The 57,671-nt window shown below is 58.7% G+C and carries 50 protein-coding genes (2 of these 50 running past the window's edge); 34 read left to right on the top strand and 16 right to left on the bottom strand.

The annotated features are described in order from the left end of the window. From DRET_RS12800 to DRET_RS00885, 5 genes are all read left to right on the top strand, one after another. Positions 1 to 116, top strand: the end of a protein-coding gene (locus DRET_RS12800; RefSeq protein ID WP_015750642.1) for an OmpA family protein. Its footprint begins 1,171 nt before the window's first position; 116 of the gene's 1,287 nt are visible here — the last part of the coding sequence; the start codon falls outside the window, past its left edge; its stop codon occupies positions 114 to 116. 174 nt (positions 117 to 290) lie between these two features. Continuing rightward, entirely contained in the window at positions 291 to 2,114 is a 1,824-nt protein-coding gene (locus tag DRET_RS00900) for an extracellular solute-binding protein (protein ID WP_015750641.1), read from the top strand. Between the two features lie 113 nt (positions 2,115 to 2,227). Next, positions 2,228 to 3,322 (top strand): microcin C ABC transporter permease YejB, encoded by a 1,095-nt coding sequence (locus tag DRET_RS00895; protein WP_015750640.1) that lies wholly within the window; start codon positions 2,228 to 2,230, stop codon positions 3,320 to 3,322. Between the two features lie 7 nt (positions 3,323 to 3,329). Further along, positions 3,330 to 4,373 carry an ABC transporter permease gene (locus tag DRET_RS00890; protein WP_015750639.1) on the top strand — a complete coding sequence of 348 codons (1,044 nt, stop codon included), beginning with the start codon at positions 3,330 to 3,332 and terminating at the stop codon, positions 4,371 to 4,373. 626 nt (positions 4,374 to 4,999) lie between these two features. After that, entirely contained in the window at positions 5,000 to 5,257 is a 258-nt protein-coding gene (locus DRET_RS00885; protein WP_015750638.1) for a hypothetical protein, read from the top strand. A gap of 60 nt (positions 5,258 to 5,317) precedes the next feature. Here the strand turns inward: DRET_RS00885 and DRET_RS00880 are convergent, their stop codons facing one another. Then, positions 5,318 to 7,678, bottom strand: a complete 2,361-nt coding sequence (locus DRET_RS00880; RefSeq protein ID WP_015750637.1) for a GGDEF domain-containing protein — start codon at positions 7,676 to 7,678, stop codon at positions 5,318 to 5,320. 581 nt (positions 7,679 to 8,259) lie between these two features. Between DRET_RS00880 and DRET_RS00875 the strand changes: the two genes are divergently transcribed. The 7 genes from DRET_RS00875 to DRET_RS00845 all read left to right on the top strand — a co-directional run bounded on the left by DRET_RS00875 (position 8,260) and on the right by DRET_RS00845 (position 17,400). Then, a complete protein-coding gene (locus DRET_RS00875; protein WP_015750636.1) occupies positions 8,260 to 9,996 on the top strand; it encodes an aldehyde ferredoxin oxidoreductase family protein in 1,737 nt (578 codons plus the stop codon). A gap of 45 nt (positions 9,997 to 10,041) precedes the next feature. Further along, positions 10,042 to 10,662: a hypothetical protein gene (locus DRET_RS12795; protein ID WP_015750635.1), complete on the top strand. Its 621-nt coding sequence runs from the start codon at positions 10,042 to 10,044 to the stop codon at positions 10,660 to 10,662. 226 nt (positions 10,663 to 10,888) lie between these two features. Further along, a complete protein-coding gene (locus tag DRET_RS00865) occupies positions 10,889 to 11,116 on the top strand; it encodes a MoaD/ThiS family protein (RefSeq protein ID WP_015750634.1) in 228 nt (75 codons plus the stop codon). A gap of 43 nt (positions 11,117 to 11,159) precedes the next feature. Then, the gene (locus tag DRET_RS00860) at positions 11,160 to 12,557 is read left to right on the top strand and encodes a M23 family metallopeptidase (protein WP_015750633.1); all 1,398 of its coding nucleotides are present in this window, start codon (positions 11,160 to 11,162) and stop codon (positions 12,555 to 12,557) included. Positions 12,558 to 12,733: 176 nt separating this feature from the next. After that, positions 12,734 to 15,679 (top strand): NAD-glutamate dehydrogenase domain-containing protein, encoded by a 2,946-nt coding sequence (locus DRET_RS00855; RefSeq protein ID WP_015750632.1) that lies wholly within the window; start codon positions 12,734 to 12,736, stop codon positions 15,677 to 15,679. 101 nt (positions 15,680 to 15,780) lie between these two features. Further along, positions 15,781 to 16,890, top strand: coding sequence for a VOC family protein (locus DRET_RS00850; RefSeq protein WP_015750631.1), 1,110 nt, complete (start codon positions 15,781 to 15,783; stop codon positions 16,888 to 16,890). Between the two features lie 285 nt (positions 16,891 to 17,175). Then, positions 17,176 to 17,400 (top strand): ferredoxin, encoded by a 225-nt coding sequence (locus tag DRET_RS00845; protein ID WP_015750630.1) that lies wholly within the window; start codon positions 17,176 to 17,178, stop codon positions 17,398 to 17,400. Between the two features lie 194 nt (positions 17,401 to 17,594). Here DRET_RS00845 and DRET_RS00840 read toward each other — a convergent pair whose 3' ends face one another. Beyond that, positions 17,595 to 18,983: a sigma-54 interaction domain-containing protein gene (locus DRET_RS00840; RefSeq protein WP_015750629.1), complete on the bottom strand. Its 1,389-nt coding sequence runs from the start codon at positions 18,981 to 18,983 to the stop codon at positions 17,595 to 17,597. Positions 18,984 to 19,340: 357 nt separating this feature from the next. Here DRET_RS00840 and DRET_RS00835 point away from each other — a divergent pair, with 357 nt between their 5' ends. Both DRET_RS00835 and DRET_RS00830 read left to right on the top strand, forming a co-directional pair. Continuing rightward, positions 19,341 to 21,014, top strand: a complete 1,674-nt coding sequence (locus DRET_RS00835; protein ID WP_015750628.1) for a tetrathionate reductase family octaheme c-type cytochrome — start codon at positions 19,341 to 19,343, stop codon at positions 21,012 to 21,014. Continuing rightward, positions 21,007 to 21,648 carry a cytochrome b/b6 domain-containing protein gene (locus DRET_RS00830; protein ID WP_015750627.1) on the top strand — a complete coding sequence of 214 codons (642 nt, stop codon included), beginning with the start codon at positions 21,007 to 21,009 and terminating at the stop codon, positions 21,646 to 21,648. Before DRET_RS00835 ends, DRET_RS00830 begins: the two co-directional genes overlap by 8 nt. A 395-nt stretch (positions 21,649 to 22,043) precedes the next feature. Here DRET_RS00830 and DRET_RS00825 read toward each other — a convergent pair whose 3' ends face one another. From DRET_RS00825 to DRET_RS00815, 3 genes are all read right to left on the bottom strand, one after another. Further along, positions 22,044 to 22,505 carry a (Fe-S)-binding protein gene (locus tag DRET_RS00825; RefSeq protein WP_015750626.1) on the bottom strand — a complete coding sequence of 154 codons (462 nt, stop codon included), beginning with the start codon at positions 22,503 to 22,505 and terminating at the stop codon, positions 22,044 to 22,046. Continuing rightward, positions 22,498 to 23,463 carry a 4Fe-4S dicluster domain-containing protein gene (locus tag DRET_RS00820; protein WP_015750625.1) on the bottom strand — a complete coding sequence of 322 codons (966 nt, stop codon included), beginning with the start codon at positions 23,461 to 23,463 and terminating at the stop codon, positions 22,498 to 22,500. Before DRET_RS00820 ends, DRET_RS00825 begins: the two co-directional genes overlap by 8 nt. A gap of 116 nt (positions 23,464 to 23,579) precedes the next feature. Continuing rightward, positions 23,580 to 24,719 carry a glycoside hydrolase family 3 protein gene (locus DRET_RS00815; RefSeq protein WP_015750624.1) on the bottom strand — a complete coding sequence of 380 codons (1,140 nt, stop codon included), beginning with the start codon at positions 24,717 to 24,719 and terminating at the stop codon, positions 23,580 to 23,582. Between the two features lie 190 nt (positions 24,720 to 24,909). Here DRET_RS00815 and cbiQ point away from each other — a divergent pair, with 190 nt between their 5' ends. The 4 genes from cbiQ (at position 24,910) to DRET_RS00795 (ending at position 27,882) form a co-directional block, all read left to right on the top strand. Beyond that, positions 24,910 to 25,668 carry a cobalt ECF transporter T component CbiQ gene (cbiQ, locus tag DRET_RS00810; protein ID WP_015750623.1) on the top strand — a complete coding sequence of 253 codons (759 nt, stop codon included), beginning with the start codon at positions 24,910 to 24,912 and terminating at the stop codon, positions 25,666 to 25,668. Position 25,669: 1 nt separating this feature from the next. Continuing rightward, positions 25,670 to 26,416: an energy-coupling factor ABC transporter ATP-binding protein gene (locus tag DRET_RS00805; protein WP_041282112.1), complete on the top strand. Its 747-nt coding sequence runs from the start codon at positions 25,670 to 25,672 to the stop codon at positions 26,414 to 26,416. Continuing rightward, positions 26,413 to 27,195 (top strand): sirohydrochlorin cobaltochelatase, encoded by a 783-nt coding sequence (locus DRET_RS00800; protein ID WP_015750621.1) that lies wholly within the window; start codon positions 26,413 to 26,415, stop codon positions 27,193 to 27,195. Before DRET_RS00805 ends, DRET_RS00800 begins: the two co-directional genes overlap by 4 nt. A 177-nt stretch (positions 27,196 to 27,372) precedes the next feature. Further along, positions 27,373 to 27,882 carry a GNAT family N-acetyltransferase gene (locus DRET_RS00795; protein ID WP_015750620.1) on the top strand — a complete coding sequence of 170 codons (510 nt, stop codon included), beginning with the start codon at positions 27,373 to 27,375 and terminating at the stop codon, positions 27,880 to 27,882. 542 nt (positions 27,883 to 28,424) lie between these two features. Here DRET_RS00795 and DRET_RS00790 read toward each other — a convergent pair. The 4 genes from DRET_RS00790 to DRET_RS00775 form a co-directional block, all read right to left on the bottom strand. Further along, complete coding sequence (locus DRET_RS00790; protein ID WP_015750619.1) at positions 28,425 to 29,222, bottom strand: sulfite exporter TauE/SafE family protein; 798 nt, start codon at positions 29,220 to 29,222, stop codon at positions 28,425 to 28,427. A 13-nt stretch (positions 29,223 to 29,235) separates the two neighbouring features. Further along, positions 29,236 to 30,246, bottom strand: coding sequence for an alpha-hydroxy-acid oxidizing protein (locus DRET_RS00785; RefSeq protein WP_015750618.1), 1,011 nt, complete (start codon positions 30,244 to 30,246; stop codon positions 29,236 to 29,238). 122 nt (positions 30,247 to 30,368) lie between these two features. Next, complete coding sequence (locus tag DRET_RS00780; RefSeq protein WP_015750617.1) at positions 30,369 to 31,061, bottom strand: FadR/GntR family transcriptional regulator; 693 nt, start codon at positions 31,059 to 31,061, stop codon at positions 30,369 to 30,371. Positions 31,062 to 31,115: 54 nt separating this feature from the next. Next, the gene (locus DRET_RS00775; RefSeq protein WP_015750616.1) at positions 31,116 to 31,607 is read right to left on the bottom strand and encodes a putative molybdenum carrier protein; all 492 of its coding nucleotides are present in this window, start codon (positions 31,605 to 31,607) and stop codon (positions 31,116 to 31,118) included. Between the two features lie 642 nt (positions 31,608 to 32,249). Between DRET_RS00775 and DRET_RS00770 the strand changes: the two genes are divergently transcribed. Then, positions 32,250 to 32,441 carry a ferredoxin gene (locus DRET_RS00770; RefSeq protein ID WP_015750615.1) on the top strand — a complete coding sequence of 64 codons (192 nt, stop codon included), beginning with the start codon at positions 32,250 to 32,252 and terminating at the stop codon, positions 32,439 to 32,441. Positions 32,442 to 32,672: 231 nt separating this feature from the next. After that, positions 32,673 to 33,566 (top strand): glucose-1-phosphate thymidylyltransferase RfbA, encoded by an 894-nt coding sequence (gene rfbA, locus DRET_RS00765; protein ID WP_041281796.1) that lies wholly within the window; start codon positions 32,673 to 32,675, stop codon positions 33,564 to 33,566. A gap of 214 nt (positions 33,567 to 33,780) precedes the next feature. Here rfbA and ltrA read toward each other — a convergent pair whose 3' ends face one another. From ltrA to rimO, 6 genes are all read right to left on the bottom strand, one after another. Further along, on the bottom strand, positions 33,781 to 35,037 hold the full coding sequence (gene ltrA, locus DRET_RS00760; protein ID WP_244147912.1) for a group II intron reverse transcriptase/maturase: 1,257 nt from the start codon (positions 35,035 to 35,037) through the stop codon (positions 33,781 to 33,783). A 618-nt stretch (positions 35,038 to 35,655) separates the two neighbouring features. Beyond that, positions 35,656 to 35,808, bottom strand: a complete 153-nt coding sequence (locus DRET_RS13780) for a hypothetical protein (RefSeq protein WP_015750611.1) — start codon at positions 35,806 to 35,808, stop codon at positions 35,656 to 35,658. Positions 35,809 to 35,921: 113 nt separating this feature from the next. Further along, entirely contained in the window at positions 35,922 to 36,998 is a 1,077-nt protein-coding gene (mqnE, locus tag DRET_RS00755; protein WP_015750610.1) for an aminofutalosine synthase MqnE, read from the bottom strand. Next, the gene (gene sppA, locus DRET_RS00750) at positions 36,991 to 37,881 is read right to left on the bottom strand and encodes a signal peptide peptidase SppA (protein ID WP_015750609.1); all 891 of its coding nucleotides are present in this window, start codon (positions 37,879 to 37,881) and stop codon (positions 36,991 to 36,993) included. The genes mqnE and sppA overlap by 8 nt, the downstream gene beginning before the upstream one ends. Continuing rightward, entirely contained in the window at positions 37,874 to 39,601 is a 1,728-nt protein-coding gene (locus tag DRET_RS00745) for a 30S ribosomal protein S1 (protein ID WP_015750608.1), read from the bottom strand. Before DRET_RS00745 ends, sppA begins: the two co-directional genes overlap by 8 nt. Positions 39,602 to 39,738: 137 nt before the next feature. Further along, positions 39,739 to 41,055 carry a 30S ribosomal protein S12 methylthiotransferase RimO gene (gene rimO / locus DRET_RS00740; protein WP_015750607.1) on the bottom strand — a complete coding sequence of 439 codons (1,317 nt, stop codon included), beginning with the start codon at positions 41,053 to 41,055 and terminating at the stop codon, positions 39,739 to 39,741. 357 nt (positions 41,056 to 41,412) lie between these two features. On the opposite strand from rimO, the gene DRET_RS12790 reads away from it, so the two are divergent. The 14 genes from DRET_RS12790 (at position 41,413) to DRET_RS00670 (ending at position 57,470) form a co-directional block, all read left to right on the top strand. Further along, positions 41,413 to 43,800, top strand: a complete 2,388-nt coding sequence (locus DRET_RS12790; protein ID WP_015750606.1) for a mechanosensitive ion channel domain-containing protein — start codon at positions 41,413 to 41,415, stop codon at positions 43,798 to 43,800. 97 nt (positions 43,801 to 43,897) lie between these two features. Next, the gene (locus DRET_RS00730; RefSeq protein ID WP_015750605.1) at positions 43,898 to 44,527 is read left to right on the top strand and encodes an XTP/dITP diphosphatase; all 630 of its coding nucleotides are present in this window, start codon (positions 43,898 to 43,900) and stop codon (positions 44,525 to 44,527) included. 11 nt (positions 44,528 to 44,538) lie between these two features. After that, positions 44,539 to 46,362 (top strand): glutamine--fructose-6-phosphate transaminase (isomerizing), encoded by a 1,824-nt coding sequence (glmS, locus tag DRET_RS00725; RefSeq protein ID WP_015750604.1) that lies wholly within the window; start codon positions 44,539 to 44,541, stop codon positions 46,360 to 46,362. A gap of 93 nt (positions 46,363 to 46,455) precedes the next feature. After that, complete coding sequence (locus tag DRET_RS00720) at positions 46,456 to 48,195, top strand: N-acetylmuramoyl-L-alanine amidase (RefSeq protein WP_041282106.1); 1,740 nt, start codon at positions 46,456 to 46,458, stop codon at positions 48,193 to 48,195. Positions 48,196 to 48,316: 121 nt separating this feature from the next. After that, positions 48,317 to 48,718, top strand: coding sequence for a Fur family transcriptional regulator (locus DRET_RS00715; RefSeq protein WP_015750602.1), 402 nt, complete (start codon positions 48,317 to 48,319; stop codon positions 48,716 to 48,718). A gap of 254 nt (positions 48,719 to 48,972) precedes the next feature. Next, positions 48,973 to 49,353, top strand: coding sequence for a desulfoferrodoxin (locus DRET_RS00710; RefSeq protein ID WP_015750601.1), 381 nt, complete (start codon positions 48,973 to 48,975; stop codon positions 49,351 to 49,353). A gap of 191 nt (positions 49,354 to 49,544) precedes the next feature. Continuing rightward, positions 49,545 to 49,706 carry a rubredoxin gene (gene rd, locus DRET_RS00705; RefSeq protein ID WP_015750600.1) on the top strand — a complete coding sequence of 54 codons (162 nt, stop codon included), beginning with the start codon at positions 49,545 to 49,547 and terminating at the stop codon, positions 49,704 to 49,706. A gap of 273 nt (positions 49,707 to 49,979) precedes the next feature. Continuing rightward, a complete protein-coding gene (locus DRET_RS00700) occupies positions 49,980 to 51,185 on the top strand; it encodes an FprA family A-type flavoprotein (RefSeq protein ID WP_015750599.1) in 1,206 nt (401 codons plus the stop codon). A gap of 116 nt (positions 51,186 to 51,301) precedes the next feature. Further along, positions 51,302 to 52,015, top strand: a complete 714-nt coding sequence (locus tag DRET_RS00695) for a DVU0298 family protein (protein ID WP_015750598.1) — start codon at positions 51,302 to 51,304, stop codon at positions 52,013 to 52,015. A gap of 16 nt (positions 52,016 to 52,031) precedes the next feature. Next, positions 52,032 to 53,336, top strand: coding sequence for a cytochrome ubiquinol oxidase subunit I (locus tag DRET_RS00690; RefSeq protein WP_015750597.1), 1,305 nt, complete (start codon positions 52,032 to 52,034; stop codon positions 53,334 to 53,336). 177 nt (positions 53,337 to 53,513) lie between these two features. Then, the gene (gene cydB / locus DRET_RS00685; protein ID WP_015750596.1) at positions 53,514 to 54,539 is read left to right on the top strand and encodes a cytochrome d ubiquinol oxidase subunit II; all 1,026 of its coding nucleotides are present in this window, start codon (positions 53,514 to 53,516) and stop codon (positions 54,537 to 54,539) included. A gap of 143 nt (positions 54,540 to 54,682) precedes the next feature. Next, positions 54,683 to 55,399 carry a PHP domain-containing protein gene (locus tag DRET_RS00680; RefSeq protein WP_041282104.1) on the top strand — a complete coding sequence of 239 codons (717 nt, stop codon included), beginning with the start codon at positions 54,683 to 54,685 and terminating at the stop codon, positions 55,397 to 55,399. 240 nt (positions 55,400 to 55,639) lie between these two features. Next, a complete protein-coding gene (locus DRET_RS00675; protein ID WP_015750594.1) occupies positions 55,640 to 56,851 on the top strand; it encodes a GNAT family N-acetyltransferase in 1,212 nt (403 codons plus the stop codon). A gap of 334 nt (positions 56,852 to 57,185) precedes the next feature. Continuing rightward, a complete protein-coding gene (locus tag DRET_RS00670; RefSeq protein ID WP_015750593.1) occupies positions 57,186 to 57,470 on the top strand; it encodes a hypothetical protein in 285 nt (94 codons plus the stop codon). Between the two features lie 142 nt (positions 57,471 to 57,612). Here the strand turns inward: DRET_RS00670 and DRET_RS00665 are convergent, their stop codons facing one another. Next, positions 57,613 to 57,671, bottom strand: partial view of a MarR family winged helix-turn-helix transcriptional regulator gene (locus DRET_RS00665; protein WP_015750592.1) — the 3' portion only. 412 nt of this gene lie beyond the right edge of the window; only the last 59 of its 471 coding nucleotides appear in the window; the start codon falls outside the window, past its right edge; the stop codon is at positions 57,613 to 57,615.

Here is a 57,671-nt window from a genome sequence, read left to right as displayed (position 1 = left end):
ACATTGATCCGCAACGCCTGAGCACCAAGGCTTACGGCGAAAGTCAGCCAACAGCCACCAACACGACCCGCTTTGGGCGCAAATTGAACCGCCGCGTGGTCATCACACTCCAGTAAACCACGCGATCAAGCAAGCTAGGCCCGTCGGAGACACGCTCCGGCGGGCCTTTTTCGTGTCCCTGAAATTGCGGCGCGTACGAGAACTTGCTATGCAGGCAAAGAGGCTGGCGCTTCGCGCCGCACGCGAGGCTACACCGAGCTTCCCCAACCAATCGAACACCTGGAGCCCCTATGTCCTGGTTGTTGTACCGCCTTGCCATCCTGCTCATGGCGAGCACCTGCTGCGTCCTCCCTGTGCGCTCGGCCTTTGCCGCCCACGCCCTGGCCATGAATGGTGAACCAAAATACAGCGCTGACTTCACCCATTTTGCCTACGCCAATCCGCAGGCGCCCAAGGGCGGTCATGTCCGCCGAGCCGCCATCGGCACCTTTGACACCTTCAATCCCTATGTTCCCAAAGGCATGGCGCCGCAGGGAATCGGCCTTATCTACGACACCCTGTGTGTCCAGTCCATGGACGAACCATTCACGGCTTACGGCCTTCTGGCGCAAGACATAACCGTGCCCCCGGATCGCTCCTGGGTGCGCTTTACGCTTCGCGAAAACGCCCGTTTCCACGACGGCCACCCCGTGCACGCCGAGGATGTGGCCTTCACTTTTGAGCTGCTCATGGCAAAAGGGAGTCCAACATATGCAAACTATTACGGGGACGTGAGCGAGGTCGAGGTTCTGGGCCCCAGACAAATCCGCTTCACTTTCGAGCACGCCAACAACCGTGAACTGCCGCTTATCCTCGGCCAGCTGCCGGTGCTGCCCAAGCATTTCTGGAAAGGGAAGGATTTCACTTCAGCCGGATTGACACGCCCCCTGGGCAGCGGCCCGTATACCATCGAGACGTTCAAGCCCGGACATTTTGTGCGCTACAAACGCGTTGCCTCCTATTGGGGCGCTGACCTTGCCGTGAACACCGGGCGCTACAATTTTGATTCCCTGCAATACGACTATTTTCGGGACACCACTGTGGCCTTGGAGGCATTCAAGGCCGGTGAGTACGATTTCCGACAAGAAAACACCGCCAAACACTGGGCCACGGCCTACACCGGTCCAGCGGTGGACCAAGGGCATATTGTCAAGGAACGCATCCCCCATGACCGACCTCAAGGTATGCAGGCCTTTATCTACAACACCCGGCGGCCTCTGTTCAGCGATCCCGAAGTCCGGCGGGCCTTGGCCTACGCCTTTGATTTCGAATGGACCAACTCCCAGCTGTTTTACGGCCAGTACACGCGGACCAAAAGTTATTTTTCCAATTCTGAACTCGCCGCACAGGGACCGCCTGCCCCGGAGGAACTGGCTCTGCTCGAACCGCACCGCAGCCACCTCCCCGAAGAAGCACTGACCTCGGCCTACACCGTGCCCAGCACCGAAACAACGCCCCTGCGCCAAAACCTCCGGCAAGGTCTGCGCCTCTTGCGCCGGGCGGGGTGGACGATGCAAGACGGGCAACTGGTGCACAAGCAAACGGGAAAATCGTTTCAATTTACCATATTGTTGCGTTCCCCGAGTTTCGAACGAGTCGTGCTGCCCTTCAAACGCAACCTGGCCAAACTGGGGATCACCATGGAGATCCGCCGCGTCGATGCCTCCCAATATGTCAACAGATTGCGGAGCTTCGATTTCGACATGCTCATAGCGACCCTGCCCCAATCCAATTCACCAGGAAACGAGCAGCGGTATTTCTGGACCTCCGAAGCCGCCTCCACCCCCGGGACCTACAACTATATGGGCGTCGACAACCCGGCCATCGACGCCCTGGTCGAACAAGTCGTCACCGCCCCGGACAGGGAAAGCCTCATCACCCGGTGCCGCGCCCTGGACCGCGCCCTGTTGTGGGGACACTACGTCATTCCCCAATGGCATCTCGGGGCCCTGCGCGTCGCGCGCTGGGATATTTTCGGTCGCCCGGAAAAGATGCCCCGCTACGGGCTCGATTTTTTCACCTGGTGGGTCGACCCGGACAAGGCCGCTGCCGTAAGAGCCTTTCAGGGGCGCTAGTCCAACGGGAACCAACACGATTCAAAGGGACTTGCTTTCCCAGCCGCACCCGGCACCCCTTAGGGGACCTCTTGCCGGGATGCCCGGCAGAACGCTTTATTCCTGGGAATGTCATGGGCAGCTATATCCTGCGCCGCCTCTTTCTGATGGTCCCCACCCTGCTGGGCATCCTGACCATCAATTTCTTTCTCATCCAGGCCGCTCCCGGCGGTCCAGTGGAACAATTTATGGCCAAGCTCCATGGCCAGGCCGGACGGTCCGTGGAACGCTTCGCTGGCAGCGAATCCGGGGATTTCCAGACCCAAACCCCAAACGGCGAGAACGATATCTCCTACAGGGGCGCTCAGGGCCTGGACCCGGAACTTGTGCAAAAGATCGAAAAACTCTACGGGTTCGACAAGCCCATGTGGCAGCGGTATATCCACATGCTGGGCAACTATCTGCGCTTCGACCTCGGGGACTCCTTTTTCCGCGAACGATCGGTCATGGGACTCATCCTCTCCAAACTCCCGGTTTCCGTGTCCCTCGGATTTTGGAGCACCCTGATCATTTACGCTGTCTCCATTCCCTTGGGCATTCGCAAAGCGCTGCACCACGGCTCGCGCTTTGACGTCTGGAGCAGTACGGCCATCATTGTCGGAAACGCTATCCCAGTCTTTTTATTTGCCATTTTACTTATTGTTCTTTTCGCTGGCGGCTCGTACTGGGATATCTTTCCCTTGCGGGGGCTGACCTCACCCGACTTTGCGGATCTCTCGCTGTGGGCAAAAATCAAGGATTATTTCTGGCATTTGACACTGCCGGTTCTCTCCATGGTCATTGGCGGCTTCGCGACCCTGACCCTGTTGACGAAGAACTCCTTTCTCGACGAGATCGGCAAGCAGTATGTGGTCACTGCCCGGGCCAAAGGGCTGACCGAAAAACGGATTCTTTATGGCCATGTCTTTCGCAACGCGATGCTGATCATCATCGCCGGATTTCCAGCCGCCTTTATCAGCATGTTTTTTACCGGCTCCCTGCTCATTGAGGTCATTTTTTCTCTGGACGGGCTGGGGCTGCTGGGCTTTGAATCCACGTTGCAACGCGATTATCCGGTCATGTTCGGCACCCTCTATATTTTCACTCTTATCGGCCTGCTGGCCAAACTCGCCAGCGACCTGACCTACACCCTTGTCGACCCCCGCATTGACTTTGAACGCCGGGATTGAGCACGTCATGCACCGTCTGTGGCACATACTCCGCCCGGGACCGCTGACCAGACGCCGCTGGGCCGCGTTCAAGACCAATAAACGCGGCTACTGGTCCATGTGGCTCTTTCTGCTGCTCTTCCTGGCCTCTCTGGGGGCCGAAGGCATCGCCAACGACAAGCCGTTGCTCGTGTGGTTCAAAGGTCAGATGTATGCCCCGGTCATCCGCTCCTATCCGGAAACCACTTTTGGCGGGGTCTTTCCTTCGGAAACCGATTACCGCGACCCCTTTGTCCAGGAACTCATTGAGGACAACGGCTGGATGCTCTGGCCACCTGTGCGGTACAGTTACGACACCATCAATTACGACCTCGACCAGCCGGCCCCCTCCCCGCCGAGCACAGAAAATTGGCTGGGGACGGACGATCACGGCCGGGATGTCCTGGCCCGGGTCATTTACGGATTTCGGGTTTCGGTCCTGTTTGGCCTTGTATTGACCGTATTGAGTTCACTTGTCGGAGTGATGGTAGGAGCCCTGCAGGGCTACTTCGGGGGCAGGGTGGATATACTGGGGCAACGATTTCTGGAGATCTGGTCCGGTTTGCCGGTCCTTTTTGTGCTCATCATCCTCTCGAGCTTTGTACAGCCAAGCTTCTGGTGGATTCTGGGCATCATGCTCCTGTTCAGCTGGATGCCCTTGGTGGACCTTGTTCGGGCGGAATTCCTGCGGGCGCGCAACATGGAGTTCGTCCTTGCCGCCCGGGCCCTGGGCGTGGGGCACGCCATGATCATGGCCAAACATATCCTTCCCAACGCCATGGTCGCGACCATGACGTTTCTGCCCTTCCTGCTCAACGGATCTATTACCACACTGACGTCACTGGATTTTCTCGGTTTCGGGTTGCCGGCCGGCTCCGCTTCGCTGGGCGAACTCCTTGCGCAGGGCAAGGCCAATCTCCATGCCCCCTGGATCGGTATCTCCAGTTTTATGGTCCTGGCCGGCCTTTTGACCCTCCTGGTCTTTATCGGGGAGGGAGCACGGGACGCCTTTGACCCGCGCCACACACAATAAAGCGCTGTCCAAGCCCCTTGTGGCTGACAAGAAACACCGCCTTATTCAGAATTCATCAACGCTCTTTTTCCAGGCCGAGGGACCAATTCCGGTACCGGGCACCACGAAAAAAATTGCCTCGACCCGGTTCCGGGATTGGGCGTCCGGCCTGGAAGGTGGTTCCAGCGCCCCAAGAATACGCGACGTATGCCTACGCCCCTGCTGGGGGTCACCGGCACCTCGCTACGAGAGCGCCCACGCTCTTTTTCCAGGCCGAGGGACCAATTCCGGTACCGGGCACCACGAAAAAAACTGCCTCGACCCGGTTCCGGGATTGGGCGTCCGGCCTGGAAGGTGGTTCCAGCGCCCCAAGAATCGGCGACGTATGCCTGCGCCCCTGCTGGGGGTCACCGGCACCTCGCTACGAGAGCGCCCACGCTCTTTTTCCAGGCCGAGGGACCAATTCCGGTACCGGGCACCACGAACATGCTATTCCAAGCACCCCGCTGCCAATTCAAGGCATTCCAGGATTGCCTTTTGCCCCGTTTTCTGCCACAGCGCGTTGGCTGAACCAAAGAGACGCCCCTTCCCGGGAGCATTGTGAACGGTTCAGACCACCACCCCGCTCAACCGCCAAGGAGCCAGCCATGACCCAGCAAAGGCCACCCCACCCCCCAAACGTCGAAGAGGATTTGACCCTGCGCCAAGAGCGGAGCCAACTCGGGGCCGCTCTTGCTGCTATCGGTGCAGCTTTGGGCCTGACCCTGCGCAGCCTGTGGCGTCTGTCGTGCAAGGCGATTCGGATTTTCTGGGAACGTCGCGGACGGCGATGGAAAGACACAAGCCTGAACTTTGCACGTCAAGCGTGGCAGGCTTTTCTGGAAGACGTCATGCATACCAGATAAAAGAAGGGAGCAGTTCCTCCAGCCCCCAAGGCTTCCTCCCCCCTTTGTTGCGCTTCCTGGTCACCCTTCGCCAAGCACCCCCCGGCGGTCCAGCACATAATTGTTTCCGGAATATGTTTTTGCGTAGTGTTTGATCTCGGCAGCCCGCTCACTGAGAACCTGCATGGGACACGGTCCGTGGCAAAACACCACGCCCAGGGAGACGGCGACCAGGGGAAAGCAGGCGACGCTGCCATCGCGCCCCACCCCGCGGGTACAGCCCTGCGTGCGATCCTGCTGGGTATAATATCCTCGGACTGCGCGCCCGAAACAGCGCACCACGCCGGTACAAATCCGTTCCACCTGATCGGGATGGGCCAGAAGCACAAAATCATCGCCGCCGATATGGCCCACAAAACTTCCTTCTGCCCCGTGACGTTTCCCCGCCCAGACCAAGATCTTGGCCAGGAGCTGAATGACCTCATCGCCCTGCTTGAAGCCATAGGTGTCGTTGTAGACTTTAAAATTGTCCAGATCGGCGTACACGATGGCCGTGGGGTCGTGCCGGGCCATCCGGGTTTCGATTTCCTGCTCCAGAGCCACATTCCCGGGCAGCCCCGTGAGAGGATTGGCGCCTTTGGCCATCTCCACCTGGGCCTGGGCCATAGCATCGATCATCTGCTGCACTGAAACCACCCCAAGAAGACGGCCATGGCGGGTAACAATGATATCGTCATACGCCTTGAACCGTTCCCGTCCCATAGCCAATTGCGCCACCCGCTCCACGGCCTCATTCTCGTCGACAATCAGGGCTTGCCCGTCCATCAAATTCGTGACCGGGCGCTTGGAATACAACGCTACCCCGTAACGCGAGGCCAAATGCCGATCGAGATGGTGGCTCATAATAAGTCCGACCGGGCGCTCCCGGTGCACCACGACCACACTGGCCAACGGCTTCTGTTCTTTCATCAACAGCCGCACGTCCTCGACACTGGCCGATTGATCGACCTGCATCACTGGGTCAACCAGATTGGCCAGGGGGATACGGCAACCGGTGTGCAGCTTCGGCACCGGTGCGGCCAGATTGTCCATAACATTCGCTGGTTCCGGGCGGGGCGCGGCCGGACGGGCAAATAAAAACCCCTGACCGCAATGGACTCCCATGGCCGTCAGTGAGGACAGATCGGTATGGTTTTCGATCCCCTCGGCGATCACCCGGGCTCCGACCTTGTCGGCAAAGGCCACAAAAGTCTCCATAAGGGCCCGCCGCACAGGGTCATGGGCCACCCCCTGAACCAGAGACATGTCGACCTTGATATAGTCCGGCCGCAATTGGGCAATCGACCACAATCCAGCATACCCGGCCCCGGCATCATCCACCGCCACCTTAAAACCTTGGCTGCGATAATGGTCCAACGCCTTGTGAAACAGGCCGAAATCCTTGACTGAATGTCGTTCCGTGATTTCAAAAACCACATCGTCGGGCGCCAAGCCGGTATTCGCCAGCAGCCGCTTGGTCTGGCCGGGCGTAAAATTCGGGTCGAGCATGGTCCGCGGATGGATGTTCAAAAACAATTTCTGTCCCTTTTGCAGAGGGCCGCACTCGGCAATCGCCCTGGCCCGGCAGGCCCGCTCCAGGGCGAACAGGGAATCGCTTTCCTCGGCAAAATCGAACATGAACTGCGGTGAGCGAAACGGAGATCCCTCAGGTCCCCGACTCAAGGCCTCCCAGCCCAAGGTCTGTCCCGTAACCAGGGAAACAATCGGTTGGAAATGGGCCTCCACAGTCCTCCCGGCCACCAGCAATTCAAACTCGCGCATCAGGGACAGGTTCTCCAGGTTGCTGGTCACACTGCACCGGCTTCGAGCTGCATCCAGGGCCTGGTAGAAGGTGCGTTCCCACGTCCGCCCCCGGCCGCAGGTTTCCGAGGCTTGGCCGGAGCGCACATGCGCCTGCTTACCCAGGCTTTGCACAAACAGGTGCTGCAATTCTTTTTGCAGGGCCATGCGCAACACAAACGCGGCATCCTCAATCCAGGACGCCGCCTCCGGTACGTTCCAGACCACAATATACTCGCCGGCCTCGAACCGAATAAGGCCGGCCGGGGGATTCGGGGGCGGAGCAAAGGTATTCGCACTACGACGCAGGACGTGTTCGACCCGTTGCAAGGCCGCTTCCAAAACGTCCTGACCGTATAACGACCCCAGCAAAGAAAGCGCTTTCTCCTGGAGCACGACCAGATGCGCCCCCTTGCTTCCCCGGCAACGGCCCAGGATTGTTCCGAATGGCTCCACGGTTTCCTCCTGTTCACCCGCTCGTGGCTGGGTGGGCGGAAAATCAGAAAGATGCATGAGTTCGAGGGCTTGACGCTGCAAAAAGGACGCTTCATGAGCAGGTATCGCTCCGGGCACACCGCTCTCAGCCCCAGTGAGATGTATCATAAATTCCTCCTACGCGAAGGTCTTGTTCAAGGAGTTGAGACGATACGCCCGCGAGGTGACAATTTCGCTACAATACGCTTTCCGGTTCCATTTCCACCGCTTGAGACGAGTTCGCTGTCCCATGCATGCAAATCTCGCGATTCACATGGCCCAAGCTCGATGGGAGCACTGCCTCTGACCAAATCGGACAGCTACCGCTTTTCAAAAACCACCGCCCCCTTTGCCGACCCGTAAAGAGACCCGCTGGTGCACTCTACCCGTTTTCCGGGGGGCTTGAGCACTTCTCAGCCTTCGGTTCAGCCGCTGGTACTCAGAAAAATGCGCCTTGAGTGCCGCACCCTTCCTGATGATTTTATGTATTTATATGCATAAAAGCCTTACTCTTTCTCAGCTTCTATGCATTTTTTTACAGAAATACATACAAAACAAAACCGCTGCCTGCATTTTATCCGCTGATATTGACAAACTCCCTTGCAAGGAGCACAAAGGAACTGTAGTTTTGAAAAGCGAGAAATGCAGGCAGCAATTTCACACGACCTGTTTTTTCTCAGCAATGCATCACACAGAATGGAGGACGTCCCATGGATAAGATTTTGCGCATCAACCTCGGTGCCGACGGCGGCCCGAAATATACCGAAGAGCCTCTCGGTGACTATGCCGGACTCGGTGGCCGGGCCTTGACCTCGGCCATTGTCCACAATGAAGTCCCGGCTGACTGCCACCCCTTGGGCCAAGAAAACAAATTGGTCATGTCCCCGGGACTGCTCAGCGGCACCGCGGCCTCGACCTCCGGTCGGCTTTCCGTTGGCTGCAAAAGCCCTTTGACCGGCGGCATCAAGGAATCTAATGCCGGCGGGCAAGCCGCTCAGGTCATGGCCAAACTCGGCTATGCCGCCATTGTCCTGGAAGGATCCCAACCGAAGGATCTGTACAAGATGACCATCAGCCAGGACGGCGTGAAGATCGAGACAGCCAACGACCTGAAAATGCACACCAACTATCAGTTGATGAACAAATTCAAGGACGATTACATCAAAAGCGGGACCATGATCTCCATCGGCACCGCCGGTGAAATGCGCATGGCCAACTCAACCATCGCGGTCACTGACCCTGAAGGTCGCCCCTCACGCCATGCCGGACGCGGTGGCGTCGGCGCGGTCATGGGCAGCAAGGGGCTGAAAATGCTTCTGCTGGACGGCACAGGGGCCAAAATGCGCAAGCCCCAGGACCAGGAGGCGTTCAAGCAGGCCAACAAGACCTTCGTCGAAGGGCTGAAGGGCCACGCCGTCACCGGCCAGGGACTGCCCGCCTACGGCACGAACATCCTGACCAATATCATCAATGAGGCCGGCGGCTACCCCACGTATAATTTCAAGGAAGGGCAGTACAAAGGTGCTGCCAATCTCAGCGGGGAACTTCAGGCGGAGATCGAACAAAAGCGCGGCGGCAACCCGACCCATGGCTGCCATCGCGGGTGCGGCATCCAATGCTCCGGTGTCTTTGTTGACAAAGACGGCAACTACGTTACCAAACAGCCGGAATATGAAACCGTGTGGTCGCATGGCGGCAACTGCGGCATCGACGACCTGGACACCATTGCCCGCCTCGATTTCATGGACGATGACTACGGCCTGGACACCATCGAAATGGGCGCCACCATCGGTGTGGCCATGGAAGCTGGTTTGATCGAATTCGGCGATGCCGAAGGGGCAATCAACCTGGTCCATGAAGTCGGCAAAGGGACCCACCTTGGACGTTTGCTCGGAGCCGGCACAGCGGCCACGGCCAAGGCGCTGGGCATTGAACGGGCCCCGGTTGTCAAGAACCAGGCCATGCCTGCCTACGACCCGCGGGCGGTCAAAGGTGTCGGCGTCACCTACGCCACCAGTCCCATGGGCGCTGACCACACCGCCGGGTATGCGGTGGCCACGAACATCCTCAAGGTCGGTCCCGGCCAGCAGGATCCCCTGGCGTCCGGCGGACAGGCCGAACTTTCCCGCGACCTCCAGGTCGCCACAGCCGCGCTGGACTCCACAGGCATGTGCGTTTTCACTGCCTTTGCCATCCTGGATCAGCCAGAGACCTTCCAGGCGCTGATCGACATGCTCAACGCCTTCTACGGCCTTTCTTTGACGGCCGACGATGTCGTTGCTCTGGGCAAAAACGTACTGACCCAGGAACGCGCCTTCAACACCAACGCCGGTTTCACCAAGGTCCACGACCGCTTGCCCTATTACTTCAAGCGGGAAAAGCTCTCCCCCCATGATGTGACATTTGACATCTCCGATGAAGAGTTGGACTCGGTTTTCAACTGGTAGAAAAATTGAGGGCCCCGGTCTTCCGGGGCCCTTTTACCAAAGCGTATGCACAATCTTCCTGAATGCCACATCCGGGTTGACTATCTCGACCCTACAGTGATCATGCCCCTGTACCATCGCGGCGTTTTCCTGGCTCCGCAATGTGGCACCACTGTTCAAGATTTTCTGGAACACACCTGCCACCTCCAGCCCGACTATATTCGTTCCCGGATCCAGACCATCTTCCTCGACGGGCACCCCGTGGACGACACGGCGCACACCACACTGGATCAAGACGCTACATTGGCACTCTCAGCTGCCATGCCGGGTCTCGTTGGCGCGACCATGCGGAGCGGTGGACAGTTTGCCGCCTTGCGCGAAGGAATCTCCTACACCTGTTCGCCCTCGGCGGCACCAGGGTCCGAAGCCCCGGTCCTCGTCCGCCTCAAACTGTTCAACTTTCTGGCCAAAGAAGTCGGCCCGGACCTGTTGCAAAACGGGGTCATCCTCCCTAGGGCGGACTGGGTCCAATGGCTGTCCTCAGCTGACGCCTTATGGCCCCATTGTTTGCGCATGACGTACGACGGCCAGGACCTCGACTGCTCGCCGCAAACCGCCACCAATTCCGTTTGGCCGGAACATATTCAATTCCGGCTCTCGACCCCGTCTCCCACCAGCCCCTCTTGATCCCGGCACTGGAGAACCCGGCTGGGTTGATCCTCAAAACCCGCCCATACGGTCTCCAAGCACAGCACGCCTTGCGTTTTGCGCCCAGACCCAGTATTTGACACCAAAAGTACTCCATGCCAACGCTCAACCGGGATCAGGCTTGGCCCAACTCCCCAAAAACGCTCGCAGGGGACCAACGCCCCAATATCCGTTGTCGCGTAGCCGGTAGTATCGGAGAAAAGCCATGAGCATCACTGTGAAATGTTACGCCACCCTCTCTGCCTATCAGCCTGAAAATCCAGAAAGCTTCCCCCTGACCGCGGGAGAAACCGTGGCCAGCCTGATAGATCGGCTTGGAATAGACCCAGACGAAGTCAAAATAACCTTTGTCAACAGCCGAAGCGTCGCTGTTGAGACTCCGTTGCACGACGGTGACCGGGTTGGGATTTTTCCCGCCGTTGGCGGGGGATGATTCCTGCCCCGAACGCTCTCCACGGAGAAAGAGACCGCATCCTATGCGCATTGCCCCGCATTCACGACACAAGCTCCATTTTCAGCGTCCCCGGAAGACCTCTCCGCGGCGGGTCGGCATTGTCGCTGTCCTCGGTCTGATTTTGTTTGCCGCCAGCCTTATTTCCCTGCCTGAAGACGAACCGCCCAAGCCGAACTTCCAGGACACATCCTCGCCGGTACAGGCGGGTCAGCCCCAGCAGACATCCAAGGCACAGCAGACTGCCAGCAAACCAGTTGCCAAAGAACCCTCCCTGGGCAGCCAAATGGCCGCTCCCCGGGCCGAAGCGGCCTTGCCGCCGTTGGAAACGACCAAGGGGACCATCCAGCCCGGCCAGACCGCGACACAATTGCTGGCAAACTATTTCGAAGCACCCACGATTTACGCCTTGAGCCGCCAATGCGAGGAGGTCTATCCCCTGACCCGCCTCAAAGCCGGACAACCTTACACTATCGCCTCGCGCAACGGCGAATTCAAACAGCTCAGTTATGAGATAAACGAAACGGCGAAGCTGCTGATCGAAAAGCAGGACGGCGAATTTTGCGTTGCCAAACAACCGATCGCCTACGAAACCAGGAAAACCTTGGTCAGTGGAACTATACACTCCAGCCTGTACACGGCAGTCTCTGAAGCCGGAGAAGAGCCGGAATTCGCGTTGTTGCTTGCAGAAATCTTTGCCTGGGATGTCGATTTCGTCCGGGATCTGCGCCAGGGAGACCATTTCACCGCCCTTGTGGAAAAACGGTACCGCAAAGGAAAGCACAGCGGATACGGCCGGATTCTGGCCGCCAGTTTCACCAATAAAGGCAAAACGTTTCAGGCCTTCTGGTACGAGGATACCCAGGGAGAAGGCTCCTATTTCGATGCCCGCGGACAATCGGTACGCAAAGCCTTTTTGAAGGCACCGCTTTCCTTCACCCGCATCTCCTCAGGGTATTCCAACAACCGCTTGCACCCCGTGCTCAAAATCCGCCGCCCCCACCACGGCATCGATTACGCGGCCCGAACTGGCACCCCTATCAAAACCGTAGGTGACGGTGTTATCATGACTCGCTCCTACGCCAAAGGCGCGGGCCGGTACGTCAAGGTCCGCCATCCCAACGGCTATGTCACGGTCTATAACCATATGAGTCGCTTTGCCAGCAATCTGCGGACCGGCCAAAAAGTCCGGCAGGGGGAGGTCATCGGTTATGTAGGCAGCACCGGACTCTCCACCGGCCCCCATCTCGATTTTCGCATGAAAAAACACGGGACGTATGTCAATCCGCTCAAGGTGGAGTCTCCCCCGTGCGAACCGGTTCCCAGCGAAGAGAAAGAACGATTCCAGGCCCACATCCAACCGTTGCTCGCCCAACTTCAGCAGGCGGAACAGCAATACCTGGCCACGGCCGAGACCCCGTAACTGACTGGAGTCAAGACCGCTTCTCGCAGCCTGTTCACCCCTCTCAAGTGCGGCGGCAAAAAGGTCCCTGACCCCGTAAATTCCTTGCGAACCCGATTCCGGGAGTGTGCTCCGGCCAGGGTTCCCCTTTCCGGCCCCCCAAGCCGGCTACCCCCTCAGTCCGCAGGAGCCCGCCGATGTCTGGCGCCGAACAACCGGAACAGGAAGCCACCCTCCAGCAGGTCAAGGACAGCCTGGCCTCCTTGGCCGATCACGTCGTGCCCTGGTTTTACCAGAACATGCACGAATACTATTTCAAGACCCACTCCCCAGCCGAACAACTCCGGCATCTTCAAGCCATCATCACCGGGCAGGTCACCACCGACAATCAAAGCGTCCAGCTCAAAAGCCCCTGCGGCACGCGAATCACCTATATCTCGCCGGGAGCGGACCTCGACAACCTCATCCACGCCCTGGAACAACTCAAAGAGTACAAGATCCAGACCGCGCGCATCTACCCCAGCTTTGACGGATCGCTCCGACTCGATACGTTCCATCTCGCCTCGGCGCAGCCCACCTCAACGCAGAACCACGATTTTACCCCGCTGGCTGTCGAACTCGAACACAACCGTCTCATCTCCAGTCAGGAGAAAAAGCCCTTTCTCCAATTCCTGGATTGCGCTTCGAGCGACTATGTCGAAAAATTCGAACCCGGTCGTGCGGCCCGCCATTTCAAGCTGATCCAGGACATCGCCGGAACCGAGCGGGTCATGGTCCAATTGGAAACCGAGGTCTATCCTGGCGAGGATCGCATTACCTTGGCCATGAACAATCCGCCGCGATGCGGGCTGCTCTTGGAGATCATGAAAACATTGCAGCGCATGGGTGTGAACACCCGCCGCGCCTATGCCGATCTCTTCGCCCCCCAGGACCGCGACAGCGCCGCGATCATCAGTCTCTATCTCCAATGCGAAGCCCAAAACGGACTCAGCTGTTCCTGGGACCGGTTGCTCCAGGAATTACGGATGGTCAAATGGTACGCCCCTGACGCCCTGGAGTGGTTCGCCGCCCAACGGCAGTGGCCGCTGGCCGACGTCGCCTTGCTCCAAGCGGCCTGCGACTTCGTCCACCATGTCCTGGTCAAACGGGATGTCTACGCCTATACCCTGGAACGGATCCACAAGGTCGTCCAAGACAATTTCGACCTCACTGAAGACCTCCTGCGGTACTTCCAGGCCCGATTCGATCCAGCAGAAAATGAACGAGAGGACCTTCTCTCCCTTCGCGAGGGCAACGTCCGTCAAGGCCTGCACGACATTTTCGACGAAACCACCCGAACCATTTTCAAGACGCTCTTCACCTTCTTCAAAAGCACACTGCGCACGAATGCTTTTGTCCCCCGACGCCTCGGACTGGCCTTCCGCCTCGATCCTCGTGAACTCGGGGCCCTGTACCCAGACAAGGAAACGCCTTTCGGTGTTTATTATTTTCATGGACCGCGCTTTTCCGGTTTTCATGTCCGCTACCGGGATATCGCCCGCGGCGGTGTCCGCCTGGTGCCGACCAACACCCAGGAACAATACAAACTCGAAAGCAACCGGCTTCTGGACGAAGTCACCGGCCTGGCCTGGGCCCAGCAATACAAAAACAAGGATATACCTGAGGGAGGATCCAAGGCGGTCTTGCTGCTGAAACCAGGTGGCGAGATCAATCTTACATGGCGGGCCATGATCGATGCCCTTTTGGACCTCATCGTCTGCACCGAGCAGGAACTCGTGCTGCCCGATGTGATCGACTACCTCAAGCGACGGGAAATCATCTATCTCGGTCCCGACGAGCACATCACCCCCGAGCATATCACCTGGGCCGTGAACCGGGCCAAGCACCGGGGCTACCGCTACCCTGCGGCCTTCATGAGTTCCAAACCCGAGGCCGGCATCAACCACAAGGCTTACGGAGTCACCAGCCTCGGCGTAGTCGTCTTTGTGGAAGAGGTCCTCAAGTCGCTCGGACTGGACCCGGCACACACCGATTTTACGCTCAAAATGACCGGCGGACCGGCCGGAGATGTGGCCTCAAACGCCATGCGCTTCCTGATTGCTGGCTACCAGGAACACGCCCGCATCCTCTCCATCTCCGATGGCCACGGAGCGGCCTATGATCCCGCAGGGCTGGACCACACCGAACTGCTGCGTCTGATCGAGGCCGGGGAACGGGCGCACCAATTCAACCCGGAGCGCCTTTCCGACTCCCAGGCCTTTGTCATAGAGGCCGACACCCCGGAAAATATCCGCATCCGGGACGAACTGCACAACACGGTCCAAGCCGATGTCTTTCTGCCTTGCGGGGGACGGCCGGAAACCATCAACGAACAAAACTGGCACCGGTTTCTGGACAGCCGGAAACGTCCCTCAGCCAAGGCCATTGTCGAGGGGGCGAATATTTTCCTCTCCCCCGTGGCCCGCGACCATCTCCAGGCCGCCGGTGTTCTGATCGTTCACGGCTCTTCAGCCAATAAAACCGGGGTCATCGCCTCTTCGTATGAGATTCTCGCCGGCTTGCTCCTGGACGACGCAGCGTTTATGGAGATCAAGACACCTTATATCGAAGAGGTTTTGGAGATCCTGAAACAGCGGGCCCGCGACGAGGCGCGGTTGCTGCTCAAGGAATACACATGGCGCGGCGGGACCCAGCCCTTGACCGACCTGACTGTGCGCTTGTCCGAAGAAATCAATCAGCTCGGGGACACCATCGCCCACAGCCTGGTCTCCAGGGGGGGCGACCTGAACAAGGCCCCTCTTCTCCGCCAATGCCTCTTCGACTATTGTCCCCCTGTCCTGGTGGAAAAACACGGCGCGCGCCTTGTCCGCGAGCTGCCAGAGCGTCATTGCTGGGCCCTGCTTGGCGCGGCGCTCGCCTCGCGCATCGTGTACCGGGAAGGATTGGGCTGGCTCCGCGAACTGAGCAGCGTGCGCGACATCTTTGACGTCGCCACAGCCTATTTGGAACAAGAAGCCCGACTCACCGATTACTTAGGCCAACTCAAGGATTCCGGTGCGGCCAATGCAACAGACATGACCGCCATCTTGCAGAACATGGGACGGAAATACCTGACCGCGCGGCACCTCGGCCTCGACGAATGAATCACGACCTGTCGCGGCCCTACCGGAACCCGGCCCGACAGATATGCGTCAAGAGAGCACAGCGGTCCCGCCGGGCTACCGCACAAGGAGCACGACACATCATGCAGCATCCATCCAGTGAAGAGATCCAGGACCAATTTTCCCAAAACGATGTCCGGTTGGCCGAAGACGCCGAGGCCATCCGCGAAATGCGGCAACAAAAAGGCCTGGAAGGCCTGGTCGGCGGTTTGGAAGGGGTCATCATCAACACCGAACCGCAGATGCACGAACGGGCGGTGGCTGAACTGTTGCGCACCACCGGCATGCAGGCCGGGGAATGCTTTGCTGAGGCCACTCGGCGGATCAGCCGTCTGCAGGCGGCAAACTCCCCTGATCTGATCCTGCAGACCAGACTCCAGGGGGACAATCCGTTTTGGGACCTGAACATGAACCCCAAATCCCGGTTTTTGCCCAATACCAGGCTGGAAACGTTTGTCTTTCGCACCGAAGACCTTGCCGAATATGTCCGGTTGCAGCGCGACCGGGGCGTCGCCTTCATGACCGAAGAGATCCAGCAATACCCGGATTACGACTTTATCCAGACCAGGCCCTCGCGGTTCACGAACAACTCCTTGGGTTTTATCCAATGGAAAAACCCGGGTGGCAGCCTGGCTGCAGCACAGGCCGAGCCAGCCGCAGCACTTCCGGAGAAACCGGCCTTGGCCCATTTGGACAATATCGGGCGACTGGACCACTGCGCCACCCGAGTCACGGCGGCAGAACGGGACCAGGCCATTCTGGAATTCATGGAGTTGACCAACTACAATTTCGACTTCGCCATCTACGTCGATTCCTTGAACTCCATCACCAATGTGGCCCGCTTGTCGGATACCGACTTCGCCATGGTCTTCACTTCGGGCATTGCCGCTGCCACCGGACCGGAAACAGCCGGCCCGACGGAGCAGTTCATCGTCAACTACGGGCGCCGGGTGCACCACATGGCCTTTGCCACTGACAATATCGACGCCACGTATGACGCCCTGGAGCGCGACGGCATGCGCTTCCTGGTCGAACTGGTCGGCTCCGAGGAGGAAGGCCTGCAGCAAACATTCACCATGCCGTCGAAATACACCCTGCTGGTCAACGAATACATCCATCGCTACGGGGACTTTGACGGCTTTTTCACTAAATCGAACGTGACCACGCTCACCGAAGCCACCGGCCGGCAATAGCAAAACCGATTGCTTGGTCTGAAACAAGGGGCTTTCCCCCACAAACGGCAACGAGGCCCGCTCCAGGTGTGAGCACCTGGAGCGGGCCTCGAAATTCCATAAAAAACACCTGTATCTGTGACACTCACTTGCACACACCGCTTCCGGGATGGAACCTGCGGCCTGGCGAAACGCCTGCCCCAAGCCTGCGGCAACGCTCGTCTTCCCGGGCTCCAGGCACCATCAGCTCAAGCGACTCACAGATCCAGGGAAAACCCTCACATGGAGAGTAGACCGAGACGCTTTATGAGCACATCGACTCCTGAAATCACCATAGACCCCATCGGCTGCACCGGTTGCGAGAGCTGCGCCGAGGTCTGTCCGGAATGTTTTGCCATGCAGGACGGAACCGGCCTCGCTGTGGTGCGTGAGCCTTTGCCCGATCCGATTCCGGACTGCCTGAACGAAGCCATCATCTGCTGTCCGACCCAGTGCATCCACGTCGAATATCCTCCCGAATCGACTTCCTGAACCAGGCCTGGAAGACGTCCGCCCGGCGCCTCTGAAGCAAACAGCGACCCAGCGGCCCTTCGGGGCCCGTGCCGGGTGACCGCAAACAGAAAACGCTCAAGAATCGCAACGAACTGGTCCCGGGCCGGGATGCCGCATGGCGACCCCGGCCCGGGACCAGGCTTTTTGGCCACAGGGCATCTTGCCTCGCTGGTTCAGTGCCGGCTTTCGACCACTGTCTGCACCGTGAGACCGTATTTGCGCATCCGGTTATAAACGGTCACCCGGGAGACCCCCAACAATTGCGCAGCCCGGCTCTGGTTGCCACCGCTTTGCCGCAAGGCCTCTATCAACGCCTGGCGCTGCGCATCAGCCGTTTCTTCCCCGGAATGGCTTGCAGCCGGCTGTGCTGATGGGTTTGCTGCCGTAATATGAGGCGGGAGGTGTTCCGTCTTTAAACGGCCAGTTTCGGCCAGAACACTGGCGTACTCCAGAGCGCTTTTGAGCTCTCGGACATTGCCCGGCCAAGGGTAAGCGACCACAGAGCGCAGAGCCTCCGGGGTCAGTCCGGTAAGCGCCTTGCCGCTATTTTGCCGGACCAGACCAAGGAAATGGCTAGCCAGCCAGGGGATATCCTCTGGACGCTCCCGCAAGGCTGGCATGGCCACCGGCAGGGCGTTGATCCGGTAATACAGATCCTCCCTGAACTCGCCCTCAGCAACAAGACGGTCCAGATCACGGTTTGTGGCCGAAACGATCCGCACATCCACTTCAATGGGCCGGTGGTCACCGACCCGTTCAATCTGCTTGGTCTCCAGCACCCGGAGCAGCTTGGCCTGGACCGAGAGCGGAATATCCCCCACTTCATCCAGAAAAAGCGTCCCGCCCGTCGCCACTTCAAACCGACCCGGCCGAGCCCTATAGGCCCCGGTAAAGGCGCCCTTGACGTGTCCGAAAAGCTCGCTTTCCAAAAGAGCTTCATTGAGAGCGGCGCAATTGAGTTGGATGAACGGTCCCTCGCGCCGCGGACTGCACTCGTGCACGGCCCGGGCCGCCAGTTCCTTGCCGGTTCCGGATTCGCCGCGCACCATCACCGGCGCTTCGCTTTGGGCCACTTTTTCCAGCAAGGAAAACAGGTGACGCATGGCCGGAGCCGTGCCGACCATACCGCAAAATTCCCGGTCCAAGGCCCGCTCAAGGTCTTTGATGGCCGTCTCGTGGCGGTCGAGAAGGGAAATATCGGTCACGGTCTCCACCGCCCCAACAACCTCCTGGTTGTGCCTGAGCAACGAAGCACTCTTCAGAACCGGTACCAGGTGGCCGTCCTTCCGGCGGACCGTACACCTCCGTTTGCGCTCCAGACCCTGGGCAAACAGACGGCACCAGTGCGCGCCCCCCTGGCCGCGGGCCGCCTGGCATTGATCGCACTGCAAGACCGCACAGGAACGACCGAGCAATTCTTCGCGTTCATAGCCAAGGATATGCGTTAAAGCCTCGTTGACCATCTGGATGGTTCCGTCCGGGGCCACGATCAACAATCCTTCCTGCATGGTGTTCACCACATCCTCGAAAAACGGATGTGACTGGGGCAACGGCAATGTCATGGGCTCCTCCTGTACACAATGTTTAAACATGTGTTTAAACACCCTGTAAAGCCCCCTCCAGCCAACCAGTATCCCCTCTCCTCTCTCTCCCGCGACCGCACGGCGGTCGAGACTCGCCAACCGACAATTTCAGGCATATAAATTGCTTATCCTTATACAACCGGCTGGGAGTAACGGCGCTGTGGCACCTTTCGAGGCATCCCCCGACAAAGCGGAGCAGCTGATTTTTTTGTGATTTCCCGGCCAAAGGGGTTCCATTTTTCCTGGGGATATGCTTTGTAAAAAATAGAAGATTCTCTCACCAAAGGAGAGGGGCATTTGATGCGGTAGCATCACAATCACAAACTGGAGGGAACCATGCACTTCAACCGACCAGCACCACTGCGCGTGGCGTGGCTTGGCCTGGCAGTCCTGCTCCTCTGGAGCACCACGGGGCTGGCCGCTGTGGAGGACCAGCAGCAAAGCGTGGACAAAGACTACGGCGCGGCCGAAGCCCGCAAAGTCGTCGAAGCGCCCAAGCGATGGATCACCGCTGACCACTCAAAGCACAAAATCCTGCAAAAAGATTTCGAATCAGGCCCCGAAGTCACAGAGGCGTGTCTGACCTGTCACAACGAGGCCGCTCTCCAGTTCCACGAAACCATCCACTGGACCTGGATTTGCCCGGCCGATCCCAATAAGGAGATGGGCAAGAACGGCGTCAGTATGAACAACTTCTGAATGTCCATCAAAAGCAACGAGGCTCGTTGCACATCCTGTCACGCCGGGTACGGCTGGGAAGACAAGAATTTTGATTTCACCTCGGAAAAAAATGTCGACTGTCTCGTCTGCCACGAACAGACCGGGACCTATAAAAAATTCCCCACCGGGGCTGGCCATCCAGTCTCGGAGCCCAAAAAGTTCGGGGGCAAAATGTTCTATCCGCCGAACTGGAACAAGGTCGCCCAGAGCGTGGGGCGGCCGGACCGTAAAAACTGCGGCACCTGCCACTTCTACGGCGGGGGCGGCGACGGCGTGAAGCATGGCGACCTGGACAGTTCCCTGTACAATCCCTCCCAGCAACTCGACGTCCACATGAGCGAAGAGGGCGGGGATTTTACTTGTGTTCGTTGCCACACCACGGAAGCCCACTCCATTGCCGGCCGGTGCTATAAAAAGCCCGCCTACGAAGAACGCAAAAGCCTTATCGATGACGACCAGATCAAACGCATCTCCTGCGTCTCCTGCCACACGACCACGCCCCACAAGCCGGGGCACAAGGCCAACGACCACACGGACATGGTTGCCTGCCAATCTTGCCATATCCCGGAATTTGCCCGGGTCAACCCGACCAAGATGTGGTGGGACTGGTCCAAGGCCGGTCGCCTCAACGAAAAAGGCAAACCGATCCTCACCGAGGGCAAATACGGCAAGCACTCCTACCACGGCAAGAAAGGGGAGTTTCGCTGGGAAAAGAATGTGGTTCCGGAATACGACTGGTTCAACGGCTCCCTGGAATACCAGTTGTTCACCGAAAAATTCGATCCGGCCAATGCGCCCATTGAATTGAACAAAGTCCAGGGATCTCGTGAAGATCCCAGGGCTCTGATCTACCCCTTCAAGATCCACCGCGCTAAACAGCCCTATGACACCAAACTGAACAAGTTCGTCAATGTCCACCTTTTCGGCAAAGACAAAAACGCCTACTGGAAATCCTATGATTGGCAGCGGGCCATTACGGCGGGCATGGACTACATGGGATTGCCCTACAGCGGGGAATTCGATTTCATTGAAACCGAATACCACTTCCCCATCACCCACATGGTCGCCCCTAAGGAAGACTCCTTGGCTTGCAACCAATGCCACGCGGACAACGCTCGCTTGGCCCAGCTGACCGGCTTCTACATGCCCGGACGCGATAAAAATGTCCTCGTTGACACCATCGGCTGGTTAGCCGTGATCGGCTCGCTGGGCGGGGTTGGCATCCATGCGGCGTTGCGGCGCAGATTCGCCAAGAAACGCCAAACCAACGGAGGAGCCGGGCATGAATAACGAGAGACCGCAAAAGATGTACCTCTACGCTCGATTCGAGCGGTTCTGGCATTGGGCGCAGGCGCTGTTGATCCTGATCCTGCTGGTCACCGGCTTTGAAATCCACGGGACGTACACCCTGCTCGGATTCGAACGCGCTTTCACCGTGCACAACTTTTGTGCCTGGACCTGGCTTGTCCTGTACGCCTTCATCGTCTTCTGGATGATCACGACTGGTGAATGGCGTCAGTATACGCCAACCTACAAAAAGGTGTTGGAAGTGGCCTGGTACTATGCCTTCGGCATTTTTCAAGGCAAACCACACCCTGTGCCCAAGACCAAACGGACCAAACACAACCCTCTGCAGCGGCTGACCTATCTGGGGATCGTCTCCGTGCTGGTCCCCTTCCAACTCATAACCGGCTACCTCTACTATTTCTACAATAGTTGGGACCAGCTCGGGCTTGATTGGGGCCTGTCCGGGGTAGCCATTTTGCACACTATCGGTGGTTTCGCCATGCTCGTCTTCGTCATCACCCATATCTATATGACGACCACGGGCCACACGGTGCTAGCCCACACCAAGGCCATGATCACCGGATGGGAAGAAGTCCATGACCCGGCCAGCGTCGGGGAATGGGAATACAAAAAATAACCCCTCTCCACCCCTCCAACCGCCCCCGTCGCCTCCTTGGCGGCGGGGGCTGGTTCCTGCCCCTTGCCCCTACGCGCAATACCCAGCCCCGAAATGTCCATGGACTGGACTGGGACGTTCTCCTTCCCTCGACAGCGCCGAAATTTTCACGACTTTAAAGGATCTGCTCCGAAAGTTTTGCCCGGACCAGAGAGCGGATGACGAAACGATTTTCACGGGCCCAGGCTGGAATCGTGGACCCTCTCGGGCCGTAGCCACGCTATACCTTCTCAAAACGAACGCCCCGGATTGCGCTGGGGCAAACCGGGGCGTTTATATATTTTCCGCAAGCCCTGAGACTGCCCCCACGCCAAACGCGTCGCACGGGCATAAATCCAGGACATGGAAAAAGGGGTCTATCGCGGCTGAAGGTATCCGCTACGCCTGACGATCCAGATGGGCAGAGCCACCAGGCCCAGAATGATGACCGCAAAAAGGTGCACCCAATCCAGGAGCATCGTCGTGGTCGGATCAAAATGGACATCGGGCAGATTTTTGGCCACACGCAATGCCCCGGTCCCGATAATCACAGCGAAGAGAAAAATCCGCGGCCAGGCACTGGAGCGAAGCCTGAAATCCCGCTTCCATTGCAGGAAATAGCGAGCGAGCACATACCCCACCAGCGCCAGAAAGATGGCAGCTGCCACATAATGAACGATATGCGTGGTATAGAATTGGGCCAGCCAGCCCAGGCCCGGGATGTCAGCAATATAATACCGCTTGAATATCGGCATCTGCGCGAAGCCCGATACGGCAAGCACCGCCACGAGCAGCTTCACCCCCAGCCGATACCAGAAGGAGACGCGGGGATCAGTCATCGGTGTCCTCCTTGGTCTCGTTTTGGACCAAGCGTACGGCGTGCAGGGCCCCTGCGGCAAGACCGGCCACCGGGGCGATGAGCATCGCCTTGGCCAGATTGGTTTCCGAAGAAAGCATATCGGGGTGTGGCTCGAGATCGGGCTGACCGGCCCCCTGTTGCACAGCTGCGTTCAGTCGATCGAAGGGCACGGGGGAGACATAGAGCGTATTCGTGCCCCCGTTTTCATGCTCGCCGTAGATAAAGCCCGGCATCTTTTCAGCCAGGCGATGGGCCTCGGCCACGATCTCACTGCGCGGTCCAATGGTCTGGACATCAAAGGGGCAGGCTTCGATACAGGCGGGGACTTTCCCCTCGGCGATGCGGTCGAAACACCGGTCGCACTTGTACATCACCCCGTTGCCGGCGAGGCTGGGCAAGAGATCCAGATACAGCCCCACCCCGGTCTGGCGCTGCGGGATGTGCCAGGGGCAGACCTTGTTGCATTTGGATCCGCCGAGACAAATGGCCTCGTCAATCCGCACGATCCCGTTGTCCTGTTTGCGGGCGGCCCCCCAGGGGCAGAGATTGGCGCAGGGCGGATTCTGGCAGTGCAGACACCGACGGGGGACATGGATCTCCCAGGACTGGCCGCCGTAATCGACATACGCGGTCTGGATATACAACCAATTGTAGGGAGTCAGCCGGTCTTTGACCTCGCGCTTGTCCGACCAGTCCTGGACCGGAACCCGGCTGGGATACATTGTGGGAAACGGTTTTTCCGGCTCAGGAAACTTGTCCTGATTGACCTCCTTGCAGGCGTAGACACAGTTTTCGCAGCCGACGCATTTGGAAAGATCCAGCAGGGTCGCCAGTTCTTCGCCCCGGGCTGCTGCGGCAAAGGTCGACGGCATTACCGCCGCCGTAGCTCCCAATCCAAGGGATTTTAAAAAATTCCGTCGCGAGAGCTTTGTTGGCATGACTCGCTTCTCCTTGATCCGTTCACGAATGGTTTGGCAACAATCTACCACACTCGCAATACGAAGCAATATCCGTTCCGATCAGAACAACGGACCATTCTGTCCACCGAGCCGATTCACGATCTCCCTTGAAACAGGTCCATCCGCTCTTTAAGCCTTTGGATTCGTTCGTAGGAGCGCTCGATGCGGGAGCGAGAGACAATGTTCTGATCGACAAGGTCCCGCACGATCCGCTGGACACGGCGCCAGACAAACGGCTCATACTCCAGGTTATTGCCGAACAGGAAAATATCCACATCCGCTTCCAGACACCGGCGCACCGTCTGCCGCAGCGAAAATGACTGGCGAATAGCCCCCATCTGCAGATCGTCGCTGATCACCACCCCCTCATACCCGATCTCCCGGCGCAGAATATCGGGAATGATCTCGGCCGACAACGTCGCCGGCACCTTCGGATCCAATCCGGCATGAAAGACATGGGCGGTCATCACAGCGTCTGCCAGTCCCCGGTCGACGAGCCGTTTATAGGGTTCCAATTCCTTGGGCGACCAGGTCGTGCTGATATCGGTCAACCCCAGATGGGAATCGTTATACGCGCTGCCGTGACCTGGAAAATGCTTGATGCAGGCCAGAATGCCGGCGTCGTGCAGCCCGTGGATAAACGCAGCCGCCTGGCGCGTGACGGTGTCCGGATTGGCCCCGAAACTCCGTTCCAGCTTGCCGATAGCCGGATTGTCGGGGTTCGTGTTCAGATCAACCACCGGCGCGAGATTTATGGTGCACCCAAGGTTCCGGAGCCGCTGCCCGATAGCCCTGGCCCCGCGCCTGGTCCAGGCTGGATCGTTGCGTCGGCCCCACGTCGCCGCCGTGACAGTCTCGGGAAAGCCAAACCGAGGGGCGAGGCGGCTGACCTGACCGCCCTCCTCATCAACGGCAATGAAAAGCGGAATCCGGGCGTGGTCCTGAAGGTCAGCGGTCAACGCCTGCAGTTGGGCGGCGGAGCGGATATTGCGCATCGGTTTGTTCAGGGCCACATCTCGGCCATAAAGGACCACACCGCCCAGATTGCCCTCTGTAATCGCCTCGCCGAGGGGACTTTTGGCCTCAAAAGTCGTGCCTCGAAAGCCGATCATGAGCATTTGGCCGACCATAGCCTCTAGGCTGGGTGACGCAGCCGCAGAGGCCGTCACCGTCGCCATCAGCAACCCAACCACCATACCGAGCAACCCGACCTTCCGGGCAAACCTCTTTCCCATCCCAACCTCGCTTTTTCCTTTGTACCGCCGTCGCAGCGGATTTCCTGCTGGAATTCAATCCACAGGACCTCATTGTCCAAACCGTTTCCCCGTGTTTCCTACGCCAAAACAGTTCCTCTTCGGACACCGAGCCTGTGGGTTCCTGGCGCCCGCCGTAGACAAATTGGCCTAAAAAACCTATCGTTTCTGCGTGCTTCAGGAAACATTACACCACGGCCATTCCTTTTTCCACCGCCGCGACCCTCGGGCCAAAATCCTTTCCGCGGCGGCTGTAGCCTGGGCTATTGCCCTGTGCCAATCCTTTCCGCCACTGATCCTGGCCACCGGCGGTGCCGCGACAGCCCTGTTCGCCGCCCAACTTCCCTGGCGCGACCTCGCGAAACGCTTCGCCGCCGTGAACCTTTTCCTCCTCTTTCTCTGGATGGTCCTGCCGTGGACCTATGGCCAAGAGCACATATGGGCTCCGCACACCTGGCAACTCAGCAGCGACGGGCTGCTTCTGTGCTTGGCCATCACCCTCAAGGCCAATGCCATTACCGGATTTCTCGTGGTTTTGCTGGCCACATCCAGCATACCTGAAATCGGCCGCGGCTTGCACCAATTGCGCCTTCCGGATAAACTCGTTTTTCTGTTGCTGTTCACCTATCGCTACATCCATGTCATCGCCGAAGAATGGCAGCGCCTTTTTCGCGCTGCCCAACTCCGCGGTTTTTCCCCGGGGACCAACCGCCGCACCTACACAACACTCGGTCACATGCTCTCCCAAGTCTTCGTCCGCAGTTTCGACCGCTCCCAACGGATTTACCAGGCCATGCTTCTGCGCGGCTTCACCGGCCGGTTCCATCCATTGACCGCCTCCCTGATGCGGCCTGCGGATTGGATCTTGGCTCTTTCCTGCATCGCCCTCGCCGGAGGCCTTGTGGGCTGGGAGGTCTTGCTGCGTGGCTGATATGAGTGCGCCTTCCCCACTGGTTCGACTGCAGGACATCCGTTTCGGGTTCCCCGGGCATACGACTCCGCTGTTCAATGATCTGGAATTCTCTCTCCCGGCGCAGGAGCGCATCGGCCTCATCGGCCCCAACGGCTCCGGGAAAACCACCTTGCTCCGGGTGATCATGGGGCTGCTGGCGCCGCAGCACGGGAACGTGTTTTTTTCCGGGAGCCCGATCCACACCCGCGAGGACTGGCGGACGTTGCGCCAGCATATCGGTTTTGTCTTCCAGGACAGCGACGACCAGCTCTTTTGCCCCACCGTGCTGGAAGACGTGGCCTTCGGCCCCCGCAACCTCGGCCTGTCCCGGGAACACGCCCGGACAAGAGCCCTGGAAACCCTGGCCGACCTCGAACTCACCGCTTTGGCCGAGGCCATGACCCACACGCTTTCGGGGGGGCAAAAAAAACTCGTCGCCTTGGCAACGGTTTTGGCCATGCGCCCGCAGGCTCTTTTGCTTGACGAGCCGACCAATGACCTGGACCACGACGCCCGGAACAGGCTGATCGATATTCTTGAACGGTTGGACACAGCTCTGCTTATCGTTTCTCACGATTGGGACTTTTTGGACCAGACCACCTCACGGCTGTGCGAATTGCACGCCGGGCAACTAGAATGCAACGGCAATGTCACCCTGCACAGCCATGTCCACGCCCATGTCCGCGGCGGTGTGCCGCACAAACACGGAGACTCGAGCCCCTCATGACCGCTTCGATCGCCATTGTCTGCACCACCTTCGGCACTGCCAGCCAACGGGGCTTGGAAACCCTGCGGACCTATCAGGAGGCGGTGCAGGACCGTTTTCCCCAGGCTGATATCCACTGGGCGTTTCTCTCCAAACGCATGCGTTCCCTGCGCAGAAACGCGGGCGGCTCGGTGGACAGTCTCCCCGCCGTACTCACCAGGTTGAGCCAGGAAGCCACGACACGCATCATTGTCCACCCCTTACAGGTCATCCCGGGCAAAGAGTACGGAACGATCCGGCAAACCGTCAGGGCCTTGGCCCATCTGCCGGAGAAACCGGACTGCCACGTCACAGCACCGCTGTTGTGGGAACCTGCCTCCGTCGCACGCCTGGGAGAAGCGCTCCTCGCTGAAGACGGAGCGCCGGGACTGGAAAACCAGCTCGTCTATATGGCCCACGGCTCGCCCGAACCAGGACACGCCCTGTATGTAGCCCTGGCCCACTGGCTCGCCTGGCGTCAGCCGCGGATCCTGCTCGGGAGCATGGAGTATTGGCCGACACTCGACGACCTGCTCCAACGCCTGGACCCCGGCACGCCCCAATTACGACTCATCCCCCTGCTGACCTTGATCGGCACCCACGCCCAACGTGACTTGGCCGGGGAGGAACCGACCTCATGGCGGTCACGGTTGACGGCGGCCGGATTCGCTCCCCAAGCTGAGCTCAGAGGACTTCTGGAAAAACCAGCCGTGACCCGGCTGTGGCTGGAGCGGTTGGCAGAAGTCGTTACGAACGGGTAAGAACGGCAGCCAAGAGGCTCTCCGGCGCCGGTATGGCCAATACAGAGAGCCACATGGCCTTGCCTGGACGCTGGGCCCGCCCCAACGCCGCCCAGATACTTTTCCCAGGCTGAGGGCACAATTCCGGCTTTAGTTCACGGCTCCAGATTCCCCTCTTTCATCGCAAGGAGTTCCTCTATGCCCCACATCCATTGCGTTCAGAGCGCTGCCGACATCGCCCGGGTAGCAGCCTTGGCGCACGAAATCTGGCATGAGCACTACACACCGATCATCGGCCCCGCTCAGGTCGAGTACATGGTTCCCAAATTTCAGAGTCGCGAAGCCATTGCCGCTCAGATCGACACCGGGGCCCGCTACGATCTGGTCTATGAAAAAGGCCAAGCTGTCGGCTATATCGGCGTCGTGCCAGACACCGCCGCGGGAGAACTCTTTCTGAGCAAGATCTATATCCGGCGCGACCGGCGCGGCTGCGGATTAGGCCGCTTCGCCCTGGACCATGTGGAATCGGTCTGCCGTGAGCTCGGCACGCCATACATCTGGCTCACGGTGAACAAGAATAATCACGCCTCCATCAGGGCCTACGAAAAAATGGGGTTTTCCCACCGCCGGGAAATCTGCCAGGACATTGGCCACGGCTTTGTCATGGACGACTACCTCCTGGACAAGACGCTCCCGTCAGCCCCATAGAATTCCTCTCCCACGGCCAATTTCGCGGCAGGCAGGAATCCTGAACCGCCTTCGAACAGACTTTTTCCAGGCCAGGGGCAAAATTCCGGACCCGGCCCAGGAAAAGAGGCACCACACCGGGTCCGGGGGTTTGCACACGGCCTGGAAATCTCCTGCGCCCAGGAATACACGCGGACGGCACAACGACGCAGACCGCTTGGCCTAGCTACGCCCCCAAACCACACCACGCGCCTTTTTCCAGGCCGGGGGCAAAATTCCGGACCCGGCCCAGGAAAAGAAGCACCACACCGGGTCCGGGGGTTTTGCACACGGCCTGGAAATCTCCTGCGCCCGGGAATACACGCGCACGGAACAACGACGCAGACCGCTTGGCCTGGCTACGCCCCCTAACCACACCACGCGCCTTTTTCCAGGCCAGGGGCAAAATTCCGGACCCGGCCCGAGAACAATTTTCACCCCATCCAACACAAAACGCCCCCTCCCACCAAAAAGCACAGGTGAGAGGGGGCGGTGTCAAACGCGCCGCAACATGCCTGACACAATCAGAACAGGGTCCAGAGCATGCGCAATCCGACAAAGAGCAGCAGCACAGCAAAGATCTTTTTCAGCCGCGCCACCGGCAGTTTATGCGCCAACCGCGCCCCCACCGGCGCGGTCAAAACGCTGGCCAGAATAATGCCCAAAAGGGCTGGGATATGGATAAACCCCAGACAATACCAGGGCAGAACCTCTGTGCCGAGGCCGTTGACCAGGTATCCCAGACTGCCGGCCACGGCAATAGGAAAACCGATGGCGGCCGCAGTCCCGATAGCCTTATGCATGGTCACGTTGCACCAGACAAGAAAAGGCACCGAGAGCGTCCCGCCGCCGATGCCGACTAAGCTGGAAAAAACCCCGATCCCGCTACCGGCCCCGAAGATCCCGAGCGTTCCGGGCAATTGCCGGGACGGCTTGGGTTTGCTGCCGCGCAGCATGCGAATGCCGACATAAAACAGAAAGCAGGCGAAAAATCCTTTGAGAAAGTCCGTGGACAATTGCGCGGCGATCCAGGACCCCAGAAAGGTGCCAAAGATGATCCCCGGCGCGATGCGCCAGAAGACTGGCCACTTCACCGCTCCATGCTGGTTGTGGGCCCGCAGACTGGAGATGGAGGTGAACAGGATGGTCGCCAGCGACGTCCCCAGGGCCAAGTGCAGGATATAGGCATCGGGCAATCCCTGCGCCGTGAACATGAACGTCAGCATGGGCACAATGACGAGCCCGCCGCCGATCCCCAGGAGACCGGCCAGCACCCCGGCAAAGGCACCCAGAGCAATATACATCACAAAAGCAGTTATCATTGGAGTCCTCCGCTCAGCTGTGCAGGATCTGCGGCTGCACGGCTGAAGCGCGCGCGGTCCCGGTCAGGACCATAGCCTGTTTGAGTTCGGTGCGCATTTGCTGCAACGCGGCGCGCACCCCGTCTTCCAGCCCCCCCACAGCGGCAATGGAGATGGGACGGCCAACCATGACCGCCTCAGCACCCAGGGCGAGCATCTTCAGGACGTCCCCCCCGGTGCGGACGCCGCCGTCAGCCAGAATCGCGGTCTGCCCTTGCACAGCATCGGCGACCCCGGCCAAGATCTCCGCAACGCCCGGTGTATGGTCCAGTACGCGGCCGCCGTGGTTGGAGACCACGATACCGTCAGCGCCAGCCTCTACAGCGAGCTTGGCTTCGTCCGGTGTCATGACCCCCTTGATGATGAACCGCATGGAAGTCGTTTCCCGAATTTTGCGCAGTTCATGGGCCGGTTTGGGGGACACCGGGCGGCCCATCTTCCGCAGCGTGATCAGTCCTGCGGCATCGACATCCATGCCGACGATGGACGCTCCGGCGTCAGCGGCCTTGCGCATTTTTTCGTACAATTCCTCGTCTTCCCAGGGCTTGATAAAGGGGATCCCAGCGCCGCCTGCTTCCGCTATAGCCGCATACCCTTCTTCGTGGATAAAGGGGGGCACGCCGTCGCCAACGCATCCCAGAGTGCCTTCGGCCTTGCACCCGTTGACGACGGCACGGATATACTCCCCTTCACTGACGCCGCCGCCCATATTAAAGGACACGCCGCCGATGGGCGCAGCCAGCACGGGAATATCCAGGGTCTGGCCCAACATCTCCACGCTCGTATCCGGTTCGGTGACCTCGTGGAGCAGCCGCATATTGAACTGCTTCTCGGCCAATGCCGTAACATTGGATTGGAAGGCACTCCCGGTTCCCAATCCTCCCATGCCAGGCACCTCACCGGCACACGCCTTCCCGTCACAAACACGGCAGACGCGGCAGTACCCTTTCATCAACTCTCTGGCCGTATCCTTGATCTCTTTCATACCAGATCCTCCATTCCAACGGACCGACATCTCAGCCGGTCCTGTTTTGAACATGACACATATAGGCTCCGACATCCCCCTGGCTTCAAAACCCAGGGCAAGGCCATTGAACCGCCTCGTGGTTACGACCGGTCCTTGGCCTCCTCGACCCCGATGAGGTGGTCCTCCATTTCCCGTGAGGCGGCCTCGGGGTCACCACGGCGCAACGCTTCCACGATGCGCTGGTGGGTCGCCAGGGATTCCCGGGCTCGACTTGCCGTCTGGAGCGTTTCGTCGCGGACCTCGTCCAGAATAGCATCCAATTGCTGGAAGACCTTGCAAAGGACCTGATTGCCCGAGGCCTGCACGATCAGGCGGTGGAAACGGCTGTCCAGATCCCCCCAGGGCAGGCCTTCGGCAATCCGTGCCTCCTGGGCCGCTACAAGGGCCTCTAATTCCTGGAGTTGTTCCCCGGAAACATGCAAGGCCGCCAAGCCGATAATCTGCGGCTCCAAAAGCAGCCGGAACTCAAAGATCTCGTGCAGCCGTTGCCGCTGCTGCTCAATGGCCCGGGCCAAAGGATCGATCAAGTCCTGTTCCGCGCCGCGGACAAAGGTTCCGGCCCCGACCTTGCTGACCACCAAACCGCGGTTTTCCAGGGCAAAAACCGCTTCGCGCACGGAATTCCGCGAGACCTTGAACAGCTGAGCCAGTTCCCGTTCCGGTGGCAAACGGTCACCATCGCGCAGGGCACCACTGGCAATCAACTCCTCGATCTGGCGCACCACTTCTTCATACACTTTGGGCTTGCGCGCCGGCGTTACCGTGAAATCCATCCCGTTCCCTCTCTCCTGAATTGGTCCTACCAATGGACCAATTCACACCCCCTGTCAAGATGCGCTTCCCGGCTCCAGGCACAGATCGAGAAATTGCCGCCCCATGACCTCAATCCCCGGCGCCTCGCTCTCTCTGGGGCCGGCGACATTCAAAGTGCAGATACAATTCGTCCGCATCCAGTGCACCACCCGCGAAACCGCGGCCGTCCATTGCTCGCGATCCAGAGACACGCAGCACATTGCCCGCGGGCCACCCGGCCATGTATCACAGCGGGCGAAGTGAATAGTCAGCTCCGTCCCTCCGCACGGTTTTCCCACATACAGGACAAGGGTTCCGTCACTGTCGCGGACATTGCGAGCAGTGCGCACAGCGGGATCCACCACTTCGGTTTCCTGAAGCGGATACCGCGTGGGTACGGGGCCATCTTCCGCCCATCTGCCCCGAGGTACCCACCCCCCGCAGGGCACGTCGTTCTCCAGGGCCCAGTCAAGGGCCGCCCGATCGATCCCGGTCTGACCACCGGAGATGATGCGTAAATACCGCATTGCCAAGAACTCCCTACAAGTTTTCGGCTCTTCGTCACAGGGCATGGAATTTCAGACGCAAAAGTTTGCCGTCTCTTCTGTGTGCTTCGAGCGAAAGGCCCGCACATTTTCTTGGTCCCGCCAAAAGGGGGAAACCGGACCGCGAACTGAATGCTCCCAGGCGGATTTTGATGCAACAAGGGCCATCTTCGACACCTGGAGTTCTGTTCCACTTGAGAGTCCGGAGGGGGCAAGGATCCCCCTTTGGCGGGATTGAGAAAATACCGGGCCGAAAGTGGGTACACAGAAGAGACGGCAAACTCCAAAAATCCACAGGATCCATCAAAGAACCAAGTTTTCTGCCTAACCACGACCACTGCAAAACGTGCACTGCTCTTCGTCACTGCACGTCCATGCAAACGAGCGAGGCCGAAATTGGGGCCCGGTGCGTAATGCCCTCACGATGCACTCCGAGCACCGCTTCACGCCTCAAGACTTTTGAGTCGTACTCTGTACATGGGTCCCGGCCCACTGCCGGGAAAATCAGAGAACTTTCTCCGATCGCGCCCATTGCTGTCAGCTTTTCTTGTGTGCTATACGTCTGAGCCGTGAGGGAGTTCACGGGCTCCCCGGGCGTCAAACACTTTGAGTAAGGAGGCCAGAATGAGCAAGGTAGTGATCGATCACGACGAATGCATCGGGTGTGAAAGCTGTGTCGAAATCTGTCCTGAGGTCTTCGCCATGGACGAAGACGAAGGGAAGGCCTACGTCATCAAGGAAGAAGGCGGCCCGGAAGACCAGATTCAGGAGGCCATCGACAGCTGCCCCAGCGAATGCATTTCCTGGGAAGACTGACATACTCAGCCCCGGTCCTGCCGGGGCCTTCTTTTCTCAGCCCAGCCCATGCGAAACTGCGCGGGACGCCAGTCTCACCTCTCACGGTGCGCCTTGGTCCTGCAGGCAATCAGCCGCTCCCACGAGAAAACACCGGAGCGCAGCCTCCTCTTGCCCTTCCCTGCCCTTCAAGCTAACAACGCCCACGTCCTCACTGCGTCACTCGCTTCGGTATTGGAGAACGGAGTTTCCATGAAAGGCATCATTCTCGCCGGGGGATCCGGCACACGGCTGTATCCGTTGACCTGGGGCGTGAGCAAACAGCTTTTGCCCATCTACGATAAACCCATGATCTATTATCCCCTTTCCGTGCTTATGCTCGCCGGTATCAGGGAGATTCTGATCATTTCCACACCACAGGACATCCCCCGTTTCGAACGGCTTCTGGGCAGCGGCGAACAAATCGGGCTTCGCTTGACGTATAAGACCCAGCCGGAGCCGGAAGGGTTGCCCCAGGCGTTTGTCCTCGGGCGGGAGTTTATCGGCGACGACTCGGTCTGTCTCGTCCTGGGAGACAATCTGCTTTACGGCGAAGGGCTCTCGCGGATCCTGCAGCGGTGTGCCGCCCTGGAACAAGGGGGGATCGTTTTCGGCTATCCAGTCCGGGATCCGCGGCAGTACGGCGTGGTGGAATTCGACGCCCATGGGCGGGCCACGCGCATCGTCGAAAAACCGGAGAAGCCGCGGTCAAAATATGCGGTCCCCGGGATCTATTTCTATGACAATACTGTGACCGAGATCGCCGCACAGTTGCGTCCCTCCTCACGCGGCGAACTGGAGATCACGGACATCAACACCGCCTATCTCCAGGCTGGCACACTCCACGTCGAAGTCCTGGGCCGCGGGTACGCCTGGCTTGACGCCGGGACCCATGAATCCCTGCACCAGGCCGCGAGCTTCGTCCAGGCTATCCAGGAGCGCCAGGGATTCAAACTCGGCTGTATCGAGGAAATCGCCCTGCGCAAAGGATACATCACGCCGGATCAGGTCCGTGAACTCGCCGCTCCCATGGCCAAAAACGATTACGGCGCCTACTTGCTCCAGCTTGTCGAGGAACTGCACACCTACGGACAACCGGCCTCCTGACGGGGCGCGCCCCAAGGAGTTCCCCCAAGACAAAGCCTGCTTCGCCTTTTCCCCAATTTACACCCGCCCCCTTTTTCCGTGGTTTGGGCACACTTCAGCTCCCTGGCTCAGGCAGGTCACAATTTTTCCACTCCAGGGAGGAATCGAGTAGGAGGGGGCCTTGCGGCCCCCGTCCTCTCACACCACCGGGCATACGGTTCCGTACCACGGCGGTTCACCTGACACTTTGAGCTTTGCGAAGTTGATCTTGCAGTGACACGAGTCCAAGTGAATCAAAGTATTTCTTGGGGAATGCCTGGTTCATATGCGATGCGCCGGAGTTCCACCATGGCCCGCGGCCGTTGATGGCGGATTTCCAGGCGCGCTCTTCAGTCAGTCCCCGGCGAATCAGGTTCCTTGCTCGGGCGTAGGGTCGTTTCCAATGCCGCCACAGGATATTGCGCAATCTGCGGCGAATCCACATGTCCAGTTCTTCAAAAACTCCCTTTACCTCCGCCAGCTTGAAGTAGTTCATCCAGCCTCGCAGTTTCGGCGCAAGGGTGTCTATCGTCTTCTTGAGCGACCGTCCCCGCCCACGTCGAAATTCCTCCCGTACCGCCTGTTTCAGGCGTTTGACCACACTGGGCGCAACCTTGAGCCGCGGCTGCGTATGCCAGGTCATCGAGTACCCAAGGAATTTCCTTTTCCATGGCCGGTCAACCGCGCTCTTATCCGCGTTGACCCTCAACTTCAACCGCTCTGTCAGAAACCGGGTGATCGAGGCCATTGCGCGTTCGCCGGACCGTTTTGTTTGCACGTAGATATTGCAGTCGTCGGCGTATCGGCAGAACGCGTGGCCTCTGCGTTCAAGCTCCTTGTCCAGGTCATCCAGAAGGATGTTGGACAAGAGCGGCGAGAGGGGGCCGCCTTGCGGCGTGCCCTCCTTTCGTTTCGATGCAATTCCCCCCTGCATCAGCCCCGCTTGCAGGTAACGCCGGATGAGGACGAGCACCCGCTTGTCCTTCACCTTGCGGGCCACGCGCGCCATGAGCACGTCGTGGTTCACGCGGTCGAAGAACTTCTCCAGGTCCATGTCCACGACCCACCGTTTGCCGGCGGCAGCATGCTCCCGTGCCTTGAGCACGGCCTGATGCGCACTTCGACCGGGCCGGAAGCCGTAGCTGGATTCGGAGAAGTGAGGGTTGAAAATGGGGGAGAGCACCTGGTGCAGCGCCTGCTGTATCAGGCGGTCCAGCGCCGTCGGGATGCCCAGTTGGCGCACCCCGCCGCCGGGTTTAGGGATTTCCACCCCGAGCACCGGCTGCGGCTCGTACCGTCCGTCCAGCAACTCCTCTTTGATTCGGGCCCAGTTGAGCGTGCAATATCCCCATACGTCGTTGACGCTCATGCCGTCGACTCCGGGGACGCCTTTGTTGGCGCGTACACGCTTGTAGGCCGCAAGCATGTTCTCGCGTCCGACCACCGCTTCCATCAAACTCTGCTGCTCCGGATGGGAGTACTCCTTCGTTGCCGTGACGCTTGACGCACCACTACCGTACTCTCGGGGATTCCGTCCCCTACCCTCGGGTGTGGCGACGGGCGTCCCAGCCCGTCCTTCTGCGGCTCCGTTCGTCATCGAAATTTCGGGCTCCCGTCCCGTGTTAGATGTTCGGGCCTTCAGTCCGGTCGGGGGACCTACTATGCACTCGGCTGACTTCTGCCCGCCCGTCCCGACGCCTCGCGACGCCGGTAGCACATGGCAGGCGGACAGACCTCCCCGGGTAATGCGCACCCACCTTCACGCTTATGCCCGCCGCATATACGTCCATGCTTTCCGTACAAGTACAGGGCTTTGAAGATAATGGACTCCTTACCCGGCATGGCCGCCTCGTATGCGATTCCTGTTCGTCAGGCCAGCGTTTTGCCTGCGGCTTCCTTCAGATCCCACCTCGCGGTGGACACCCTTGCCGTCCGGCTAACAGTTCCCCTTGTCGGGCCTGTAGAGGACTTTCACCTCCAAGTGGGTGCGCCCTGCCGGGCGCACCATAAAAAAAGGCGGGGCCATAGAGCTCCGCCTTGAAAAGTTCTGATGATGACGACCGGTGTCGGCTCAGTGGTGCTCTTCTTCCTGATAGATTTCTTTGATCCGGAACAAGGCGGCGCCCACGATAACCACAAAATACACCAGGATGCCGCCGACGCCGAACATCCCCGGGACCGTGCTCTCACCCATATTCGAAAAAAGCGTGCCTAAAACGTCCATCTTCGTCTCCTCCCGATTTACGAACTGTCCCACAACGATTCTTGGCAGGTACCCCAAGACGACGCCAGCGTCAATTGGCCGCGCCATCCCCCCAAAAGAGCTCCGACTGGCTGTTACGCCGTCGCCACTGGCTGAAAAAAGGTATCCCGCTCCACTGCCGAGAACCCGGCGGCGGCAATGGCCTGCTCGAGTTGCGGCACCGTCATGCCGGCCGGGGCTTCTGCTCCAGCGGCGTGACCGATGCGTTCTTCGACCAGGGTGCCGTCAAAATCGTCCGCCCCCGCCCACAAAGCCAATTGGGCTGGTTTGATGCCGGCCATGACCCAATACGCCTTGAGATGCGACACATTGTCCAAAAAGAGGCGCGACAGGGCGATCATGCGCAAATAGTCCTGTCCATCCGGCCCCACGCCCCCGAGGCGGTTATTCTTTGGCTGATAGGGAAGCGGGATGAAACACAGAAAGCCCCCAGTTTCATCCTGGAGCTCGCGCAGCGCCTCGAGATGGTCCAAACGCTCCTCCCAGCCCTCAATATGCCCAAAGAGCATGGTCGCGTTCGTGGGCAAACCGAGCCCGTGGGCGATGCGGTGGATATCCAGCCACCGTTGTCCAGAGACCTTTTCCGGGCACAATTTCTGCCGCAGTTGCGGATCAAAAACCTCAGCCCCACCCCCGGGCAGGGCGTCCAGACCGGCGGCCATCAATTCTTCCAGGACGGTGGTCTGCGATTTGCCGTACGTATCGGCCAAAAAAGCGATTTCCACCGCGGTAAATGCTTTGACCCGAGCACCGGGCCGGGCCTGCTTCACGGTCCGGATCAGCTCCAGATAATACTCGTAGGGCAGGGCCGGGTTGAGCCCGCCGACGATGTGCACCTCCCGGATCGGGGCGTCCTGGCGTTCTTCAAGCCGGGCACGGGCCTGGGCAGCAGAATAGGTGAAACCGCCCTTTTCACCGCGCCGCTTGCTGTAGGCGCAAAAACGGCACCGATTTTCACAAATATTCGTATAATTCAGATGCTGGTTGTAAACATAATAGGCCTGACGGCCGTGGCGTCGTTCGCGGGCCAGAAGTCCGAGTTCGCCCAGGTCGTGGACCGTCGCTTCTTGGACCAGTTCCACGGCCTCCCTGCGAGACAACCGCCCGCCATGTTCAATTCTCTCACGTAGCGCGTCGAGTATATCACTCATAACGAAATTCCCAATGGGGTTCCCCGGTCATATCGGGCCACTGTATACTGACCGTGCTCAACAGCCATTGCCACAAGGACCGTTCCCGTTCCGGCCCTTCGACCAGCGCATAGTCGGTTCCTACCTGAGCTTTGTGCCGCAGCACGTCCAATGCGTCCTGCATTGAGCCCAGGGCATCGACCAGACCAAGGTCCTTAGCTTGGCGGCCGGTGTAGGCCCGGCCGTCAGCCAACCGGCGAACCACTTCCAGATCCATATCCCGGCCTTTGGCTATCGCCTGGACAAATTGGGCATGCATATCATCCACCATGCCCTGCATGTATTTCCGCTCGGCCTCAGTCATCGGCTTCGCTGCCGAGGTGGCGTCCTTGAGCGGACCGCTGACCACGGTTTCGTCCTCAATGCCGAGTTTATCCAAAAGGCCCTTGAAATTCTTCAGTTGCGCCTTGACGCCGATACTGCCCGTAATGGTCCCGGGGTTAGCGAAAATTGTCGGCGCCCCCACTGCAACATAATACCCTCCAGAAGCGGCCACAGAGCCCATGGACACCACCACCGGCTTGTCTTCGGCCAGAGAACTGACCGCGGAATAGACCTCCTGGGAGGGGGCAACCACACCGCCAGGCGAATTGATGCGCACCAAAACGCCCTTGACCCGGTTTTTCTGCCGCAGGGTCTCGATCCAATGCGTGACCGGCCGGGCGTTGGTCAATACGCCGCGGACATGGACCACCCCTATTTGGGGCTGGCCCCATCCCCCGCCCTGCCCGGACCAATACGAGAAAGCGGCCATGGCCCCCATAAAGAGGGCCACGGCCGCTGCAATCAGCATGAATCCGAAGAGAAACGGATGGCGTTGGCTGAAGTTGGGCGTCTTATTCACTGTCCTCAAGCTTCTGCCGGATCAAATCACCCAGATTGTTGCCACTCGGGGTAGCTGCACCGGGCTGATTCTTCAATTCGCGGTTGCGCTGCTGCTCTTCCTCTTCCTCGAACTGTTTGATGGACAGGCCGAGACGGCGTTCATCGCCACTGACATGGATGACCTTGGCGGACACCTCTTGCCCTTCCTCGAAATGTTCACTGGGGGTCTTGATCTTTTTCCGGCTCAATTCAGAGAGATGGACCAAGCCTTCAATGCCCTCTTCGACCTCGACGAAAAGACCAAAGTCAGTGATATTCGTGACCTTGCCTTCCACATTGGTGCCCACGGGATAGCGGGCCGGGATCTGGCTCCAGGGATCTTCAGAGAGCTGCTTGATGCCCAGAGTGAACTTCTCGTTCTCCTTGTCCACCGTCAGCACCTTGGCCTGCACCACGTCACCGACCTGGTACAATTCATTGGGGTGGCGGATCTTCTTGGTCCAGGAGATGTCGGAAACGTGGATAAGCCCGTCGATCCCATCTTCAATGCCGATAAACATGCCGAAATCGGTGATGTTCTTGATCGGCGCCTCCAGGACGGTCCCTTCAGGATATTTTTCGGAAACCACATCCCAGGGATTCGGCCGGACTTGCTTCATGCCCAGCGAGATCCGCTTGCGATCGGAATCCACGCCGAGGATGACCACGTCGACTTCGTCGCCGACCTGGCAGACCTGGGAGGGATGGCGCAATTTGCGGGTCCAGGACATCTCGGAGATGTGCACCAGACCTTCCACTCCAGGTTCCAGCTCAACAAACGCCCCGTAATCCACAATATTGGTGACCTTGCCGGAGAATTTCTCTCCTTCGGGGAACTTGTTGGCGATGTCCACCCACGGGTCCGGAACGAGCTGCTTCAGGCCCAGGGAAACCTTTTCGGATTCCTGGTCGAAATTGAGCACCTTGAGCTCCAGATCGTCGCCGAGCTGGACCATTTCTTTCGGGTGCCGGATACGCTTCCAGGCCATGTCTGTGATGTGCAGCAGGCCGTCGAGCCCGCCGAGATCGACAAATACGCCGTATTCGGTGATATTTTTGACCTTGCCGTGAACAACCTGATCTTCTTCCAGGGTCTTGAGCAACTCCTGACGCTTGGATTCGCGCTCTTCTTCCAGGAGAACCCGCCGGGAAACGATCACGTTGCTGCGACGGCGGTTGATCTTCAAAATCCGGAATTCGAAGTCCTGGCCGACCAGGGCGTCCATATCCGGGACTGGCCGCAGATCGACATGCGAACCAGGCAGGAACGCTTCCACGCCGTGGACCTCGACCACATAACCACCTTTGATACGGCGGATGATACGGCCGGTGACGTTCTCCTCGTTCTGCATCTTCTCATCCAGATCGTCCAGGACCTTCATGCGCTTGGCCCGCTCATAGGACAACCGGATGGTGCCTTCGAGTTCATCCTTGTGCACGACAAAGACATCGACCTTGTCGCCCACGGAAACCTTCAGATTTCCTTCACTATCCTGAAATTCGGCGATCGGAATCTCACCCTCGGACTTGAAATTCACGTCCACGAGAACGGATTCGTCACCGATACGCACGATTTCGCCGCGCGCAATGCTCCCGTCTTCAACTTCGCCGAAGTCGGGTTGGAGATAATCTTCAAGAGCTGCCTCGAAGCTCATCTCCTCGTTTTCGGTTTCAGCTTCTGCCGGAATGTTGGTTGACATTTGCGTCTCTACCATAAATACACATACCCCCTAACACATGGAATTTAACCCCGTGTAGCAGATACATTGGCGCTTGACAACTCTTGTCGACTAAAAATATAAATTTATGTTTTTAATATCTGTCTAGTTGATTTCATTTATTTTTCTTCCGGGACAAGCGCCACAAGGTCATACGTCTTGCTCTCCTCGATCTCGGCGTGCACCAGTTGGCCGGCCTGAAGACTGTGCCCGCTGACATAGGTCACGCCATCCACCTCCGGCGCCTGGAACCAGACCCGGCCCTGAAACAGGGTCGGCCAGTGCGGATCCGGTCGCTCCACCAGCACATCCATGGTGGTTCCCTGACAGCTCTCGAGAATCGTTTCGCTTATCTGCGCCTGGTCACCCATGATCTGCTCGCGTCGGTCGTTCTTGACCGCCTCGGGAACCTGATCCGGCAGTGTCGCTGCAGGCGTTCCCTCCTCCGCGTAATAGGGGAAGACACCGAGATTGTGGAAGCGCACCTCTTGGACAAACTGACGCAGATACGCGAAATGGGCTTCTTTTTCCCCGGGATAACCAACTATGAGACTCGTTCGCAGCGCCGCCTGTGGCAGAACATCCCGGACCGTTGCAATCACCCGATACGGGTCTCTGGCAAAAGGACGGCCCATCTGGGTCAGGATATCCGGATGGGCGTGCTGCAGCGGGATATCAAAGGAAGGGACGACGAGGGGGGCGCTGTCACGCAAAAAGCGCAGCAACTCCGTGGTAACGCCCACGGGATAGAGATAGAGCAAGCGGATCCAGTCCAGTCCCGGCACCGCCGACAGCGCTTCCACCAGCCGCTGCAGCCCTTGACGCATCCCCAGGTCCTGGCCGTAATTGGACACGTCCTGGGCCACGAGAACGAGTTCACGCGCCCCTTGGTCAACCAGCGAACCCGCTTCACGGACCAGTTCTTCGACCGGTCTGCTCTGGAGCGGGCCGCGCAACTGGGGGATAATGCAAAACCGGCAGGCGTGGTCACACCCTTCACTGATTTTGAGGTAGGCTGATGCCGGGCCGGTAGTCAGGATCCGTTCACGCCCCCCCGGAAACGAACGCCCCAGCGCCTGGGCCAGGCGCTCACCCCACTGGTCCTGCTCGGCAAGGGGAAGCCAGAGATCCACTTCCGGCAACCCGGCTTTCAGATCCTGCCCATAACGGGCCACCAGACAGCCGGTGACCGCCAACAGGGGGCGCGGCACCAGATCACTGATATCATCCGCCACTTCAAGAATTTGTTGCACCGACTCCTCGACCGCCGGCTCGATAAAGGCGCAGGTATTGATCAAAACAACATCCGCGCTGGTGATGTCCTGGGCCGGGGCATAAGCCCCGCCCAGGGCGCCAAGAAGGAATTCCGTGTCCACCCGGTTCTTGGGACAACCGAGACTTATCGTAAACACCCGTAAGGGATCGTGAATCGCCATATCTGCTCCGGTGCCTCACATATTGTCCTGAAACCGGCCATGTGTCCTGCCAACCGGTTCCGGGATGCAGAAGAGGGAACAATCGGACCTACGCCTCTCGCGGCCAATTGACAAGCCGCTTGAATTCACCAATCGCTCACACTATGTTGGCCTATCTGGAATGCTTTGCCCCACGGTCCACTACGCGCACCGTATTCTGAAAAAAGTTCCCTAGGATTGCAAAACAGCAACAATTTCAAATAGCTTTATGCGATGCACCTGACTGCGATCATGATGTTGCCTCACCGTCAGGGGACTTTTTAATCGGCTTGCGAAAGAAGTTTTTCAACAGGCACAGAGAAAAAAGGCGCTATACATATGCCCCAATCCCCTTTTTCTGAAAAACTCCCTTCTGTCGCAACGCTTCTTAGTCTCGTTTTTTTGACTCTGCTTCTGCCTCTTCCTGGGAGGGCCCAGCCTGAGGAGCCGGACACCGAGACCCAGCGCTGGGAAGCGCTTTTGGCCAACAAACAGGAAGAAGTCTCCGACCTTGGCGAACAGCTCGACCAGATCCAATCCACCTATGAGGCCAACACGGCCGAGGCCCAAAAACAGATCGAGGCCCTGACCGACGAACTCAACCGCTTGACCGCCCTGAAAGGGCTCTCAGCACACAACCCCCGGGAGACCCTTGGGCTACGCAACACGATCCAGTCTCTGACAACGCAGCTCAATTCGGACACCATGCCCCTCAGGGAAGCGCAGAGTCGGCTTGAGACCATTGCCCACGAACTCGATGTGCGCCAAAAGGAGTTGCAGGAAACCACACCGCCCACGCCCCAGGGCCAAAAAACGTTGGTCAATTACCAAAAAGACCTGAAAAACCTCCAACGCCGGGCCAATACCCTGGAAACCCGGATCCAAAAGAGCCTCGCCCCAGCTCTAGAACTGGAGAAGGAACTCAACGCGACTGTGACCGCCCTGGACAAAACCTTGAGTTCGGTCTGGCGGCAGTATTTCTTTGAACCCTCTCCAACGTTGCTGGCCTTTCAGGATCCCGGGAGCATGCAACCCCTGACCCGCTGGATGAAATACCTGCCCACCTATACCCGTGTGGTCCTTTTGGGGGATATCGACTGGTTTGCACTGGGCTCCGTGGTGCTGGTCTTTTTCGCCTTGTCCATGCTCCCGATTCATCTCTGGATTTTGCCGGCGCTGGAAAAGAGTTCGCTGCAGCTGACAATGCGCGAGATGGCGCCCCCCTTGTATTGGGTAGCATTGGGCCTGGCCCTGATGGTCTCCACAACGATCCTCCCCAGTGGTCAGGGCTGCCTGGTCCGCAGCTTCACCCAGCTTTTTTTGAGTTGGGGCATCATGCTCGCCCTTTGGCCGTTGCGGCAGTATCAGCTCGGCGAGAACGCCCCGCGGCGCAACCACATCCGCCTTTTGTGGACGCTGTATGCCATCGCCGTCATCCTCCAGGATATCAATCTGCCGCCCCTGTTTTTGGGTCCGCTCTGGGCCGGAGTGCTGGTCATGGGGGCTATCTGGAGCAAGAAGCGGTGCACGCCGGACAAACCGAAACTGGAACGGTCCATTTTTGGGGCCAGTATCCCGTTTTTCATCCTCCTCATTATCGGGTCACTCACCGGATATGTCCATTTCACGCTCTTTCTCACCGCTGCGTGGTTTGTTTTCTGGCTCGCGGTCCAAATCGGTACCGGGATGGCGGCCTTATTGCGGTCCTGGAGTGCCCAGACCTCACCGGCGCTGCTGGAAAACCTGCTCAAAGGCGTAGCGCAAGGAGTGGGATATCCCCTGGTCTGGCTGGGGGCGCTGTCCCTGTTGATCGGCTGGCTCGGCTACAGTCTTGGCGGCTATCCCTTCCTGAACGAACTGCTGCAGCTCAAGGTGGGCTGGGGCAAGGTCTCCTTCAATTTCATGCGCATCCTGGGGGTGGTCATCGGGTTCTATATCGCCCGCTCCGGCCTGATCATCCTGCGGTCCCTGTTCGACAACGTCATCCGCAAACAGGACCACTGGGAAAAAGGCACGGCCGAATCCTTGCAGACGATCATCTCCTATGCGGTTTGGGGGCTTTTTGCCCTGGCGGCCATGTATTTTCTCGGCTTCAATTTCACCAGCCTGGCTGTTATCGCTGGTGGTTTGAGTGTGGGTATTGGTTTCGGACTCCAGAGCATCATCAACAATTTTGTCAGCGGCCTGATTCTGCTTTTCGGACGCTCCATCCAACCCGGTGACATCGTGGACCTTTCCGGAACGTGGGGTCAGATCAAACGGGTCAACATCCGCACAACTGTGGTCCAGACCTTTGACAACTCGACTATCTTCGTGCCCAATGCCGAACTCATCGGCGGGCGGATCACGAATTGGACCCACAAGGACATCAGCCTGCGCCGGCGGATCGATGTTGGGGTGGCCTACGGCTCAGACACGGAAAAGGTCAAACGGCTCTTGCTTGAGCAGGCTCGGAAGCACCCCCAGGTCTTTCGCTACCCGGAGCCCTTTGTCCGGTTTGCCAACTTCGGCAACTCGACCCTCGATTTCATTTTGTATTTCTGGTCCGACATCAATAACGGCTGGCATGCGGAATCCGATCTCCGATTCCAGATCGACCAGGCTTTCCGGGAAAACGGAGTCGAGATCGCCTTTCCGCAACAGGATCTGCACATCCGGTCCGCCGCGGGTTTGGACCCGTATCTCGCCCGGCCTGCCTCTGCTACCGGGAACACCAGCGAGACATGACCAGTTGTGGAGGACAGCCTCCAGCAAAACGCTTGTGGGGCCTGAAACCACGACCTGTTCGGGCCCCGCGCCGGGAATCCCTTTTCAGGAGTAAAAAATGACTGAGATCGTCCTTGCCACCGGCAATGCAGGAAAAATCAAAGAACTGCAGGCCATGTTCGCCGCCAGCGGTCAGAGCCTGACCATCCTGGGGCTTGACGCTTTTCCGGATATCGGTCCCCTTTCGGAAACTGGCACCACTTTTGAGGCCAATGCCCTGGAAAAGGCCCGGGCAGTTGCCGTCGCCACACAGCGCATCGCCATCGCCGACGACTCCGGTTTGGAGGTCGATGCCCTGGATGGTGCGCCCGGCGTCCATTCAGCCCGGTACAGCGGCCCTGGAGCCAACGATTCACGCAATAACGCCAAGCTTCTGGAAGCCTTGGCTGACATCCCGGCGGAAAAACGTACCGCCCGATTCCGCTGCGTCCTGGCCGCGGTAGCCCCTAATGGAGCGGAATTGACCGTGGACGGGAGTTGGGAAGGAGTGATCGCCGAAAAACCGGCCGGCGACAACGGCTTTGGCTACGATCCCCTCTTTTTCGACCCGGAATGCGGCTGCACCAGCGCCCAACTGCCGCCAGCGGAAAAAAACAGCCGCAGTCACCGTGGCAAGGCGTTGCAGGCTTTGGCTGGTCAATGGTCCCGGTTCGCGGCTCGCGCCGCCTCCCCCAAAACCTCCGAGTAAAGAGATCTGATATGTGTGGAATCATTGGTTATGCAGGTCACCGTCCCGCTGTTCCGCTTTTGGTCGAAGGATTGCGCCGCCTGGAATACCGGGGATACGACTCGGCCGGAGTGGCGTATCTCCAAAACAAGGGCCTGCAAGTGGTCCGCGCCGAAGGGAAACTCAAAAATCTTGAGCACTGCCTGACCGAATGCCAACACCTGCAGGCGACTTGCGGCCTGGGGCACACCCGTTGGGCGACACATGGCCTGCCGACGACCCAAAACGCCCACCCCCACCAGGACGAAGGCCAGAACATCGCCCTGGTCCATAACGGCATTATTGAGAATTTTCAGGAACTCAAGCAATCCCTCGAGGCCAAGGGGCACCACTTCGCCTCCCAAACAGACACCGAGGTCATTGTGCACCTTTTGGCCGACAATCTTGGCCATCAAAATACATTGCCCAAAGCCCTGGCCGCGACACTGCACCAGATCGAAGGGTCCTATGCCCTGGCCTGCATCCATCGCGATTATCCTAATGAAATCTGGGCTGCTCGCCATTCCAGCCCCCTCTTGCTGGGCGTGGGGCAGGGGGAAAACTTCATCGCCTCGGATATTCCAGCGTTTTTGAGCTCGACCCGGGATGTCGTGTTTCTCGAAGACGGCGAAGTCGTTCGTTTGACGCCCAATTCCTGGGAGGTCTTCAGCGCTGCGGACATGCAGCCGGTGGGCAAAACGCCGCAACGGATCGAATGGGATCTTCAGGCAGCGCAAAAGGGCGGTTTCAAACACTTCATGCTCAAAGAGATCATGGAACAGCCCCAGGTCATTCAAGACGGAATCGCCGGGCGCATTGACGACGCCACGCAGGAGGTGGTCCTAGACGAGATCGCCGATCTCCCGATTCCCGGGCGGTTGCACATCATCGCCTGCGGCACTTCATTCCACGCCGGTCTGTGGGCCAAATACCTCATTGAAGAATGGGCCCGGATCCCGGTCCAGGTGGAGGTTGCTTCCGAATTCCGCTACCGCCAGCAGGTCTTTCAGGAGGGTGACCTGGCCCTGGCCATCAGCCAGTCTGGAGAGACTGCCGACACCTTGGCGGGGATGCGCATTGCGCGGGAGAACAACCTGCCCATTGTGGGCCTGTGCAATGTGGTCGGATCCTCGGTGGCCCGGGAATCCGACGGAACTATGTACACCCAGGCCGGTCCGGAAATCAGCGTGGCCTCGACCAAGGCCATGTGCTCGCAAATGGTGGCGTTGCTCCTGCTGGCCATCGCCTGGGGGCGCAAAAAAGGAACCCTCTCCGCTGAAGCGGCGCAGCAACTCACAGGCCAATTGCAACGCTTGCCCCACACTCTGAGCACGGAACTCGAACGCATGCGTCATGCGGCCCAGCGGCTGGCCACCCAGTTCAGTAAAGCCAGGAGTTTCTTCTTCCTCGGACGTGGCCTCGGATCACCGCTTGCCCTGGAAGGGGCCCTGAAGCTCAAGGAGATCTCCTATATCCATGCCGAAGGATACGCTGCCGGAGAGATGAAGCACGGCCCGATCGCCCTGATCGATTCGGAATTTCCGACATTCGCCCTCGCTCCTCAAGACAGCCTGCTGCCCAAGGTCGGCTCCAACCTCCAGGAGGTCCAGGCCAGAGGGGGAAAGATCATCGCCCTGACCCATCCCGGCACGGACATCCCGAGCGATGAACGGTGGGAGGTCCCGCAGATGGGCTCCGCTCTGGACAGTTTCCTGTTCTTGCCAGCCCTGCAACTTTTTGCCTATGAAATGGCTGTATATCTTGGCAAAGATGTTGACCAACCGCGAAATCTGGCCAAGAGTGTGACTGTCGAATAAGGAATGCGCTGAACGGGTATCATGCCCCTCCCGGACGAGATTACGGACTCATACGGGAATACACACACGTCTGAGCTTTTCCGGGCTGTGACAATGAGAACTTTGCTGCCGCGTACGTGTATCGCCCTTTTGCTGGGGGCCCTGCTCTTCGGAGGCCTGAGTGGCCTGCCGGACAACCGGGCTGTGGCTGCCACGTCCACGCAATTGTTCCAACACGGCTGGAAATCATTCCACAGTTTACGCAAAAACGCCGAACGGGCGCGCTTCCGTTCGTCCTGGATGCAGGTCAAAAACACGTTCTGGGAGTTGTATCAACGCAATCCCAACGGCGGCTACGCCCCAAAAGCGCTCTACTATCTGGGCCGGGTCTACAGTGAGCTGGGGCAGCGGTCCTATTTGCGCAAAGACTTCCGGCAGGCGACAGACTACTACCAGCGCGTGGTCACCCGCTTTCCCCGCCACAGCTGGTCCGACGACGCCCAATTGCGCAAAGCACGCATCCACCTCGAGCATCTGGGTGAAAAAAACCAAGCGTATCTCGACCTGCTTTCCGTGGTCCACAACTACCCCGACGGCGACATGTACGCCAAGGCCAGATCGCTTCTGGACCAACTGGACCGCAAGAAGGAAGCCGCCCCAGCCTCTGCCCAAAAGGCGCCCCAGCCGAGCCCAAAAAAACAATCCCCCAAGCCCCAGAAGGCCTCTGCCGCAGCCGGTATGGAGAAATTGCTCCGCATCCGGCACTGGAGCAGCGACGACTACACTCGAGTCGTTTTGGATGTCAGCGGGGAAGCCGAATTTTCCAAGAAGCTGCTCAAGCCTGACCCCAAACTCAACACCCCGCACCGTCTCGTCGTGGACCTGCAAAAGACCCGTCTGGCCGACAAATGCGAAGAGGCCCACAAAATCCGGGACGGACTGCTGCGCCGGGTACGGACCGGGCAGTACCGCCACGACACCGCCCGGGTGGTGCTGGATATTGAAAAACTCGACAAATACCGTGTTTTTTCCCTGCAAAACCCCTACCGCGTGGTGCTCGACGTCTATGCCCCAGAAGGCGGCCGCTCCAAAAGCGCGCCCCAGGTCGCCGGATACCAGTTTGACGCCAAAAGCAAAAAATACACCTCCAGCCTGGTCGAACAGCTCGGCCTGACTATCCAGACGGTCATGATCGATCCGGGCCATGGCGGCAAAGACCCGGGCGCGGTCCACGGCGACATCTACGAGAAGGACATCAACCTCTCTGTCGCCAAGACCCTCGGCGCCAAACTCAAAAAGCAGGGATTCGATGTCCTGTACACCAGGACCAAGGATGTCTTTGTGCCTCTGGAGGAGCGCACCGCCTTGGCCAATTCCAAAAAAGCCGACCTCTTTATTTCCCTGCACGTCAACTCGCACCGCAAAGCCAACGTCCAGGGGTTTGAACTGTACAGCCTCAACTTGGCCAAAAGCAAAGACGCCGTGCGGGTCGCAGCCCGGGAAAACGCGGTCTCTGTCAAAAAAATCAGTGACCTGCAGGTCATTCTCACCGACCTCATGCTGAACACGAAAATCAAGGAATCCAAACAACTAGCCAAGAGTCTCCATGCAAAGACCCTTGCCCACTCCCGCCAATTCTATTCGGTCCGTGACCACGGTGTCCGGGAAGCCCCTTTTTACGTCCTGATGGGGGCCAAGATGCCGGCCGTTCTTGTGGAAATGGGCTACCTCTCCAATCCGACTGAACGAAAGCGATTGCTCACCGCTAAGTTCCAGCAGCGCATCGCCCAAGGCCTCGTTCAGGGGATCACCGCCTACAAACAGACCATCGACAATTACGCCCGGCTGGAATAGTTCGCACCGGGGCTGCGCCACTGTGCTCCGAACGAGGCAGGAAGCTTGACGAAATTCCTGCTTGACAGTCTCTTTTCAAGTGTATAGTAATAATTATCAATTCCAATTAAGGGAGGGCGCCATGACCCATATACCCGAACTTCGCATGACCCGACAACGTCAAGTCATCCTTGACGAACTCCGCTCTGTGACCACCCACCCCACGGCCGATGAAGTCTACGACATGGTCCGCAAAATTCTTCCCCGGATCAGCCTGGGGACGGTCTACCGCAACCTCGAACTCATGCATGAGGCCGGCATGGTGATGAAGTTGGAGACCGCCGGGATGCAAAAGCGTTTCGACGGCAATCCAGCGCCCCATTACCATATCCGCTGCATCAATTGCGGCATTGTCCGTGATCTGGAGCTTGAAGACAAAGGACACGACCTTGAGTCCACGCTGAAAACCGATTTCAAGGTCTTGGGCCACCGCCTTGAATTCTACGGCCTGTGCCCGGCCTGCCAAAGCCCGGTCGAGCATTGACTGTAGCGTCCCGTCCCAGGAGCAGCTGAATGCTCGCCGGACGGCCCCCTTTTTGCTTAGGATTCACCGCGCTTTTGTTCTGAAGAGTTTATACTGCAGTCTTTCTCGAACAGCTCACAGCTCGCGGTCACATTTCCCGAAAAAGAGGGTTGCCATTTAAGGCTCTTCTTCTTAGCGTACAAAATACTACCGTTGGTTTTTTGGCACCTCCAGCGGTTCCCTGGAACGAAGTCCAATCCCAAAGGAGAAGACGTATGCCTGAACAATTGCAAGTGTACAAATGCGAACAATGCGGGAATATTGTCGAAGTCCTGCACGGCGGGGCTGGCGATCTGGTCTGTTGCGGTGAAAACATGAAATTGATCGAAGCCGGCACCGTTGACGCGGCCAAAGAGAAACACGTCCCGGTCATCGAGAAGACCGACAAGGGCTATAAGGTCAGCGTTGGCTCCGTTCCGCACCCCATGGAAGAAAAACACTACATCGAGTGGATCGAACTTATTGCCGACGGCAAAGCGTACCGGCAGTTTCTCAAGCCAGGCCAGACGCCTGAAGCGGAATTCTGCATCGAAGCCAAGGCTGTCACCGCACGAGAGTACTGCAATATCCACGGTCTGTGGAAGGCTGAAGCCTAACTGGGCAACCTGCCCTTCACGCGCAGGCCTTGCCCCTGAGCGTCGACAAAAAAACACTTTCGAAAAATGGCCCCGCGCGCCCAAGAGGGCGCGCGGGGAATACTTTGCAGCCGTTAGTTACCTAGTAGCGGCCTACTTGTGCCGCCGTTACAACTGCTATCAAAGCCGTATCAACGAAGGAGATTGAACGTATGCAACGCTGGGTATGTACAGTGTGCGGCTATGTCTATGATCCGCAAGAAGGCGATCCCGACAATGACATAGCCGCAGGGACAGCCTTTGAAGACCTGCCCGAGGATTGGGTCTGTCCCGTATGCGGGGCGGGCAAGGAAGACTTCGAAAAAGAAGACTAAGATACCGCCCCTGGCCGCACGGCCGGGGGCTTTTGTCAGCCACCCGGAAAAAGACGGTCGATTGGACTGTTTTTTTCCGGCTTGCCGACATGCCGTCTGAACCGACGGCTGAAATGGACCGCACGGCAGGAAAGAACGCCGGGTGCTGACACAAAAAGGCCACAGTCGCTGAGCACTATCCAGGCGCCGGGCCTAACGGGGAATCAACAAGACAGGGACGGTGTTCGTCGCCTGACCAGCCTCCATCTTTCAAATCGCATTGGAGAAGTGAACATGTCTGTCACCGAACTGAAAAAAGATATTTACTGGGTCGGCAGTGTCGACTGGAATCTGCACAATTTTCACGGGTATTCCCAGGCCCATCGGGGCACCACCTACAACGCGTATCTGGTTATCGACGAAAAAATCACCCTCTTCGACACCGTTCCCGCGAAATACAGCGGCGAACTCATGCACCAGATCCGGCGCCTGATTGACCCCGAAAAAATCGATTACATCGTGGTCAACCATGTCGAACCAGACCACTCCGGCGCTCTGCCGCATATTGTGGACACCATCAAACCTTCGAAAATCTTTTGCTCTCCCATGGGCAAACAGGCCATTGGCGAATACTTCCACCGCGACGACCTGCCCCTGGAAGTCGTCAAGAACGGGGCCTCCATTTCCTTGGGCAAACGCTCCGTGGAGTTCATGGAAGCCCGGATGCTCCACTGGCCCGACTCCATGTTCTCCTTCATCCCTGAAGACAAGCTGCTCATTCCCAACGACGCCTTCGGCCAGAATTGGGCCGGCAGTGAACGGTTCGACGACGAAGTCGATCTCTCCATGCTCCTGCGGGAGGCGGCCCATTACTACGCCAACATCATCCTCCCCTTTTCGCCGTTGGTCCAAAAGGTCCTGGGAAAAATCCAGAAGGCCGGATGGGACATCGACATGATCGCCCCGGACCACGGCCTGATCTGGCGCAGTCACGCCAAGGAGATCATCGAGGCCTATGACCGCTTCAGCAAACAGGAGCCGCAGCAAAAAGCGGTCATTGTCTACGATACCATGTGGCACAGCACTGAGCAGATGGCCAAAGCCATCGGCGACGCCCTTATCGAGGAGGGAGTTCCCACCCGGCTGATGCACCTCAAGGCCTACCACCACAGCGACGTCATGCTCGAGGCCTGGGACGCTGCGGCCATCATTTACGGCTCCCCCACACACAACAACGGGATCATGCCCCTGGTCTCAGACATGGCTACTTATATGAAAGGTTTGCGCCCTGCCAACAAGATCGGTGCCGCTTTCGGCTCCTACGGCTGGAGCGGGGAATCGGTGAAGCATCTGACCGAACTGTTGGAAGGCATGGGGTTTGAACTCCCTGTCGACGGAGTGCGCTCCAAATTCCGTCCAAACCACGATGAACTCGCCCAGTGCAAAGAAATGGGCCGGCAGTTGGCTGCGGCGATCAAAGAAAAAGTCAACGCTTCCTGAGCAGGCGGCAGACGCAGTCCCCGGCAGGCCACTCAGGCCTGCCGGCTGTCCCTTTTCATGTCCCGCCTCACGGCCACAAAAAGACGCAACACAGCTACTTGTGAGGAACGTTGCTTATGGACACCGAGTTCACCTGTGGACGAAACGCGAAACGAGCTGTCCTCTCGGCCCTTGGACAGGACGATCCGTTTGCCCATTTTTCCAGACTCCTGGAGTCCTTCTCCGCCCAGCAACTCGTGTGCCCGCTCTTTGGGGCTGTGCTCCAGACCGACCCCAACATCCGGTGGCACGGTGTAACCGCTTTCGGTCTGCTCCTGCCACGGCTCTGGGACGACAGTCCCGAACGTGCCCGAGTGCTCTTGCGCCGGTGCATCTGGAATCTCAACGAGGAATCCGGCGGCATCGGCTGGGGCATGCCGGAAGCCATGGCCGAGGCCATGAGCGCAGTCCCGGAATTGGCGGACGAATTCCACAAGGTTTTCCTGTCCTACATCCATGAAAAAGAGGGGCCAGACAACTATATCGACCACCCCCCGTTACGGCGCGGAGCCTTGTGGGGAGTGGCCCGCTTCGCCCAATCCCGCCCCGATCTCGCGAGCCGAGCCTGCGCAGACCTGCACCACCACCTCATGACCGAGCAGGATACCCCGTGTATGGGTCTGACCTGCCTGGCCCTGTCACAATTGCCGGAGTGCGGTCTGCCGGAACATCTGGGAGACCGTTTAGACGCGCTCCAACAGGAGCCGCAGACTATTGAGTTGTATTGGAACCGCACGCTGCGCGCGGTGACCGTGGGCGAACTGGCGCGCCAAGCCGTCACCACCCAATAACTTTTCCGGAGGACACATGGATCCGTTGCTGCTGTCCCGCCTCCAATTCGCCATGGCCACGATGTTCCACTTCCTCTTCGTTCCATTGACGTTGGGGTTGTCGATTCTGGTGGCCATCATGGAGACCCAGTATGTGCGCACCCAGGATGAAAAGTACAAGCGCATGACCAAATTTTGGGGCAAGCTGTTCATCATCAATTTTGTCCTGGGAGTCGTGACCGGGATCACTCTCGAATTCCAGTTCGGAACCAATTGGTCCAGATATTCCGAATATGTTGGGGACATCTTCGGGTCGATCCTGGCCATTGAAGCCACGGCCGCCTTTTTTCTCGAATCGACCTTTCTGGCGGTTTGGATCTTCGGCTGGAAGCGCGTCTCCCAAAAAGTCCACCTCCTGTCTATCTGGCTGGTGGCCTTTGCCGGCAACATGTCCGCATTGTGGATCATCATTGCCAACGGCTTCATGCAAAATCCCGTCGGCTATGTCATGCGCAACGGCCGGGCCGAACTCGCCGATTTCATGGCCGTGGTCACCCAGCCCTTTGCCTGGCAACAATTCATCCACACCTTGGCTGGCTCGTATATCCTGGCTGGTTTTTTTGTCATGGGCATCAGCAGCTACCATTTGCTGCGCAAACAACACATCGATTTCTTCACGACCTCCTTTCGCTTCGGGCTGATCATGGCTCTGCTCTTCTCCATCGTCGAAGTCGGCCAGGGACACTTGCACGGGGCGGAAGTGGCCAAGATCCAGCCGGCCAAACTCGCCGCCATGGAATCGCATTGGGAAACGCAAACCCACGCTCCCCAATACCTGTTTTCCATCCCGGACGAAAAAAACGAACGCAATCTCGTCAATTTCCTGCCCATCCCCTCGGGCCTCAGTCTGCTGGCCTACCACCGCGCTGATGCGGAAGTGAAAGGACTCAAAGATTTTCCCAAGGAGGATCGCCCTCCGGTCGCCCTGACCTATTGGTCCTTCCGGGTCATGATCGCCCTGGGTTTTCTCTTCCCGGTGCTCAGCATCTGGGCTTGGCTGCGGCGCAAAAAACTGACCGAGAGCCCCTGGCTCCTCAAAACGCTCATCTGGGCCATTCCCCTGCCGTACATCGCCCTGGAAGCCGGATGGATGGTAGCTGAAGTGGGGCGGCAACCGTGGATTGTTCATGGGCTCATGCGCACCAGTGACGCCGTCTCCCCGGTGGCCGGTTCCCAGGTGGGGTTTTCTCTGGTGGCCCTGACCCTGCTCTACGCCGTACTCGGGGCGCTGTGTATCTATCTCCTGTTTTATTACGCCCGAAAAGGCCCGAGCGAAGCCTAAACGGCCGGGGCCAGAATCTTCCTTTTCAAGGCGGCACGAATTCCAGCACGCGGGACCTGGGGCAGTCGCCACCCCCGTATCCGCCGTCAGCGGCGAAACACCGTGTGCCGCTTTGCACTTTCAGGAAGATTCCCAACGGGTTGCCAAACCATTTATTGACAACGGGGAGAAGACCATATGCTGGAGACCATCTGGTTTGTTTTGTGGGGTGTCTTATGGGCCGTGTATTTCGTTCTCGACGGGTTTGACCTTGGATTGGGAACGATCATGCCGGCCGTGGCCCGCACAGAGACGGAAAAACGGACACTGCTCAACGCCATGGGCCCGTTTTGGGACGGGAATGAGGTCTGGCTGATTACTGCCGGAGGCGTTACCTTTGCTGCCTTCCCCACCACATACGCTGTCCTGTTCAGCGGTCTGTACACGGCATTGATGCTTTTATTGATCGCCTTGATCATCCGTGGGGTGGCCCTGGAATTCCGAAGCAAGATCGAAAGCCCGCGGTGGCGTAACATTTGGGAAAAAGCCTTTATCGTCTCAAGCTTTCTCCCGGCCCTGCTCCTTGGCGTGGCCTTTGCCAACATCTTTCAGGGGCTGGCCATCAACGCCGAAAATATTGTTCAGGGTGGACTCCTTGGACTGCTCAACCCTTACGGGCTCCTGGGCGGCCTGCTTTTCGTCCTCCTTTTTGCCCTGCACGGCAGCTTGTGGCTCGGCATCAAGGCGCGGGGCGAACTCCAGGAACGCGCCGCACGTCTGGCCCGGGGGTTGTGGCCGGCTGTGGTGACCGTCCTGCTGGCGTTCCTGGCATTTTCCGCGACCACCACCCAGCTTTTCGGCAACTACCTGCAGACCCCCTGGTTGATGGTCGTCCTGATCTTGCCCATTCTGGGGCTGTTCGGCAGCCGGCTCTTCCTGGGGACCCGGCAATGGTGGTTGGCCTGGGGTGCCTCAGCCGCAACCATTGCCGGGACCGCGATGTTCGGTATTATCGGGAATTATCCGGCCCTGCTGCCGTCCAAGCTCAATCCGGCCTACAGCCTGACCATCACGAATTCATCCTCCAGTCCGCTGACCCTGAAGATCATGCTTGGTGTCGTCCTGGTCTTTGTCCCGCTGGTCCTGGGGTACCAAATCTGGGCCTACCACCTCTTCCGCCACCCCATCAGCGAAGACGACCTCAGCTCTGACGAAGCCTATTGACGTTATCGCCGCGCTTCAGCCTCTCCGGCTGAAGCGCGGCGATAACGAACCAGATCTCTTTCGCCGGCTTCCTGATTCTGCCTGCAACACGACCGCTTCGCTGGGACTTGACCTTCCGCACCGCACTGGTCATGCTCCAGGGTATGTCACTTTCATCCTGGCATATTGATTGCCACGTCCACTCCAGCTGTTACTCGCCCTGCTCCCGTCTGCGTCCCGAGCAGGCCTGCCGCCTGGCATCCGAACGTGGCCTGGGGGCGATCGTCTTCACCGAACACCAGATCCAGTGGCCACAGGCTGATCTGCAGATCCTGCGCAGTCGCTCCCCCGGATTGGCCATTTATTCAGGACTGGAACTCTCCCTGGCTGAAGGATTTGATATCGTCTGCCTCTTGCCAGAGATCGATCTCCAGCTGCCTTACGGCCTGAGCTTGGACGCCCTGGAACACGCCTTGGCCCCGTTTGGAGATGAGGTCTTCTGTTTCGTCGCCCATCCCTTTCGCTTTCTCGACCGTTGGGATCCCGATCTCGACCGGATGGCGCCACTTCTGCACGGGGTGGAAATGAACTCGGTGAATATCCTCCGCGGCCAAGCGTGCTGGGAAGGGGACCGGCTTCTGCCGTGCAGGCACGAACTCTATAGACAGCTGGCCGACACCGGGCTTGTCCAGATGTTCAATTCCGACGCCCACCTCGCGGAGGCCATTGGGACCGTGTCCACCAGGATATCCCTGGCACACCAGGATATCCCAGCGGACACCGGAGAACTGGCTGCGCTTTTTCGGCAGCACCCCCGGACCTATGAACACCAGAACACAAACAGTCTCTGGCCTCTGGTTGCCGGAACGGCAGGAATATAGCCGTCTGCAATACCTGAGAACAAAGAAACGGTTTGGATTTTTATCAACCGAGGGGATATACATGCCCCTTGACCCGGTGGAACCGGCTCCGGGATGATGGGCACGGCCTGGAAATCTCCCCCAATTGCTCTAGGTCACTTTTCCAGGCCTGGGACCAATTCCGGAACCAGTCCCTGGCATCCTCGCTGATCGCGGATCAGGACATCCAGATATAAAAGCATACACCCCAATGAGAGCCCCATGACAGCGCCCAGCACCCTTTCTCTGCAATGGCACAAATCCATGGCCTCCATTCCCCGCGAGGAATGGAACCGGCTCTCCACGCCGCTTCAAAACCCCCTTTTATCCTGGGATTGGCTCCACCTTCTGGAAACCTCCGGCGCGGTCCGCACCCGCACGGGGTGGACGCCCTCCCACGTGACGCTCTGGCGCGAACGCCGTCTGGTCGCGGCTGCTCCACTGTATCTGCGCCACAACAGTTGGGGGGATTATATCTTCGACCAGGTCTGGGCCGAGGTCGCCGAACGCATCGGTCTTGGCTATTACCCGAAATTGGTCGGGGCCTGCCCCTTTTCCCCGGTCCCAGGCTACCGGTTCCTTCTCGATCCAGCGGAAAACGAGCAGCACCTGACCACGCGGATCCTGCGCTCGATCCACACCATGGCTGTCAAACGCGGCATTTCCGGCTGCCACTTCCATTTTGTGGACCCGGAATGGAAACCATTACTGGAGCACTGCGATTACCTCGCCTGGGTCCAGCCCGGATTTCTCTGGCACAACGACGCCTTCAAATCCTTTGAGGACTTCCTCAGCCGCTTTCACCGAAACCAGCGGCGCAATATCCGCCGGGAACTCCGCAAGCCAGCTGAACTCGGCATTGAGACCCGCATCGTGCCCGCGGACCAGGCCCCGGAGCAATTCTTCACCCGCATGTACGCCATGTACCGCAAGACGGCCCGCCAATTCGGCCGCTGGGGCTGCCATTTCCTCACCCCGCAATTCTTTCTCGAGCTCTCCCAGAACAAAGAGCTGTGCCGCAATCTCCTATTCACCGCCGGATTCGAGCGCCACGGCTCCGGCAAGCCTATCGCCCTGTCCCTGCTCATCCGCAAAGGCAACACGTTGCTGGGACGATATTGGGGCTGCCTCAAAGACTATGATGCGCTCCATTTCAATCTCTGTTATTACCTGCCCATTCAATGGGCTATTGACCACGGCATCGCCTTTTTCGACCCGGGCATGGGCGGCGAGCACAAATCCCGGCGCGGCTTCTGCGCCGTGGCTAACCACAGCCTGCACCGCTTCTTCCCCCGGCCGCTGATGGCCCTTTTCCGCCAACATATCGAGGCCATCAACCGCCACCAGCGGGAAGGCATTGCGACCTTGAACGCCACCGCCCCCTATGTCTTTGCCAATTCCCAACGGCAATGGCCTGTTGAGGAAAAGAACTAAGTTGAGGTGGAATTCACTATCTGTCCTCCAATGTTGCGCCCTGAGCCCAATTTCAGCACCGGGGACACCGATCACGGAATTGCTCCACACCCGGTGCCGGGATTGGGAACACGGCCTGGAAGGTGGATTCAGCGCCCCAAGAATCGGCGACGTATGTCTACACCCTCTCCTGGGGCTCTCCGGCACCTCGCCAAGAGAACGCCGACGCTCTTTTTCCAGGCCGTGGGACCAATTTCAGCACCGGGGACACCATAACGGTGCTATGAAAAATGCAATCGGACCGCGCACGGTCCCGAACCCCCTGACACACAAGCGTTAAATCAAGGAGACTGCAATGAACAAAGGTGTGCTTTGGACTGTACTCGGACTGCTCGGGCTCGGAATCCTCCTGGCCCCTTTTTTTGATGTCTTCGAAGCCGGCCTTTTTGCCGTCGACTATTTTGCGGCTGGACAATTCGCCTGTGGCGTCTTTGCCGCTGGCACCTTTTCCATCGGCATTTTTTCCGCGGGAATCTTTTCGGTCGGCATTTTCTCAGCCGGCATCTTCTCGGTGGGATTATGGACGGCGGGAATTTTTCTGGTCGGCATGTTCCAACGGCGCCTGGACCGGCGGCGTTAAGGTCCAAGATCGGCCCATATCGGGCCCGTCTGCTTTCCGGAAGCAGGGGACCACCCCTCAACCGCCGAGCCGGAATCAGACACAACGAAAAGGGACCTCGATTGTCCCTTTTCCCCCAGTACGTAAAAAGCCCAGGGCGGTATCAACCACCGCCCTGGGCTTTTTCCAAAATCTCCAGGTTGGATCCAATGCGCTCGTGCA

This window comes from Desulfohalobium retbaense DSM 5692 (genome assembly GCF_000024325.1).
Taxonomy (GTDB): Bacteria; Desulfobacterota; Desulfovibrionia; order Desulfovibrionales; family Desulfohalobiaceae; genus Desulfohalobium; species Desulfohalobium retbaense.
Note: the sequence above shows the minus strand (reverse complement) of the source record. Positions and strands in the feature narration are given on the sequence as shown.

Excerpts from the sequence above, each read along its gene's own strand:
- DRET_RS00900 (WP_015750641.1), top strand. The coding sequence starts at position 291 with ATGTCCTGGTTGTTGTACCGCCTTGCCATCCTGCTCATGGCGAGCACC.
- DRET_RS00895 (WP_015750640.1), top strand. The coding sequence starts at position 2,228 with ATGGGCAGCTATATCCTGCGCCGCCTCTTTCTGATGGTCCCCACCCTG.
- DRET_RS00890 (WP_015750639.1), top strand. The coding sequence starts at position 3,330 with ATGCACCGTCTGTGGCACATACTCCGCCCGGGACCGCTGACCAGACGC.
- DRET_RS00885 (WP_015750638.1), top strand. The coding sequence starts at position 5,000 with ATGACCCAGCAAAGGCCACCCCACCCCCCAAACGTCGAAGAGGATTTG.
- DRET_RS00880 (WP_015750637.1), bottom strand. The coding sequence starts at position 7,678 with ATGATACATCTCACTGGGGCTGAGAGCGGTGTGCCCGGAGCGATACCT.
- DRET_RS00875 (WP_015750636.1), top strand. The coding sequence starts at position 8,260 with ATGGATAAGATTTTGCGCATCAACCTCGGTGCCGACGGCGGCCCGAAA.
- DRET_RS12795 (WP_015750635.1), top strand. The coding sequence starts at position 10,042 with ATGCACAATCTTCCTGAATGCCACATCCGGGTTGACTATCTCGACCCT.
- DRET_RS00865 (WP_015750634.1), top strand. The coding sequence starts at position 10,889 with ATGAGCATCACTGTGAAATGTTACGCCACCCTCTCTGCCTATCAGCCT.
- DRET_RS00860 (WP_015750633.1), top strand. The coding sequence starts at position 11,160 with ATGCGCATTGCCCCGCATTCACGACACAAGCTCCATTTTCAGCGTCCC.
- DRET_RS00855 (WP_015750632.1), top strand. The coding sequence starts at position 12,734 with ATGTCTGGCGCCGAACAACCGGAACAGGAAGCCACCCTCCAGCAGGTC.
- DRET_RS00850 (WP_015750631.1), top strand. The coding sequence starts at position 15,781 with ATGCAGCATCCATCCAGTGAAGAGATCCAGGACCAATTTTCCCAAAAC.
- DRET_RS00845 (WP_015750630.1), top strand. The coding sequence starts at position 17,176 with ATGAGCACATCGACTCCTGAAATCACCATAGACCCCATCGGCTGCACC.
- DRET_RS00840 (WP_015750629.1), bottom strand. The coding sequence starts at position 18,983 with ATGACATTGCCGTTGCCCCAGTCACATCCGTTTTTCGAGGATGTGGTG.
- DRET_RS00830 (WP_015750627.1), top strand. The coding sequence starts at position 21,007 with ATGAATAACGAGAGACCGCAAAAGATGTACCTCTACGCTCGATTCGAG.
- DRET_RS00825 (WP_015750626.1), bottom strand. The coding sequence starts at position 22,505 with ATGACTGATCCCCGCGTCTCCTTCTGGTATCGGCTGGGGGTGAAGCTG.
- DRET_RS00820 (WP_015750625.1), bottom strand. The coding sequence starts at position 23,463 with ATGCCAACAAAGCTCTCGCGACGGAATTTTTTAAAATCCCTTGGATTG.
- DRET_RS00815 (WP_015750624.1), bottom strand. The coding sequence starts at position 24,719 with ATGGGAAAGAGGTTTGCCCGGAAGGTCGGGTTGCTCGGTATGGTGGTT.
- DRET_RS00805 (WP_041282112.1), top strand. The coding sequence starts at position 25,670 with ATGAGTGCGCCTTCCCCACTGGTTCGACTGCAGGACATCCGTTTCGGG.
- DRET_RS00800 (WP_015750621.1), top strand. The coding sequence starts at position 26,413 with ATGACCGCTTCGATCGCCATTGTCTGCACCACCTTCGGCACTGCCAGC.
- DRET_RS00795 (WP_015750620.1), top strand. The coding sequence starts at position 27,373 with ATGCCCCACATCCATTGCGTTCAGAGCGCTGCCGACATCGCCCGGGTA.
- DRET_RS00790 (WP_015750619.1), bottom strand. The coding sequence starts at position 29,222 with ATGATAACTGCTTTTGTGATGTATATTGCTCTGGGTGCCTTTGCCGGG.
- DRET_RS00785 (WP_015750618.1), bottom strand. The coding sequence starts at position 30,246 with ATGAAAGAGATCAAGGATACGGCCAGAGAGTTGATGAAAGGGTACTGC.
- DRET_RS00780 (WP_015750617.1), bottom strand. The coding sequence starts at position 31,061 with ATGGATTTCACGGTAACGCCGGCGCGCAAGCCCAAAGTGTATGAAGAA.
- DRET_RS00775 (WP_015750616.1), bottom strand. The coding sequence starts at position 31,607 with ATGCGGTATTTACGCATCATCTCCGGTGGTCAGACCGGGATCGATCGG.
- DRET_RS00770 (WP_015750615.1), top strand. The coding sequence starts at position 32,250 with ATGAGCAAGGTAGTGATCGATCACGACGAATGCATCGGGTGTGAAAGC.
- rfbA (WP_041281796.1), top strand. The coding sequence starts at position 32,673 with ATGAAAGGCATCATTCTCGCCGGGGGATCCGGCACACGGCTGTATCCG.
- ltrA (WP_244147912.1), bottom strand. The coding sequence starts at position 35,037 with ATGGAAGCGGTGGTCGGACGCGAGAACATGCTTGCGGCCTACAAGCGT.
- DRET_RS13780 (WP_015750611.1), bottom strand. The coding sequence starts at position 35,808 with ATGGACGTTTTAGGCACGCTTTTTTCGAATATGGGTGAGAGCACGGTC.
- mqnE (WP_015750610.1), bottom strand. The coding sequence starts at position 36,998 with ATGAGTGATATACTCGACGCGCTACGTGAGAGAATTGAACATGGCGGG.
- DRET_RS00745 (WP_015750608.1), bottom strand. The coding sequence starts at position 39,601 with ATGTCAACCAACATTCCGGCAGAAGCTGAAACCGAAAACGAGGAGATG.
- rimO (WP_015750607.1), bottom strand. The coding sequence starts at position 41,055 with ATGGCGATTCACGATCCCTTACGGGTGTTTACGATAAGTCTCGGTTGT.
- DRET_RS12790 (WP_015750606.1), top strand. The coding sequence starts at position 41,413 with ATGCCCCAATCCCCTTTTTCTGAAAAACTCCCTTCTGTCGCAACGCTT.
- DRET_RS00730 (WP_015750605.1), top strand. The coding sequence starts at position 43,898 with ATGACTGAGATCGTCCTTGCCACCGGCAATGCAGGAAAAATCAAAGAA.
- glmS (WP_015750604.1), top strand. The coding sequence starts at position 44,539 with ATGTGTGGAATCATTGGTTATGCAGGTCACCGTCCCGCTGTTCCGCTT.
- DRET_RS00720 (WP_041282106.1), top strand. The coding sequence starts at position 46,456 with ATGAGAACTTTGCTGCCGCGTACGTGTATCGCCCTTTTGCTGGGGGCC.
- DRET_RS00715 (WP_015750602.1), top strand. The coding sequence starts at position 48,317 with ATGACCCATATACCCGAACTTCGCATGACCCGACAACGTCAAGTCATC.
- DRET_RS00710 (WP_015750601.1), top strand. The coding sequence starts at position 48,973 with ATGCCTGAACAATTGCAAGTGTACAAATGCGAACAATGCGGGAATATT.
- rd (WP_015750600.1), top strand. The coding sequence starts at position 49,545 with ATGCAACGCTGGGTATGTACAGTGTGCGGCTATGTCTATGATCCGCAA.
- DRET_RS00700 (WP_015750599.1), top strand. The coding sequence starts at position 49,980 with ATGTCTGTCACCGAACTGAAAAAAGATATTTACTGGGTCGGCAGTGTC.
- DRET_RS00695 (WP_015750598.1), top strand. The coding sequence starts at position 51,302 with ATGGACACCGAGTTCACCTGTGGACGAAACGCGAAACGAGCTGTCCTC.
- DRET_RS00690 (WP_015750597.1), top strand. The coding sequence starts at position 52,032 with ATGGATCCGTTGCTGCTGTCCCGCCTCCAATTCGCCATGGCCACGATG.
- cydB (WP_015750596.1), top strand. The coding sequence starts at position 53,514 with ATGCTGGAGACCATCTGGTTTGTTTTGTGGGGTGTCTTATGGGCCGTG.
- DRET_RS00680 (WP_041282104.1), top strand. The coding sequence starts at position 54,683 with ATGTCACTTTCATCCTGGCATATTGATTGCCACGTCCACTCCAGCTGT.
- DRET_RS00675 (WP_015750594.1), top strand. The coding sequence starts at position 55,640 with ATGACAGCGCCCAGCACCCTTTCTCTGCAATGGCACAAATCCATGGCC.
- DRET_RS00670 (WP_015750593.1), top strand. The coding sequence starts at position 57,186 with ATGAACAAAGGTGTGCTTTGGACTGTACTCGGACTGCTCGGGCTCGGA.